30 protein-coding genes and 1 tRNA gene (1 of these 31 cut by a window edge) are annotated in these 40,982 nt (G+C 56.6%); 11 read left to right on the top strand and 20 right to left on the bottom strand.

All coding sequences use genetic code 11. From position 1 onward, the window contains the following. Positions 1-256: 256 nt before the first annotated feature. From C1A08_RS05975 to yihA, 4 genes are all read right to left on the bottom strand, one after another. Positions 257-904 carry an IS1 family transposase gene (locus tag C1A08_RS05975; protein ID WP_101572041.1) on the bottom strand — a complete coding sequence of 216 codons (648 nt, stop codon included), beginning with the start codon at positions 902-904 and terminating at the stop codon, positions 257-259. A gap of 193 nt (positions 905-1,097) precedes the next feature. Continuing rightward, positions 1,098-1,186: transfer RNA gene (locus C1A08_RS05970), tRNA-Ser, on the bottom strand. A 184-nt stretch (positions 1,187-1,370) separates the two neighbouring features. Continuing rightward, a complete protein-coding gene (locus C1A08_RS05965; RefSeq protein WP_055202944.1) occupies positions 1,371-2,312 on the bottom strand; it encodes a ribose-phosphate diphosphokinase in 942 nt (313 codons plus the stop codon). Between the two features lie 129 nt (positions 2,313-2,441). After that, positions 2,442-3,050 carry a ribosome biogenesis GTP-binding protein YihA/YsxC gene (gene yihA / locus C1A08_RS05960; RefSeq protein WP_101572039.1) on the bottom strand — a complete coding sequence of 203 codons (609 nt, stop codon included), beginning with the start codon at positions 3,048-3,050 and terminating at the stop codon, positions 2,442-2,444. Between the two features lie 200 nt (positions 3,051-3,250). On the opposite strand from yihA, the gene C1A08_RS05955 reads away from it, so the two are divergent. Both C1A08_RS05955 and C1A08_RS05950 read left to right on the top strand, forming a co-directional pair. Next, on the top strand, positions 3,251-3,661 hold the full coding sequence (locus C1A08_RS05955; RefSeq protein WP_055202940.1) for an OsmC family protein: 411 nt from the start codon (positions 3,251-3,253) through the stop codon (positions 3,659-3,661). Between the two features lie 64 nt (positions 3,662-3,725). After that, positions 3,726-5,159 carry a carbon starvation CstA family protein gene (locus tag C1A08_RS05950; protein ID WP_055202937.1) on the top strand — a complete coding sequence of 478 codons (1,434 nt, stop codon included), beginning with the start codon at positions 3,726-3,728 and terminating at the stop codon, positions 5,157-5,159. A gap of 105 nt (positions 5,160-5,264) precedes the next feature. Here the strand turns inward: C1A08_RS05950 and tmk are convergent, their stop codons facing one another. From tmk to gyrA, 9 genes are all read right to left on the bottom strand, one after another. Then, on the bottom strand, positions 5,265-5,951 hold the full coding sequence (tmk, locus tag C1A08_RS05945) for a dTMP kinase (RefSeq protein ID WP_055202935.1): 687 nt from the start codon (positions 5,949-5,951) through the stop codon (positions 5,265-5,267). Positions 5,952-5,987: 36 nt separating this feature from the next. Beyond that, complete coding sequence (locus C1A08_RS05940) at positions 5,988-7,211, bottom strand: aminotransferase class V-fold PLP-dependent enzyme (protein WP_101572037.1); 1,224 nt, start codon at positions 7,209-7,211, stop codon at positions 5,988-5,990. Further along, the gene (gene sufD / locus C1A08_RS05935; RefSeq protein WP_101572035.1) at positions 7,211-8,518 is read right to left on the bottom strand and encodes a Fe-S cluster assembly protein SufD; all 1,308 of its coding nucleotides are present in this window, start codon (positions 8,516-8,518) and stop codon (positions 7,211-7,213) included. Before sufD ends, C1A08_RS05940 begins: the two co-directional genes overlap by 1 nt. A gap of 3 nt (positions 8,519-8,521) precedes the next feature. Next, positions 8,522-9,271: a Fe-S cluster assembly ATPase SufC gene (gene sufC, locus C1A08_RS05930; protein ID WP_055202929.1), complete on the bottom strand. Its 750-nt coding sequence runs from the start codon at positions 9,269-9,271 to the stop codon at positions 8,522-8,524. Positions 9,272-9,333: 62 nt separating this feature from the next. Next, entirely contained in the window at positions 9,334-9,534 is a 201-nt protein-coding gene (locus C1A08_RS05925; RefSeq protein WP_055202927.1) for an Arc family DNA-binding protein, read from the bottom strand. An 18-nt stretch (positions 9,535-9,552) separates the two neighbouring features. Next, the gene (locus C1A08_RS05920; RefSeq protein ID WP_055202925.1) at positions 9,553-10,503 is read right to left on the bottom strand and encodes an SPFH domain-containing protein; all 951 of its coding nucleotides are present in this window, start codon (positions 10,501-10,503) and stop codon (positions 9,553-9,555) included. An 85-nt stretch (positions 10,504-10,588) separates the two neighbouring features. Then, positions 10,589-12,034: a Fe-S cluster assembly protein SufB gene (sufB, locus tag C1A08_RS05915; protein WP_101572033.1), complete on the bottom strand. Its 1,446-nt coding sequence runs from the start codon at positions 12,032-12,034 to the stop codon at positions 10,589-10,591. A gap of 417 nt (positions 12,035-12,451) precedes the next feature. Continuing rightward, positions 12,452-13,765, bottom strand: coding sequence for a tetratricopeptide repeat protein (locus C1A08_RS05910; protein WP_101572031.1), 1,314 nt, complete (start codon positions 13,763-13,765; stop codon positions 12,452-12,454). Between the two features lie 18 nt (positions 13,766-13,783). Beyond that, positions 13,784-16,330 carry a DNA gyrase subunit A gene (gyrA, locus tag C1A08_RS05905; protein ID WP_101572029.1) on the bottom strand — a complete coding sequence of 849 codons (2,547 nt, stop codon included), beginning with the start codon at positions 16,328-16,330 and terminating at the stop codon, positions 13,784-13,786. Between the two features lie 235 nt (positions 16,331-16,565). Here gyrA and C1A08_RS05900 point away from each other — a divergent pair, with 235 nt between their 5' ends. Further along, complete coding sequence (locus C1A08_RS05900) at positions 16,566-17,573, top strand: endonuclease/exonuclease/phosphatase family protein (RefSeq protein WP_101572027.1); 1,008 nt, start codon at positions 16,566-16,568, stop codon at positions 17,571-17,573. Between the two features lie 141 nt (positions 17,574-17,714). After that, positions 17,715-20,450 carry a pyruvate, phosphate dikinase gene (ppdK, locus tag C1A08_RS05895; RefSeq protein ID WP_055202913.1) on the top strand — a complete coding sequence of 912 codons (2,736 nt, stop codon included), beginning with the start codon at positions 17,715-17,717 and terminating at the stop codon, positions 20,448-20,450. A gap of 715 nt (positions 20,451-21,165) precedes the next feature. Here ppdK and murA read toward each other — a convergent pair. The 3 genes from murA to C1A08_RS05880 form a co-directional block, all read right to left on the bottom strand. Then, positions 21,166-22,473 carry a UDP-N-acetylglucosamine 1-carboxyvinyltransferase gene (murA, locus tag C1A08_RS05890; RefSeq protein WP_101572084.1) on the bottom strand — a complete coding sequence of 436 codons (1,308 nt, stop codon included), beginning with the start codon at positions 22,471-22,473 and terminating at the stop codon, positions 21,166-21,168. Positions 22,474-22,583: 110 nt separating this feature from the next. Beyond that, positions 22,584-23,342 (bottom strand): glycosyltransferase family 2 protein, encoded by a 759-nt coding sequence (locus C1A08_RS05885; protein ID WP_101572025.1) that lies wholly within the window; start codon positions 23,340-23,342, stop codon positions 22,584-22,586. Between the two features lie 52 nt (positions 23,343-23,394). Beyond that, positions 23,395-23,682 carry a hypothetical protein gene (locus C1A08_RS05880; protein ID WP_101572023.1) on the bottom strand — a complete coding sequence of 96 codons (288 nt, stop codon included), beginning with the start codon at positions 23,680-23,682 and terminating at the stop codon, positions 23,395-23,397. Positions 23,683-23,844: 162 nt separating this feature from the next. Between C1A08_RS05880 and C1A08_RS05875 the strand changes: the two genes are divergently transcribed. The 6 genes from C1A08_RS05875 (at position 23,845) to C1A08_RS05850 (ending at position 32,822) form a co-directional block, all read left to right on the top strand. Next, positions 23,845-26,658: a sugar-binding domain-containing protein gene (locus C1A08_RS05875; protein ID WP_101572021.1), complete on the top strand. Its 2,814-nt coding sequence runs from the start codon at positions 23,845-23,847 to the stop codon at positions 26,656-26,658. Between the two features lie 12 nt (positions 26,659-26,670). Then, positions 26,671-28,011 carry a Trk system potassium transporter TrkA gene (gene trkA, locus C1A08_RS05870; RefSeq protein WP_101572019.1) on the top strand — a complete coding sequence of 447 codons (1,341 nt, stop codon included), beginning with the start codon at positions 26,671-26,673 and terminating at the stop codon, positions 28,009-28,011. Positions 28,012-28,093: 82 nt separating this feature from the next. Further along, positions 28,094-29,599, top strand: coding sequence for a GH3 auxin-responsive promoter family protein (locus tag C1A08_RS05865; RefSeq protein WP_101572016.1), 1,506 nt, complete (start codon positions 28,094-28,096; stop codon positions 29,597-29,599). Then, positions 29,596-30,774: a glycosyltransferase gene (locus C1A08_RS05860; RefSeq protein WP_306345973.1), complete on the top strand. Its 1,179-nt coding sequence runs from the start codon at positions 29,596-29,598 to the stop codon at positions 30,772-30,774. Before C1A08_RS05865 ends, C1A08_RS05860 begins: the two co-directional genes overlap by 4 nt. Before the next feature lie 72 nt (positions 30,775-30,846). Beyond that, positions 30,847-31,461, top strand: a complete 615-nt coding sequence (locus tag C1A08_RS05855; RefSeq protein WP_055202901.1) for a deoxynucleoside kinase — start codon at positions 30,847-30,849, stop codon at positions 31,459-31,461. Next, a complete protein-coding gene (locus tag C1A08_RS05850; protein WP_101572014.1) occupies positions 31,458-32,822 on the top strand; it encodes a methyltransferase RsmF C-terminal domain-like protein in 1,365 nt (454 codons plus the stop codon). The genes C1A08_RS05855 and C1A08_RS05850 overlap by 4 nt, the downstream gene beginning before the upstream one ends. A gap of 91 nt (positions 32,823-32,913) precedes the next feature. Here the strand turns inward: C1A08_RS05850 and asnA are convergent, their stop codons facing one another. The 4 genes from asnA to C1A08_RS05830 all read right to left on the bottom strand — a co-directional run bounded on the left by asnA (position 32,914) and on the right by C1A08_RS05830 (position 38,519). Next, a complete protein-coding gene (gene asnA / locus C1A08_RS05845; RefSeq protein ID WP_101572012.1) occupies positions 32,914-33,951 on the bottom strand; it encodes an aspartate--ammonia ligase in 1,038 nt (345 codons plus the stop codon). Positions 33,952-33,969: 18 nt separating this feature from the next. Then, positions 33,970-35,259, bottom strand: coding sequence for a tyrosine--tRNA ligase (gene tyrS / locus C1A08_RS05840; RefSeq protein WP_153497732.1), 1,290 nt, complete (start codon positions 35,257-35,259; stop codon positions 33,970-33,972). A gap of 109 nt (positions 35,260-35,368) precedes the next feature. Continuing rightward, positions 35,369-37,240: a DNA polymerase III subunit gamma/tau gene (locus C1A08_RS05835; protein WP_101572008.1), complete on the bottom strand. Its 1,872-nt coding sequence runs from the start codon at positions 37,238-37,240 to the stop codon at positions 35,369-35,371. 64 nt (positions 37,241-37,304) lie between these two features. Next, the gene (locus C1A08_RS05830) at positions 37,305-38,519 is read right to left on the bottom strand and encodes a 6-bladed beta-propeller (protein WP_101572006.1); all 1,215 of its coding nucleotides are present in this window, start codon (positions 38,517-38,519) and stop codon (positions 37,305-37,307) included. A gap of 368 nt (positions 38,520-38,887) precedes the next feature. On the opposite strand from C1A08_RS05830, the gene clpB reads away from it, so the two are divergent. Beyond that, a protein-coding gene (gene clpB, locus C1A08_RS05825; RefSeq protein ID WP_055202892.1) for an ATP-dependent chaperone ClpB crosses the window boundary here: on the top strand, positions 38,888-40,982 show its 5' portion. The gene runs 497 nt beyond the window's last position; only the first 2,095 of its 2,592 coding nucleotides appear in the window; its start codon is at positions 38,888-38,890; its stop codon lies off the right edge, out of view.

Raw genomic sequence — 40,982 nt, 5'->3', positions numbered from 1 at the left:
CGTGAATGTCATCACGATAGACATATTTTAGTTGCTCCGTCAGTTTCCGAATAAAACTTTCTTCTATCTGTTTTTCCCGATTCATAACAGTTTTAAAAGTGTGTATATTACACCTAAGTTGTTACAAATATAGCGATTAATTCGGGTTTCTACGATTTTTAAAGTATAAGAAAGAGTAGTATCGGATTATTTTGCTTTGTCGGACTATTTTCTTTATTTGATATAATAGTCACATTCGTATTGTTAAATGATTATACTATCCCCAAAAATAAATCTTCAATACCGCATAAAGCATTATCGCTTTCCGGCTGAAACAGATCGTGCGACGGGCCAGGCGCTTGATATGTGTACGGATGGTCAGATTGTTCCGTTCGATGTGGTTGGTGCCGCGGTGAGCAGTCCTATGGATTTCCGGGGAGATGAGGAATTTATATTGCCGGAGTTTATCCGTATAGATCAATCTGGCATTGGTCAGTTTATCGGTAACCTTACTCAGCGTTTCATTGGTACGAGGTCCAACAGAGAAACAGACGACGGATTTGTCAGCGCAGTTCAGAGCATAGGCCACCCAGATATGATCTTTTTTACGGCCGACAAAGATTTTGATTTCATCGACTTCATACTCTGCATTGGCTGTTACATGTGGAGCTGTTATATCTTTGGAGATGGAGATAATTCTTTTAATGAGAGTCGTCGTCGATATTTCCAGTAACCTTGCGATGCCTCTGATCCCGACGCCCTCTTTGATATATTCCGAGATCGTCCGGTTTAATTCCGGGATATAGGCTTGGTAAGAATAATCCGCCTGTTGTTTCCTATGGCAGTGTTTGCATTTATAGCGTTGCTTACCGTTTGCTTGATAACCATTTTTTATACAAGTTCCTCCGCAAAATTTGCAAGTCATTTTTTTCGTGCCCTAATCTGATACATGAAGGTTCCTATCCGGAACCCTCGGCCGATTTTCAGCCGATTTTTGGGCACAAAAATAAAGAAGACGACCCGAAAGTCGTCTTCTTTTTATGTTTTTCTTTAAGTCCTTGTAATGATTATCAGTTAGTTGCAGTTCTGTGCCCTAATCTGATACATTACCAGTTCAGCGGAGAGGACGGGATTCGAACCCGTGGAGCCAGTTGCCCAGCTCGGCAGTTTAGCAAACTACTGGTTTCAGCCACTCACCCACCTCTCCGTGGCCATAGCCTGAAATAATTACCGTGCAAAAGTATGGTTTACTTTTCAAAAACGCAAATCTTTTTTCGACGCGCGGAAAAATAAATCCCTAAAGTTCCGGACGGTCCCCGGCAGACCGGCTTTTTCGGAACGACTGCCCGTGCGTCACCGCACCCGACTCGCCGGACAAATCGCCCTCCGATCTAAAAAATAAATTTCGAACTGATCTCCCGATAATCGTGCACCCGTTCGATGACGTCGGCAAAAATGTCGGCCACGGTCAGCACGGTAAATTTCGAGGTATCTTCGTCTTTTTTCAGCGGAATCGTATCCGTTACGATCACTTCCGACAGTGCGCTGTTATTGATTCGGTCGTAGGCCGGCCCCGACAGTACCGGATGCGTCACGGCGGCGCGGACGCTCGAAGCGCCGAGCTCCATGAACATATCGGCCGCTTTGGTAATCGTGCCCGCCGTATCGATCATGTCGTCCATGATGATGATATTCCGGTCTTTGACCTCGCCGATCGCCGTAATTTTCCCTACGACGTTGGCCTTTTCGCGCTGCTTGTGGCAAATGATCATCGGCGCGTTCAAGTGCTGCGAATAAGCGTTCGCCCGTTTGGCCCCCCCCATGTCCGGCGCGGCGATCGACAGGTTTTCGATATTCAGATTTTTAATGTAGGGAACGAATATGCCGCTCGCATAGAGATGATCGACCGGGATATCGAAAAATCCCTGAATCTGGTCGGCATGCAGGTCCATGGTCATGATCCGGTCGACGCCGGCGGCACGCAACAGATTGGCAACCAATTTGGCTCCGATCGAAACCCGCGGACGGTCCTTGCGATCCTGCCGCGCCCAACCGAAATAGGGCATCACGGCGATCACCCGGTGCGCCGACGCCCGGTGCGCCGCATCGATCATCAGCAACAGTTCCATCAGATTGTCTGCAGGCGGGAAGGTCGACTGCACGATAAAAACGGTGCATCCCCGGATGCTTTCGTCAAACGCGGGCTGGAATTCGCCGTCGCTGAACTCCAAAACCTGGGAATCGCCCAGATCGACCCCGAAATTCGCAGCGATCTTCTCGGCCACGTAACGGGAACCACGGCATGAAAAAATTTTAAGCTTGTGAATTGCCATTATCTGAAGAATTTCATTTGCGCGCAAAGGTACGCCAATTTCGTGGAAAAAGGGGGATTAATTTTAACTTTTTATTCATAAAATATCGGAATCCGGCGCAAAAAGGCTGGGCGACAAATCCGAACGGTTTCATTCCGTATCCCCGACCGTCTCCAAACAATGTCCGATAAAATCGAGTACATCGTCCCGCCCGGTCTTTTTTTCGGAAGAGGTACGGAACACCGGCGGCAGCTCTTCCCATGTTTCCAGCATTTTCCGGCGGAATTTCGCCATATTGGACGACGTGCGGTCATCGGACTGTTTGTCGCATTTGGTGAATATCAACCCGAACGGCACGCCGTGTTCGCCGAGCATCCGGATAAAATCGAGGTCGATCTTCTGCGGATCGAGCCGGGAATCGATCAGCACGAACAGGAAAACCATCGCCTCCCGTTTCTGCACGTAATCGGTAATCAGCTTCGAGAACTCCCCGCGCTGGTTTTTCGAAACGCGCGCATAGCCGTATCCGGGCAAATCGACCAGATACCACTTCGCATTGATTTTAAAATGATTGATCAACCGGGTTTTACCGGGAGTCGAGGAAACTTTGGCCAATCCCGGACGATCGGTCAGCATGTTGATCAGCGACGATTTGCCGACGTTCGAGCGGCCGATCAGCGCAAATTCCGGCAAACCGTCCGTCGGACATTGGCTCAACTTCTGGCTGCTGACAGTAAAAACGGCGGAAGAGATGTGCATACGGACTGATTTTTTACAAAGGTAACGAAAAATCCGGGTTTCGCACGCCCTGCCCGCCGGAGGCGGAACACCGCTGCGGATTATTTTTTATCTTTGCACGTGACACGCCGGACCGTTCCCCGGATAAACGGGACGGAGCGGGATATCCGTCCCGGTGCCGGCTATCGTAAAAACGACGAATCATTCAAAAACGCAAAATTATGGCAACTGTAGAAACGATCTATCTGGGCGGTCTCCGTACCGAAGCCACCCATGTCCAGTCCGGAACGAAAATCCTGACCGACGCTCCGACCGACAACCACGGCAAAGGAGAAGCCTTCTCGCCGACCGATCTGGTAGCCACGGCGCTCGGAAGCTGTATGATGACCATCATGGGCATCGCCGCGCAGACGCACGGTATCGACATCGACGGCACGAAACTGCACATCACCAAAATCATGAGCGCATCGCCGCGGCGGATCGGCGAAATCGTCGTCGAAGTGCATTTCCCAAAACCGATCGCCGATCCGAAACAGCGCGAGATTCTCGAACGGGCCGCGGCTACCTGCCCGGTCGCCCAGTCGCTGCACCCGGACTGCAAACAGACCGTCAGCTACCGTTACGGCGAATAACCGCCGATCGACCGGTGCGCGGCGCCGGTTCGTCCGGCCCCGCGCTTTCTAAAAACATTATGCTATGTTCACTTTTACCATTGCATTGCTCGCCCTGATCGCAGGCTATTTTTTCTACGGCAAATTCGTCGAAAAAATATTCGGGGTCGATCCGGCGCGTAAAACGCCGGCCTATACGAAACAGGACGGCGTAGACTACATCCCGATGCCGACGTGGAAGATTTTCATGATCCAGTTCCTGAACATCGCCGGATTGGGGCCGATTTTCGGCGCGATCATGGGAGCCAAATTCGGGACGGCGTCTTACTTATGGATCGTGCTGGGCAGCATCTTCGCCGGCGCCGTACACGATTTTCTGGCAGGCATGATCTCGCTGCGCAACGGCGGGGAGAGCCTGCCGGAAACCATCGGCCGCTACCTGGGAGTCAACTTCAAACAATTCATGCGCGGCTTTACGGTGCTGCTGATGGTGCTGGTCGGCGCCGTATTCGTTGCGGGGCCGGCCGGTCTGCTGGCCAAACTGACCCCGGAGAGCCTCGACCTGTCGTTCTGGGCGACGGTCGTATTCGTTTATTATGTGCTGGCTACGCTGCTGCCGATCGACAAGATCATCGGCAAGATCTACCCGATATTTGCCATTGCATTGATATTCATGGCAGCAGGCATTCTTTTTATGATCTTCTGGCATCATCCCGCCCTGCCGGAACTGACCGACGGCATCGCCAATACGCATCCGGACGGCCTGCCGATCTTCCCGATGATGTTCATTTCGATCGCCTGCGGAGCGATTTCGGGATTCCACGCCACGCAGTCGCCGCTGATGGCTCGCTGCATGACCAATGAAAAATACGGCCGGCCGGTATTCTACGGCGCCATGATCACCGAGGGGATCGTCGCCCTGATCTGGGCCGCTGCCGCAACCTACTTTTTCCACACCGAAGAGGGCAGCGCGCTGTTCGCCGCCGGATCGGGGAACGACAACGCCGCCGTCATCGTCGACTCGATCACCAAAGAGTGGCTGGGCGTCGTGGGCGGCTTCCTGGCCATATTGGGCGTCATCGCCGCACCGATCACCTCGGGGGATACGGCTTTCCGCTCGGCCCGGCTGATCGTCGCCGACTTCCTGCGCGTCGACCAGAAACCGATCCTGAAACGGCTGATGATCTCCGTTCCGCTGTTCGTCGCGGGTTACATCATCCTGCACGCCAATTTCTCCGTACTGTGGCGCTACTTTGCCTGGTGCAACCAGACGCTGGCCGTCTTCACGCTATGGGCGCTGACGGTCTATCTGACCCAGAAACGCAAACCGTACGTTATCACGCTGATCCCCGCGCTGTTCATGACGGCCGTTTGCTCGACCTATATCCTGATCGCACGGGAGGGACTGCACCTGCCGCAAGAACTGGCCTACTGGCTCGGCGGAGCCGTTACCCTGTTCATATTCGTCCTGTTCCTCGTGTGGCGCAACAAATACCTGCGGCGGAACCCGACGATTTGACCGGTACGGATCATCAATCAAACGAAAAGGGATTTTCCGCATGAAAATCCCTTTTCGTTTGATCCCTGCCGCGGCCGTACCGCCGGCGCGAAAACGGTTCGCAAGCTAATTTCCGAAGACCCCGGCCAATGCAGCCCGGATCCGCTCGAAAATCTGCGGCGGCGGCAGCATCGTCCCGTCGTCGCCGGCGCAGTCCACCACCCGGAACCGGTCGTCGCGCTCCGCCTGACCGAGATACACCTCGCGCACCCGTTGCTGCAACGTCAGCGACGCCTCGTGAATATCCTTTTTTCCGTGCAAATAACCGCGGTCGTCCCCTTCGCGCACCTCTTCGAGTTTACGCCGGGTAAATCCGAACGGAACGTCCAGAAACAGCGAAACGTCCGGCTGCGGAATTTTATGATAATCATACTCCAGATCGACGATCCAGTCCCGCAACCGCTCGCGGGACGCCGCATCTCCGATTTTGGCGCACTGGTACGCCACGTTCGAATAGACGTAACGGTCGAGGATCACGAATTTCCCCTCGTCGAGCCACCGCCGGATCACCGGCGCGGCGTCGGCGCGGTCGCCCGCGTACAACAATGCGACCACATACGGATCGACGGCATCCACTGCTCCCAATTCGCCGCGCAGAAAGCGGGCGATCAACTCGCCGTAAATCGGCGCGTCGAAACGCGGGAAATGCAAGTATTCGTAACGCAGGCCGCGCGAAGCGAGCAACTGCTGCAACAGGTCGATCTGGGTCGATTTTCCGGCTCCGTCGAGCCCTTCGAGAACAATCAGCGACATATTTATTGATTCGGTTTCTATCGTTTACCGCCGGGGCTACGCCCGCAGCATATCCAGCGCACGGATCAGTCCGTCCGCGAAAACATCCACTTCTTCGATCGTATTGTACATCGCCAGCGACGCGCGTATCATCGACGTGATGCCGTAGTGCGTCATCACCGGTTCGGCGCAATGCGTTCCGGTGCGTACGGCCACGCCCAGCTTATCGAGAATCATCCCCGCATCGTACGGATGCACTCCTTCGGCGCCGAACGACACGATGCTGCATTTCCCGGGCTGCGTCCCGTAAATCCGCACGCCGGGGATTGCCGAAAGACGCTGCGTTGCATAATCTTTCAGCGCCGTTTCATGGCGGTGCGCCGCCTGCAGGTCGATCCCGTTCAGGTAACGGATCGCCTCGGCCAGTCCGATCGCTCCGATATAGTTCGTGGTTCCGGCTTCGAATTTCAGCGGCAGTTCGGCATAGGTCGTCCCGGAAAACGACACGGTCCCGACCATATCGCCGCCGCCCATAAACGGCGGCATTTCGTCCAGCAGACGCTCTTTCCCGTACAAGACGCCTATTCCGGTCGGCCCGTATAACTTATGGCCCGAAAACGCGTAAAAATCACAATCCAATGCCGCGACGTCGACTCCGCCGTGAACAATTCCCTGACATCCGTCGACCAGCACCGGCACGCCGCGGTCATGCGCCATAGCGATTACGGCAGACAGGTCGGGGCACGTTCCGAGTACGTTGGAAGCCTGCGTGACGCAGACGATCCGCGTGCGGTCGTCGATCAGTCCGGGCAGTTTCTCGATTTCGAGCCGGCCGTCGTCCGCGAACGGCACCACGCGCAGTTCCGCTCCTTTCCTCCCGCAGATCAACTGCCACGGAACGATGTTCGCATGATGCTCCATCTCGGTCGTGACAACATTGTCGCCGGGTCCGATATAACGCTCCCCGAAGCTATACGCCACCGTATTGATCGCCGCCGTAGCTCCAGCCGTAAACACGACCTCGCGCGTCGAACCGGCCCCGATAAACGCCGCGATGTCCCGCCGCGCGGCCTCGTATTCGTCCGTACAGGTTTCGCTCATAAAGTGCAGGCCCCTGTGTACGTTGGCGTTCATCTCGCGGTGCAGGTAATCGACCTTATCGATCACCGCATACGGCTTCTGGGCCGTAGCGCCGTTATCGAAATAGACCAGCGGCTTACCGTAAACCCGGCGGGAAAGCACCGGAAAATCGGCGCGTATTTTCTGAACATCGAATTCCATTACATCCGTTCGATTTTATCCGCGGCCAGCCGTTCGATCCGCTCGGTCAGGCCTTCGACCGGCGTCCGCTCGACCACCTGATTAATGAAACCGGCCATTTGCAGCCGCCGCGCCGTCTGCTCGGGAATCCCACGCTGGCGCATGTAATAAACAGCCTCTTCGCTCAACTGCCCGACGGTGGCCCCGTGGCTGCATTTGACGTCGTCGGCATAAATTTCCAGTTGCGGTTTCGCATAAATATGCGCTCGGTCGCCGAGCAGCAGGTTGTTGCTTTGCTGGTAAGCCTGCGTTTTCTGGGCGTCCTGCGCCACGTAAATACGGCCGCTGAATACGCCGGTTCCGCCGTCCGAAGCAATCCCCTTGAACACTTCGTAACTGGTGCAATCGCGCGAAATATGCCGGATATCGGTCGTAAAGTCGATATGCTGTCCCGCGCCGCTCAGCATCAACCCGTCGGTATGGTTCTCGGCTCCGCGCCCTTTCAGCGCGACATGCTGATCGCCCCGGATCAGCCGACCCTCCAGTCCCACCGATAGCGTATGCACGCGACTCGACGCCTGCTGCTCGGTGAAGCTGCCGGACACGATCGACGAACGGCCGTTCAGCCGGAACAGTTCGACGATATCGGCACGGGCGTCCTCGGCGGCAAAGACCTCGCGCACCTGGCAGTCGAAATAGGTCTCATCGCTCGCCGAACGGTTTTCGATCACCACCTGCGCCCGGCTTCCAGATTCGAAAACGAACAGGTTGCGGGCAAATCCGGCCAACGACTCGCCCTCGCTGTAATACGAGAACGAAATCACGAACGGACGCTCCGCCCGAACTCCCTGCGGCACGTATACGAACGCGCCGTCCTGCGCGAACACGGTATTGAGCGCCGACACGGCGTCGCCCTGCGACTCGGCAAGTTGGTTATAATAACGCTCCACCAGTTCCGGATAAGCTTTCGCGGCCGCAGCCAGCGACCCGAAAATTACCCCATTTTCGGATCGTGTCAGCGGTTGTTCCGACGTACAGAACCCGTTCAGCAACGAAAGCCGTTCGCCTTCGGTTTCCGGCATCGCCAAAGCCGCCGACGGATAGGACGGAGTGAAATAACGTTCGTATTCCTGCTGAAAAAGATTCCGCAAATCGGTGTAATGGTAACGGTCGCCGTACCCCGAACCGCGCGGCGGAATACCCAGCAGGTTGAACGTCTCAAGCGCTCCCGCGCGCGGACGGTTCAACGGCGCGGGCAATCCCTCGCCGATGATGTCGGCACCCGCCAGGTACAGCTCCACCAGTTGTTTCTCCAATGAGCTTTCCATCGCTTATTTATATTCGTTGATCAGCCAATCGTAACCCTGCTCTTCCAGTTTCAGCGCCAATTCGCGGCCGGCCGAATGGATGATCCGACCGTTGTAGAGCACATGCACCACGTCGGGAACGATGTAATCGAGCAACCGCTGGTAGTGCGTAATGACTACCGTCGCATTGTCGGGCCGCTTGAGCTTGGCCACTCCGGTAGCCACGATCCGCAGCGCGTCGATGTCGAGCCCGCTGTCCGTTTCGTCGAGGATCGCCAGCTTCGGTTCGAGCATCGCCATCTGGAAAATCTCGTTTTTCTTCTTTTCTCCGCCCGAGAAACCTTCGTTGACGGCGCGGCTGGTCAGCTTGCTGTCGATCTCGACCACCTTGGCCTTCTCGCGCATCATCCTCAGGAATTCGGCCGACGATAGCGGCTCCAACCCCTGGTATTTGCGCTTCTCGTTGACCGCATACTTCAAAAAATTGGCCATGCTGACGCCGGGAATTTCGACCGGGTACTGGAATCCGAGAAACAGTCCCGCCCGGGCCCGGTCTTCGACGCTCATATCCAGCAGGTTCATTCCGTCGAACGACACCTCGCCTTCGGTCACTTCGAACCGTTCGTTCCCGGCCAGCACCGAAGCCAGCGTACTTTTGCCCGAGCCGTTCGGCCCCATGATCGCATGCACTTCGCCGGCCCGCACCGACAGGTCGATTCCTCTGAGTATCTCCTTGCCGTCTACTACGGCGTGCAGATTCTTAACCTCCAACATATAAAGTATCTTTTAAGCGGTAGTCCGCACTCCGTATCCCCGGAGCGCGAATGTCCGATCCGTTAATCTCCTCTTTCGTCCGGCGGCGAAACGGCCCCGCCTTCGTTCTGCATCCGGCGGCTTTTTTTCAACGCCTGGTCGATGATGTAGAGCAACTGTCCGTTCACGCTGCGAAACTCGTCGGCGGCCCACTTCTCGATCGCTTCCATCCGCCGGGAATCGATCCGCAGTACGAACGTTTTTTGTTTTATCTCTTTAGCCATCCGCCTTGTCTCTCTTCGCTACTGGTGCAGCGTTCCGGTATTCACGACCGGCTGCGCCTGTTCGTCGGCACAGAGCACCACCAGCAAATTACTTACCATCGCCGCTTTCTTATCTTCGTCGAGATCGACCACCTTTTCGGCGGCCAGCCTATCGAGCGCCATCTGCACCATCGTCACCGCTCCCTCCACGATCTTTTCGCGGGCCGAAATGATCGCGGCAGCCTGTTGCCGGCGCAGCATCACCGCGGCGATCTCCGGCGCATAGGCCAGGTAATTGATTCGCGCTTCGACCACTTCGATCCCGGAGATCGCCAGCCGCGAATTGAGTTCGTGCTCCAACCGATCGTTGATCTCCTCGCCGCCGGAACGCAGCGTCACTTCGTCGGACGACTCGTTGTTATCGTAGGCGTACTCCCCGGCCAGACTCCTCAGCGCCGCATCGCTCTGCACGCTGACGAAATTCTGGTAAGCGGCCATCCGCGACGCCAGCGTCTCGCGCTGCTGCACGGCGACCACGCCGCCTTTCACCGGAACCGCCCTGACGCCGGACGTTTCCTGGCTGTCGATCTCGAACATCGCTTTATAAGTATCCTTCACCCTCCATACCAGCACGAGCCCGATCATCACCGGATTGCCGGCCTTGTCATTCACCTTGATCGGCTCGATGTCGAGGTTGCGGGCCCGGTACGTCATTTTTTTCTTCGCGTAGAAAGGATTCACCCACCAAAAACCGTTGTCGTTCAACGTCCCTTTGTAGACCCCGAAAAAAAGCATTACGCGCGCCTCGTTCGGCTCGATCATCATAAATCCCGGAAGACACAGCACGAACAGTAACAAACACAATCCGCCCCATACGGGCATCGCCTGCGTCAAGAGCCAGACGCCGCCCACGAGCAGCAATAACATGACTGCCAGCATCGAAAAACCGGACATCCGGAACCCGGCAAATTTCTTTTCATTCTTTTCCATAACCGCCCTTTTTAAAAGTAATATCAAAATGATATCACAATAATATGGAAAACGATTTACAAATCCAAATTTTCACCCGCGAAAATCATCCGACACTGCCTTCGAGGCTGATCGACAGCAATTTCTGCGCTTCGACGGCAAACTCCATCGGCAGCTTATTCAGCACTTCGCGGGCATACCCGTTGACGATCAGGCCGACGGCGTCTTCGGTCGACAGTCCGCGCTGGTTACAGTAGAACAACTGGTCTTCGCCGATCTTCGACGTCGTCGCCTCGTGCTCCACGACCGCGCTGCGGTTGTTCACCTCTACGTACGGGAACGTATGCGCCCCGCAACGGTCGCCGATCAGCAGCGAATCGCACTGCGAAAAGTTACGCGCGCCTTCGGCCTTCGGCGAGACCCTGACCAATCCCCGATAGCTATTCTGACTGCGGCCGGCCGAGATCCCCTTACTGACGATCCGGCTGCGGGTATTCCGCCCGAGATGAATCATCTTGGTTCCGGTGTCGGCCTGCTGGAAATTGTTCGTCACCGCCACCGAATAGAATTCGCCGACCGAATTGTCGCCGGCCAGAATACAGCTCGGATATTTCCACGTCAACGCCGAACCGGTTTCGATCTGCGTCCACGACAGCCGGGCGTTCTCGCCGCGGCACATGCCGCGTTTGGTCACGAAATTATAAATTCCGCCATTGCCGTCCTTATCGCCCGGATACCAGTTCTGCACGGTCGAATACTTAACCTCGGCGTCCTTCATCACAACGATTTCGACGACGGCGGCATGCAGTTGGTTTTCGTCGCGCTGCGGCGCGGTACACCCCTCCATATAGCTGACGTAAGCTCCTTCGTCGGCCACGATCAGCGTCCGTTCGAACTGGCCGGTTCCGGCCGCGTTGATCCGGAAATAAGTGCTCAGCTCCATCGGGCAGTGCACTCCTTTGGGAACGTAACAAAACGAACCGTCCGAGAAAACGGCCGTATTCAGCGCGGCGAAGAAATTGTCGGTGTACGGAACCACGCTGCACATGTACTTACGCACCAGCTCGGGATAGTCCCGCAGCGCTTCCGAGAACGAACAGAAAATGATTCCTTTTTCGGCCAGCGTTTCGCGGAACGTCGTTTTGACCGACACGGAGTCCATCACCGCGTCGACCGCCACGCCCGCCATCAGCATCTGTTCTTCGAGCGGCACGCCGAGCTTATCGAACGTCGCCTTCAGCTCCGGATCGACTTCGTCCATACTGGACAGTTTCGGTTTCTGCTTCGGCGCGGCATAATAAATAATATCCTGAAAATCGATCTCGGGCAGATCCAGATGCGGCCAGCGCGGCATCGTCATCGTCAACCAGTGCCGGTAAGCCTTCAGCCGGAATTCGGTCATCCACTCCGGCTCGCCTTTTTTGGCCGAGATCATCCGGACGACCTCCTCGCTCAATCCTTTGGGAATGGTTTCGGTATCGATGTCGGTCACAAAACCGTACTTATACTCACCGTTGGTGACTTCGTTCAGTATATCGTCTTTCTCTTCCATCCGACTTAATTTTAAGAATCAATCCGGGAAACAATCCATAATTTCCGCAAAGGTAAACCACAAGAAGCTATCCTGCAAAATTATGTCTTCCTGCGAAATGCCCATGCAGAATTTAAGCCAAAAAACGCGAGCCGCCCCGTTCCCCGGAACAAAACGGTCTCTCTCCTCCGTACCCGCCGCCGACCCGGTATGTTCCGCTTTCTCCGAAAAAACCGTCCTTCACATCGCCAATCCTTCTTCAGGATACAATAGTACTCAATTTTTTACACTTTTGCAGACAAAATCATCCCCGATCCGACTCTTCCCGACGATTCTCCGGCAACGTCCGTTGCGCACGCATAAAAAGGCCCGGCGGAACTCCGTCCGCCGGGCCGAAACCGGAAAGCCTTCCCGGCCCTTATCAGCCATGCTCAGCAACTATTGCTGCGGCATGCTTTTGAACAGTTCGTCGTATTTCTTGAAGTTCTCCATCATCGCGGGAGAAGTATCGCGCAGGCGGAAATAAACGCTTTTCAGCAATTCGACGGTCGTAGGATCGTCCGGCTTGGCCACATGCGCTTTTTCGAGCGGAGCAAGTATATCCACATAAGCCTGATCGACCTCCTTCATCGCCGCATCGCGTTCTTCGCGGCTGGTGAACGATTTTTTGTTGAATTCCTCGGTTTTCAGGTCGGCCTGACGGATCAGCATCAGCGAATAGTTGAAATTATTCGTGAATTCGTCCGGAGCCAATTCGAGCGCCTTGCCGAAAGCCTTCAACGCTTCCGGCGTATTGCCCAGTTTGTCGTAAATAGTACCCAAGCCTGCCCACAACTCGGCATTGTTCGGATCGTTGGCAATACCCTGCTGGATATAAGGAATAATGGTATTGGGATCTTCGCCCGTCTCCGAATACAGCACGATCAGCTGTTCGAGGATCTGGTTGTTTTTAGGATATTTGCCAAGGCCGGTAACCAATGCCTCTTTCGCTTTTTCGAAATCCTTCTGCGCCCGGTAGCAGTGATACAAATAATAGTAAGCCTCCCCGTTGCTTTCGTAACCGTTGGCGATCGCATCGTTCAAGTATTTGACCCCCTTGTCGAATTTGCCGGTGAGCGTATACAGGTAGCCGGCATTGAAACAGCAGACCGTATCGATTTTGTTCAACGGAGCCTGATTCTGCACATCGTAAGCCGCGGCGAACGCATCGGCCGTCGGGTCGAATTCACGCATGACATACAGGTTGTCGGCATCCTGCTTATAAGCGTCCGCAATCTTTTTGAATCCCTCGGCAACCTTTGCCTCCGCATCCTTCGGTTCCAGCTCGTAAGCCTTCTTATAGGCAGCCGCAGCCTTTTCGAGCGCATTGTCGACAATCGTTTTTTTCATTTTCCAGAAATAAACGGCCCCGTCTTTCAGGTAAAGATCGAAATAGGGATACGACCATTTCACATACTCGGTTCCGGCTACATTCTCGGTTCCTTCCTCAGGCTTCGGGAAAAGAACCTGCGCGGTCAGTTGATCCAGTCCCCGATACAGTCCGGTAGCCGCAACCGTCCCGGCTTCCAGGTAAGCATTTCCCAGATCGATCCAGGAACTGGCCCGCGCGCCCCGTTTCGGAGTCTGGCTGTCGAGCTCCAGCTTTTCCACTTTCTTAATAATGGCGGCCTCGTCGAACTTGGCCTCCTGTGCCTGCGCGGTACCCGTAATTCCCAGCGCGGCAACTGCAACGAACAAAAACAGACGTTTCATGATTCAGCTTTTTAATAATTATTCAATATTGTTTTCAGAGGCGTCCGCCGTCGGTTGAGCACCGTTCCCGCCGGACTCTTCTGCGACTCCTGCCTCGGAATCGTTGTCCTCCTCGCTCTTGGGTACCGGAACAACGGAAGCGATCGCATCGTTATTGCGCAGGTTGATCACTTTCACACCCTGGGTGGCGCGGCCGGCCAAACGGATATCCCCGACCGGGATACGGATCGTCAGCCCCGATTTATTAATGATCATCAGATCGTTCTCGTCGGTCACCGACTTGATGGCGATCAGCTTGCCGGTTTTCTCGGTAATCTGCAGCGTCTTGACCCCTTTCCCGCCGCGGTTCGTAATACGGTAGTCGTCCAGGTCGGTGCGTTTGCCGTAACCGTTTTCGGAAACGACCAGAATATCCTCCTTGACATCCTTTTCGACACAAATCATGCCGACCACCTCGTCGTCGTCGTCGATGGTAATCCCCTTGACGCCGGCGCCGGTACGACCGATCGGACGGACGACCTCTTCGTTGAAACGAATCGCTTTGCCGTTCTTCGCAGCGATAATCACTTCGCTGTGCCCGCTGGTCAGCACGGCTTCGAGCAATTGGTCGCCCTCTTTGATCGTGATGGCGTTCACGCCGTTCTGCCGTGGACGCGAATAGGCTTCGAGCAGCGTTTTTTTCACGATACCGGCTTTGGTACACATGATGATATAGTTGCTGTTCACATACTCCTTATCGTCCAGGCGACGGACGTTGATGTAGGCGCGCACCTTGTCGTCCGGCTCGATTTGGATCACGTTCTGGATCGCGCGGCCTTTCGAAGCCCTCGCCCCTTCCGGAATCGCATAAACTTTCAGCCAGTAGCAACGTCCTTTTTCGGTGAAGAACAACATCGTGTTGTGCATCGTGGTCACATAGATGTGCTCGATAAAGTCTTCGTCGCGCGTCGCGCTGCCTTTTACGCCGACGCCGCCGCGGTTCTGCGTGCGGTACTCGGTCAGCGGCGTCCGTTTGATATAGCCCATATGCGAAATGGTAATCACCATTTCGTCGTCGGCGTAAAAATCTTCCGGATTGAACTCCTCGGCGCTCAGCACGATCTCCGTGCGACGCTCGTCGCCGTATTTTTCCTTGATCTCGATCATCTCGTCGCGGATGATCCGCATCTGCAACGCTACGCTTTCGAGCACCTCTTTATAGTAGGCGATCCGCTTGCAAAGCTCGTCGTACTCCTGTTTCAGCTTATCGCGTTCGAGACCGGTCAACGCCCTCAGACGCATGTCGATGATCGCAGTGGCCTGCACTTCCGACAGCTCGAACCGGTTTATCAATGCGATCTTGGCTTCGTCCGGGCTTTGCGAACTGCGGATGATATGGATCACCTCGTCGATATGATCGACGGCGATCAGCAAACCTTCCAGAATGTGGGCCCGTTTTTCGGCCTGCGCCAGGTCGTAACGCGTACGGCGCACCACCACATCGTGCCGGTGCTCGACAAAATAGCGGATCAAATCGCGCAGGTTCAGCAACATCGGCCGTCCGTCGACCAGCGCGATGTTGTTGACCGGGAACGACGTCTGCAGAGCCGTGTACTTGAACAGGTTGTTCAGCACGACGCTGGCGACCGCATCGTGTTTGAGGATCATCACGATACGCATCCCGTTCCGGTCGCTCTCGTCGTTGATGTAGGCGATTCCCTCGATTTTCTTTTCGTTGATCAGGTCGGCGATCTTGCGGATCATCTCGGCCTTGTTCACCATGTAGGGAATTTCGGTCACTACGATGCACTCGCGGCCGGTAGCCGTATGCTCGATCTCGGTCTTCGCCCGCATCATCACGCGGCCGCGGCCGGTTTCATAAGCCTCCTTCACGCCCTCGTAACCGTAGATAATCCCTCCGGTCGGAAAATCGGGAGCCTTGATATGCTTAATCAGGTCGGCCACTTCGATATTCGGATCGTCGATATAAGCGCAAATCGCGTCGATCGTGTCGGACAGGTTGTGCGGCGGCATGTTGGTCGCCATCCCGACGGCGATCCCCGACGCGCCGTTGACCAGCAGCAATGGGATCTTGGTCGGCAGCACGGTCGGCTCCGGAATCGTCTCGTCGAAATTCGGACGAAACTCGACGGTATCCTTTTCGATATCGGCCATCACCTCGTCGGCGATCTTTTTCATCCGGGCCTCCGTATAACGCATGGCAGCCGGACCGTCGCCGTCGACCGAACCGAAGTTCCCCTGCCCGTCCACCAGCATATAGCGCAGGCTCCACTCCTGTGCCATACGCACCATCGCTTCGTAGACCGACAAGTCGCCGTGCGGGTGGAACTTACCGAGCACGTCGCCGACGATTCTCGCCGACTTACGGTGCGGTTTGTCCGAATAGAGATTCAGTTCGTTACTCATGTCGTACAGAATCCGGCGGTGAACGGGTTTCATGCCGTCCCTCACATCCGGAAGCGCACGGGACACGATGACCGACATCGAATAATCGATGTAGGCCGATTTCATCTCCTCTTCGATATTGATTTTGATGATTCTTTCGCTTGTTCCTTCTTCTGCCATGATTTGAGCTTATAGTCCTTTGTTGTGAAGCGATGAGTCGCCTTCGTTTTAGGTCGCTAATTTACGCATTTTTTGGACAAACGCAAAATACGCCCCTAAAAACGCGTTTAACGGGGATTTTTGCCGCGCCTTTTATTGCTTATAACGTAAAAACCCGGGCAAAAGTTCGTCAAACGCGCTAAAAAAGGGCAAAAAACGGATATATTATCCTAAATTTGCATGAAACCCGTATCCCATGAGACCGATCCGCCTGCTGTCCGTCCTGCTGTGCGCCGCCGCATTTTGCTGCGAGACGGCGGCCGGAACGGAACCCGACCGCATCCGGATCGCCTGCTATAACGTCGAATCGCTATTCGACACGGTACCCGATCCGTCGGCTGGCGACGCGGAGTTCACCCCGCACAGTCCCCGACGCTGGAACACCGAGCGGTATCGCATGAAGATCAACCATATATCGCGCGTGATCGACGACCTCGACGCCGACCTGCTGGCGCTCGCGGAGGTCGAAAACGAAGCGGTCGTACGCGACCTGATGTACGCCATGCGGTCGGACTACAATTACATCCACCGCAACAGCGGCGATCCGCGCGGCATGGACGTGGTGTTGCTGTATCGGGGCAGCCGCTTTTTTCCGACGCGCGTCCGGCAGGTTTTCGGCCGAGGGCTGACGCGCAGCCTGCTTACGGTAGACGGGGAATTGCTCGGCGAATCGGTTACGCTGATCCTCTGCCACCTGCCCTCGCAGATGAACGCCGCGCGCTACCGCGCCGAGGCGTTCCGCTCGCTGCGCCGGACGGTCGATTCGCTGCTGACCGGCTCGCCGCAACGGAAATTGGTCGTTCTGGGCGATTTCAACGCCGAACCCGACGCTCGCGAATCCCGTAAAATCCTGCACGTCCGACCCGAAACCGCTCTCCGAAACGCTCCGGCCGACCCGTCCGCGCTCTACACGCCGTTCGTCGGCCTGCGCCGGCAAGGCTACGGCACGCTGGTTTACCGCGACCGTCGGCAGTTGTTCGACTACATTCTGGTCAGCGGGGCTTTCGCTTCCGGAAACGGCCTGCGCTACGGAGGCCGTTGCGGCATTTTCGTCCGGGACTACCTGATCCACCGGTCGGGCCCATGGAAAGGCTATCCGATCCGGACTTTCCAAGCCGGCCGGTACACCGGAGGATACAGCGACCATCTGCCGGTATTTCTGGACTTTGAAAACAAAAAACCCGAATCGCCGGAAGTCCGATAAATTTTTGCAGATATTAAATTAAATCATTACTTTTGCACACCTATTTACCGGCTCGCCGCTTTTTTACCGAAAGCGGTCGTATTTATTTAAAAAATTCAATAACTACAAATAAATTCAAAACGGATTAAACGTAAAAAGAAGATGCCAAACGTAAAAAGAGTTTACACCTTCGGCAACAAGAAGGCCGAGGGTAACGGAAAGATGAGAGAATTGCTCGGAGGAAAAGGAGCTAACCTCGCGGAAATGAACCTGGTCGGTATTCCGGTTCCTCCGGGATTTACCATCACCACCGAGGTCTGCACCGAGTACTATCAGCACGGTAAGGAAGAAGTGATCAAGATGATCAAGCCCGAAGTCGAAGCCGCCATGAAACAGGTCGAGAAGAACATGGGCATGGAGTTTGGCAGCAGCACGAATCCGCTTTTGCTGTCGGTACGTTCGGGCGCGCGCGCTTCGATGCCGGGTATGATGGACACGATCCTGAACCTCGGCTTGAACGACGAAGCCGTCGAAGGCATCGCCAAGAAGACCGGCAACGCGCGTTTCGCATGGGACTCGTACCGCCGTTTCGTACAGATGTACGGCGACGTGGTGATGGACATGAAACCGCAGAGCAAAGAGGACGTCGATCCGTTCGAAGAGATCATCGATGCGATCAAGGAGGAAAAGAAAGTAAAGAACGATACCGAACTGACGACCGACGACCTGAAAGAACTGGTAAAACGTTTCAAGGCCGCCATCCTGAAGAATACCGGCAAAGAGTTCCCGACCAATCCGTGGGAACAGCTCTGGGGCGCCATCTGCGCCGTATTCAGCAGTTGGATGAACGAGCGTGCGATCCTGTACCGCAAGCTGAACAACATCCCGGCCGAATGGGGCACCGCCGTAACCGTACAGGCGATGGTATTCGGTAACATGGGCGAAACGTCGGCTACCGGCGTGGCCTTTACGCGCGACGCCGCTACCGGCGAAGACATTTTCAACGGCGAATACCTGGTCAACGCACAGGGCGAAGACGTGGTAGCCGGCATCCGCACGCCGCAGGAGATCACCCTCGAAGGTTCGCGCCGCTGGGCCGAACTGCAGGGCATTTCGGAAAGCGAACGCGCGCTGAAATATCCGTCGCTCGAAGAGGTGATGCCCGCCGCGTTCAAAGAGCTGAACGAAATCCAGCAGCACCTCGAAAACTATTTCCGCGACATGCAGGATCTGGAATTCACGATCCAAAACGGCAAATTGTGGATGCTGCAAACGCGTAACGGCAAGCGTACCGGCGCAGCCATGGTTCGTATCGCGATGGAAATGCTCAAAGAGGGTCTGATCGACGCTCCGACCGCCGTTCTGCGCGTGGAACCGGCCAAGCTGGACGAACTGCTGCACCCGGTATTCGACAAGAAAGCGCTGAAACAGGCCAACATCATCGCAAAGGGACTGCCCGCCTCCCCGGGCGCCGCTTCGGGGCAGATCGTATTCTTCGCCGACGACGCCGAAAAATGGGCCGAACAAGGTAAAGAGACGATCCTCGTCCGCATCGAAACCTCTCCGGAAGACCTGAAGGGCATGAACTCCGCAAACGGCATCCTGACCGCGCGCGGCGGTATGACTTCGCACGCGGCCGTCGTTGCGCGCGGCATGGGCAAGTGCTGCGTTTCGGGCGCCGGCGACCTGCAGATCGACTACAAGGCCCGCACGATTACCGTAGGCAACAAAAAATACAAAGAAGGCGACTGGATTTCGCTGGACGGATCGACGGGCATCATCTACGAAGGCAAAGTGAGCACGATCGACGCCGAAGTGAGCGGCGATTTCGCCAAACTGATGGAACTGGCCGACGAATACGCACGCCTGAAGGTGCGCGCGAACGCCGACACGCCGCGCGACGCGCAGACCGCGTTCAAATTCGGAGCTCAGGGTATCGGCCTGTGCCGTACCGAGCACATGTTCTTCGAAGGCGACCGCATCAAGGCCGTACGCGAAATGATCCTGGCCGACGACGAAGCCGGACGCCGCAAGGCGCTGGCCAAGCTGCTGCCGATCCAGCGCGGCGACTTCGAAGGTCTGTTCGAAGCGATGAACGGGCTGCCCGTAACGGTTCGCCTGCTCGATCCGCCTTTGCACGAGTTCGTTCCTCACTTCGAAAAAGAGATGAAGGAACTGGCCGACGACCTGAAAGTTCCGTTCGAAACGATTAAGAACAAGGTCGAATCGCTGGCCGAATCGAACCCGATGCTCGGACACCGCGGTTGCCGTCTGGGAAATACTTATCCCGAAATTACCGAAATGCAGGCTCGCGCCATCATCGAAGCTGCGCTGAACACCCGCAAGAACAAGGGTATCGACGTACACGTGGAGATCATGGTTCCGCTGGTAGGCAACGTGAAAGAGCTGAAATACCAGAAAGACGTTATCAAGGCTACCGCCGAATCGGTATTCGCCGAACGCAACGACCGGATCGACTACATGATCGGTACGATGATCGAGATCCCGCGCGCAGCCGTTACGGCCAACGAGATCGCCGAAGAGGCCGAATTTTTCTCGTTCGGCACGAACGACCTGACGCAGATGACGCTCGGGTTCTCGCGCGACGACGTAGCGAAATTCCTGCCCGTTTACATCGAAAAAGGCATCCTGAAGCACGACCCGTTCCAGGTGCTCGACCAGGACGGCGTCGGCCAACTGGTGCGCGAAGCCGTATTCAAAGGCCGCGGCGTAAAACCGAAACTCAAGTGCGGTATCTGCGGCGAGCACGGCGGCGAACCGAGCTCGGTGGAATTCTGCCATTATGCCGGCCTGAACTACGTTTCGTGTTCTCCGTTCCGCGTGCCCATCGCACGTCTGGCAGCGGCTCACGCAGCGCTGAAACAAGGCGATAAATAATCGAAACGCTCCGGATCTTCCGGAACCCGGAAAGGGGCGGCGTCAATGACGCCGCCCCTTTTGTTTTTACGGCGAAAACGGAAACGATCCCGGAAAAGACGAAATATCAGGCCGGGTACCAACCCCTAATTTTCCGGCGCGCGCCGGAAAAGGACATAAAAATACCGGCGGCCGATACGAACCTCCGCGTGCCGGAAGTCAGGTTCGTATAAAAACACCCGTTCTTTCGAGGTAAGTTCAAAGAGAAAGGGAATCCCGTCGTTAAAAAAAGCCCGGTCCGACTTTCCGACAATACCCTCGCCATGACATTAATCGAAAAACCGAACCGGACCTTTTTCGTCTCAAAACTTCGTTTAATTCACTTTCATAAACACCCCTAATCAAGGGATATGAGCCGGATTACGCAATCCCAGTATGAAATCCGGTCCATATCCCCAAATAAATTATTCGATAAATTCTTATATAATAAAGAATATTATTATTTTATTACGTCAAAAGTATAGTTCCAAAAAGACGGAATCAATAGCATTCCATTCCTTTTTTATACCTTTATCCGGCAGGAAACGAAACAAACGAAAGATTTTGAAAAACAGAAAAAAGTGTCCGCCGACGCCGGAACGAACGTCCGGACAGGAAAATCAGGCGCCGGGGACGGCAGAACGCCCCCTGAAACCGCAGCGCAACGGGACGCTCGCTCCCGGCGCGGCGCGCGGTATTATCCGATCCGGCGGATGCAGGCGCCGAGAGCGTTCAGCCGCCCGTCGATATTCTGATACCCCCGGTCGATTTGCTCGACGTTCTGGATAATGCTACGTCCGTCGGCCGACATCGCGGCGATCAACAGCGCGACCCCGGCCCGGATATCGGGCGAAGTCATCGTCGTGGCGCGCAGCCGGATTTTATGGTCGTGCCCGATGACCGTCGCACGGTGCGGGTCGCACAGGATAATCTGCGCGCCCATATCGATCAGCTTATCGACGAAAAACAGCCGGCTTTCGAACATTTTCTGGTGGATCAGCACCGATCCCTTGGCCTGCGTAGCCACCACCAGGAAGACCGACAGCAGGTCGGGCGTCAAGCCCGGCCACGGCGCATCGGCGATGTTCATGATCGAACCGTCGATAAAACTCTCTATCTCGTAATGCTCGTGCCGGGGAATGTAGATATCGTCGCCGCGCTGCTCGAACTCGATTCCCATCCGCGCGAACTGCGCCGGAATGATCCCGAGGTTTTCGAACGAAACGTCTTTGATCGTGATCCGGCTGCGGGTCATCGCGGCCATGCCGATAAAGCTGCCCACCTCGATCATATCGGGCAGCAGCGTATGCGCGGTCCCGTGCAAACTTTCGACCCCGTCGATCACCAGCAGATTCGACGCGATCCCCGAAATCAGCGCCCCCATGCGGTTCAGCATCCGGCACAATTGCTGCACGTACGGCTCGCAGGCCGCATTGTAGATCGTCGTCCGGCCCTTCGCCAGCACGGCCGCCATGACGATGTTGGCGGTACCGGTCACCGAAGCCTCGTCGAGCAGCATGTAACATCCCTTCAGGTTTTTGCCCGAAACGGAAAAAAAGTTCGTGCCGGTATCGAAATCGAATTCGGCCCCGAGCTTCTGAAAACCGATGAAATGCGTGTCCAGCCGCCGACGTCCGATTTTGTCGCCGCCCGGCTTCGGGATGTAACCGACTCCGTAGCGCGCCAGCAGCGGCCCGATAATCATCACCGAACCGCGCAACCGGGCCGCCCGGTCGCGGTAGTCGTCGCTCTGCAGGTAATCGAAATCGATCTCCTTCGCCTCGAACGAGTAAGAGCCCTCGCCGAGCCGGTGGACGATCACCCCCATCTTTTCGAACAATTCGATCAGTTGCAGCACGTCGACGATGGCGGGAATGTTATGGATAATGACCTTCTCCGGCGTCAGCAACGTGGCGCACAATACCTGCAACGCCTCGTTCTTGGCCCCCTGCGGACGGATCTCGCCTTCGAGCGGCGTTCCTCCCTTCACTTCAAATGTTGCCATAAACAGTTTTCCGTATAACGATTGTCCCTGCATACGGGACGAATTTCAGTCAAATGTAACAATAAGCCGCAAATATTCCAAAAACGGCCGGCGCACCGCAAGCGCCCCTCTTAATCCTCGGAAGACTGACGCTCCCAGATTTTGGCGATCGTCGCGAACTTGTAACAAGCGTTCAGCACGGCATAGGTAAAACCAGCCTTCCCGTCGCGGAAACCGCCCTTGACGACATAGAACCGCAGGAACCGCCAGGAACACTTCGAGAAAGCCTTCCAGACCGAAAAACGCTGGTCGGCGCGGCGCAACAGCTCCTTATCGGAGTAGAGGTCGATCTTGGCGATCCGCGACGAGACGCTTTCGTTGGCCAAGTGCTCGACCGCCAATTCCCGCCGACGGCTCGGAATGGCGAATATCCCGCCGTCGATCACCGGACGGGCATGGATCGTTTCCGGCCAGTAGGTCTTCGACTTGCGGATCAGCCGGATGATGTAATCGGGATAGTCCCCGTGCATGAAACGCCCGAGAAAATAGTTTTTACGCGCCATTTTCAGCGCGGCGTAGCCCCGCTGCTCGGCCGTTTCGGCGAACCGGTACAGGTATTCCCGCAGCGCGTCCGGAACCACCTCGTCCGAATCGAGCACGAGCACCCACTCGTTTTCGGCCTGCGCAATCGCATAATTGCGGGCCGGCTCGACGATGCCCGTGCGCTCGTGGTAAACGATCCGGCAGCCGTATTTCTCGGCAATGGCGATCGTGCCGTCGGTGCTGTGCATATCGCACAGTACGATTTCGTCGAACTTTTCGACCGAGCGCAGGCACTGGTCCAGAAAGCGGTCCGAATTGAACGTATTGATAACCACGGAAATCTTCATAGCATTCGGTTTTTTAGCAGTTTTTTTTCGAAAACGGGACGCGGACGGCCGATCATTTTCCGGGCTTTTTGTCCGGAACTCCCTTACAGTCCGCCGCCGTGCAAGAAGCGCAGCCCGTCCCGGCGCACCCGTCGTCCGACGCGCACTCCCCGCGCAGGTTCTCCTCTTCGGCCCGCATCTGCTGCGCGGCGCACCGGATCCCCCGTTTTTTCATGTGTCGGTTCTCGCCAATCTCGGAATCCATATAGTGTCCCTTGAAAATAATCGTCAGCGACAACCCGATTACGAAAAAGGCGACCGCACCCGCGGCGATCAAGAAAATCAACAATCCGGACGACATAACTCTGTTTTTTGATTACTCCGATTCAAATCTTTACAAAGTTCGTACAAACGCCGCTAAAAACCAACAATATTTCGTCCGCCGGATAGAAAAAAGAGATTTTGTCCGGAAAGTTATATCTTTGTATATCGTAATCATTTGATAAACTCAACGTCGGAAACTATGAACAACCCGATCCGAATACTGCTGACGGCCGCGCTGTGCTTATTGACCGTCCATACGAGCTTCGCCCAGCAGGCCATACAGTCGCTCGCCGGAACATGGCGTTTCGCGCTCGATCCCGAAAACCGGGGAACCGACGGTTGCTGGTTCAATACGCGGTTGGCCGAATCCGTAACGCTTCCCGGCTCGTGCGAACAGAACGGTTTCGGCGTCAGAGCCGTTGAGCCGACCGTCGGGAAGCTGACCCGCGTCGTACGATACGAAGGGAAAGCGTGGTATCAGCGAGATTTCGACGTTCCGCAGAAGTGGGCCGGCAAACGAATCGAACTGTTGCTCGAACGCTGCCACTGGGAGTCGAACGTCTGGATCGACGGCAAGTCTGTCGGCACGCAAAACAGCCTGTCGGCGCCGCACCTGTACGACCTGGGCGCACTGTCGCCCGGCCGGCACACGCTGACCGTCTGCATCGACAACACGTATAAAATCCCGATCGGAACCTGGGCGCACGCGATCACCGAAGACACGCAGGGGAACTGGAACGGGATCGTCGGCCGCATCGAACTGCGGGCCACCGACCCGGTTTGGATTCGCGACGTGCAGGTTTTCGAAGACCATTTGCAGGTCAAATTAGGGAACAATACCGGGAAACCGGTATCCGCGACCGTGCAAGGTTCCTCCTGCTCCATTCCGGCCGGCGGAATCTCGGTAAAGCTGCCGTTCGCGCCGAACGCAAAGGCGTGGGACGAATTTTCGCCGGCGTTGCACGAACTGGACGTCGTGCTGAAAGCCGGGAAATACGGCGACCGCAAAACCGTTACGTACGGATTGCGGAAACTCGGCACGAAAAACAAACAGTTCACGGTCAACGGCAGGCCGACGCTGATGCGCGGCCCGGTCGACGAATGCGTCTACCCGCTGACCGGTTATCCGCCGATGGACAAAGCGGCATGGATGCGGGTGCTGTCGATCTGTAAATCATACGGGTTCAATTACATGCGTTTCCACTCGTGGTGTCCGCCGGAAGCGGCGTTCGCTGCAGCCGACGAATTGGGCTTCTTTTTCCAGGTCGAAATCCCGCTGTGGACGATGGACGCCCCGCATTTCGGACAGCATCCCGAACGCGACCGGTTCATCGTCGACGAACTGGATCGCATTCTGGAAGCCTATGGCAATCACCCGTCCTTCGCGCTGATGGCAATGGGTAACGAATCGGCCGGAACGCTCGGCGAACTGGTGCAGAAAGGACGTTCCGCCGATCCGCGGCGGCTCTACCGCTGTGAAAACGGCGACACGGAACAGGACGGCGATTTCTTCGAAACCGGACAACGCGGCATCGCAGGCCCGCGTACCGACTGGGACCGCTGGTCTGCCGGGGGATGGATCGCGGGCGGCGAGAACGACGGCGTGAACCGTACGACCGGCGCTCCCGTTCCGACGCTATCGCACGAAGTGGGCCAATGGGCCATGTACCCCGATTTCGACGAGATCGACAAATATACCGGCACGCTGCGCGCATACAATTACGAAGGATATCGCCGTTCGCTGGCCGAACGCGGAATGCTCGACCAGAACAAGGATTTCGCCCGGGCCAGCGGCCTGTTCAGCGTGCTGCTCTACAAGGACGAAATCGAAGCCAGCCTTCGCACCTATCCGCACGGAGGATTTCAGATTCTCGAAGCCCGCGACTACCCGGGGCAGGGCACGGCCATCGTCGGATGGCTCGACGCGTTCTGGGATTCCAAAGGACTGATCGAACCGAAAGAGTTCCGCCGTTTTTGCGGCCCGACGGTAGCTCTGCTGCAAATGCCGAAACGGGTTTACACCTGCGACGAAACGTTCAAGGCCGTTGCCGAAATCTCAAATTACGGCCCGAAAAACCTACCTATCAAACCGGAATGGACGCTCGCCGACGAGAGCGGCCGGACGATAGCCGGCGGCTCGTTGCCGGCGACCGTCGCCGAGACGGGAAAAGTCTCCGGACTCGGAGAAATCTCCGCCCCGCTGCGAACGGTCGCTGAGGCGGCACGCCTGACGCTGACGCTGAAAGCCGGCGGCACGTCGAACAGTTGGAACATATGGGTCTATCCGGCCCGGCAGCCGGAAACGCCGGCCGGAGTACGGATCGCCTACGAATACGATCGGACGACCCGCGACGCGCTGGCGCGCGGCGAACGCGTACTGCTGTTTTCCGACCCGACCAAAGGACTTTACAAAATCGACCGAGTGATGCTCGGGCCGGATGAAATCCGCCTGTTCGAAGTAAAACCGGGGCAGAATGCACTGGAGGGAACCTTCATGCCGGCATTCTGGAATATGCGGCTGTTCAATCAGGTAGGAACGCTCGGCATCCTTTGCGATCCGGCGCATCCGGCGTTCGACGGATTCCCGACCGAGGCGCACAGCGACTGGCAGTGGGCCGACCTGCTCGGACGGTTCTCGGCCGCCGAATCGTTCCGGACGGCCGGAGCTCCGCCGTCCTATTGCGACGAACGCGAAAAAACATGGGGCGACGTGCGCAATCGGTCGAAGGCGATCGTACTGAACGGCACGCCGGACGATTACCGCCCGATCGTACAGGTGATCGACAACTACGAACGCAACTACAAACTGGGTTCGATTTTTGAAACACGCGTAGGGCCGGGCAAACTGCTCGTCTGCGCGATGGATCTGGATACCGACGCGGCGAACCGGCCGGCGGCCCGGCAGTTGAAAAGCAGCCTGCTGAATTACGCGGCCGGCGACCGGTTCGACCCGCAGTTCGAACTGCCGGAGGAACTGCTGGAACGGGTACTTACTTTCGAAGACGAAAAATAAAACGAACGGAATATGAAAATCGTAATCGCCGGAGTCGGCGAAGTGGGCAGCCACCTGGCCAAAATGCTGGGCAGCGAATACCACGAAATAACGGTCGTCGACAACGACCCGAAACGGCTCGAGTCGATCGCCGGAATGGTGGACGTCATCGTCGTCGAAGGGGATTGCACGACTTTTGCGACCCTGAAAAAAGCGGCCGTCCGCAAAGCCGACCTGTATATCGCCGTACTGCCCGAAGAGACTTCGAACGTCGTGTCGGCGATGCTGGCCAAACAGCTCGGCGCCCGTAAAACGATCGCGCGGATCGACAACAACGAATACCTCGAACCGAACAACAAGGAGATGTTCATCAACATGGGCATCGACTACCTTTTCTATCCGGAGAAAGCCGCGGCGCAGGAGGTCATCAACCTGCTGGGGCATACCAGCACGACCGAATACGTCGACTTCTCGGGCGGCAAACTCTCGCTGGTAGTCTTCAAGATCGACGCCGCGTCGCCGCTGATCGACAAGTCGCTGATCGAGATCACCGGCGACCGCGACAGCCTGCCTTACCGCACGGTCGCCATTTCGCGCGACGGCGAAACGATCATCCCGCGCGGCAACGACCGGTTCCAGGAGGGCGACAACATCTATGTGATCGCGAACCAGAGCGCGGAAAAAGAGGTCGTCGCTTTCTCGGGCAAGACCGACATCGACATCAAGAACATGATGATCCTCGGCGGCAGCAAAATCGGGGTGCAAGTAGCCTCCGAACTGCAGGACGAAGTGAACATCAAACTGGTCGACTACACGCCCGAAAAAGCCTACAGACTGGCCGAACAGCTCGAAAGGACGCTAATCATCAACGAGGACGGACGCAATACCGACGCCATGATCGAAGAGGGCCTCAGCAACATGGACGCTTTCCTGGCCGTCACCGGGCGCGCCGAAACCAATATCCTGGCGGCAATGCTGGCCAAACGCCTCGGCGTAAAAAAAGTGATCGCCGAAGTGGAAAACCTCAACTACATCAACCTGGCCGAGAATATGGGTATCGACACGATCATCAACAAAAAACTGATCATGGCCAGCAACATCTTCCGGTTCACGATGAGCACCGACGTGCAGGCGATCAAGTGCCTGACCGGATGCGACGCCGAAGTGCTGGAATTCATCGTCAAACCGAATTCGCCGGCCACCAAGGGAAAAATCAAAGACCTCGATTTCCCGCACGACGCGATCATCGGCGGGATCGTCCGCGGCGACAAAACGTTCATCGCCGTCGGCAATATGGAGATCAACGCCTACGACCGCGTGGTGGTCTTTTCGCTGCCGTCGGCCATCTCGCGGATCGGCAAGTTCTTTAACTGACGATCCGTTTTTTTGATTATTTTGCACCCCCGTATTCCCGTCGAACGGAATACGATCCTGTAAAACAACGACTTTACCAATTATGCCTCTGCTCACACAGCTCGTACGCCTGTTTTTCCTACGCCGCCTACGGGAAATCGACCGCTTCCGGTCGCACCCTGCGGAAGTACAGCAACTACAACTGCAAAAACTGCTGCGACAGGCATCCGCAACCGCTTTCGGAAAGGAATACCGTTTCGACGAGATCCGCGACGGACGTCAATTCGGCGAACGGATTCCCGTGACGGACTACGCGGCGTTCGGCAGCTACATCGACCGTATCCGCCGCGGCGAGAACAACGTCACGTGGCCCACGGACATCCGCTGGTTCGCCAAATCGTCCGGAACGACCGCATCGAAAAGCAAATTCATCCCGGTCAGCCGCGAAGGTTTGCGGAATTGCCATTTGCGGGGTCCGATGGACATCGTCTGCATGGTCGCCGACCGCTATCCGGAAAGCCGCGTATTTTCGGGCAAAACGCTGACGCTCGGCGGCAGCCACCGGCTCGAAAATACCGGAGGGACGGCCCAGGAAGGCGACCTGTCGGCCATCCTGATCGAGAATACCCCGCGATTCGGCCTCCGGATGCGGGTTCCGAAACCCGAGACGGCGCTGATCGCCGATTTCGAACGGAAAGTCGAAGCGATCTGCCGGGAAACCGTCTCGCAGAACGTCACCTCGTTCGCCGGCGTCCCGTCGTGGAATCTCGTGATGCTGAAAAAAATACTCGAATATACCGGCAAGAACAACATCCTGGAGGTATGGCCGAACATGGAACTGTTCGCCCACGGCGGTATGAACTTCAAACCCTACCGCGAGCAGTACCGCCAGATCATCCCGTCCGACCGGATGAAATACATCGAAACTTACAACGCCTCGGAAGGCTTTTTCGCCATCCAAGACGATCCGGCGACCGACGACATGCTGCTGATGCTCGACTACGGGGTCTACTACGAATTCCTGCCGATGCAGCACCTGAACGATCCGTCGCGCGCAGTCCCGCTGGAAGGGGTCGAACGCGGCGTGAACTACGCCCTGATCATCTCGACCTGCAACGGCTTGTGGCGGTATATGATCGGAGACACGGTCGAGTTCACCTCGCTCGCCCCGTACAAGATCAAAATTACCGGCCGCACCCGCCATTTCATCAACGCCTTCGGCGAAGAGGTGATCGTCGACAACGCCGAAACGGCGCTGCAGGCCGCGTGCGAAGCCACCGGCGCCCGGATCGCCGAATATACGGCCGGCCCGGTCTACATGACCGGCCAATCCAAAGGATCGCACCAGTGGATCGTCGAGTTCAGCGTGCCGCCCGCCGACACGGAACGCTTTGCCGACGAACTGGACCGCGCGTTGCAGCAGGTCAACTCCGACTACGAAGCCAAACGTTTCAAAGATACCACGCTGCTGCGCCCCACGCTGACCGTCGCGCCGGAAGGCACTTTCTACCGCTGGATGAAAGAGCGAGGCAAAGTCGGCGGCCAAAACAAAGTCCCCAGACTCTACAACGACCGCACTTATATCGACCAATTAATCCGCCTGCTATGAACGAAATGAAATCCGCCGTTATCGTCGGGACGGCCTATCCGTACCGCGGAGGGCTGGCCGGAATCAACCAGACGCTGGCCCGCACGTTCATCCGTTGCGGCATTCGCTGCCGGATTTTCACATTCACGGTGCAATATCCTTCTTTTTTATTCCCAGGTAAGAGCCAGTATGCGGACGGCCCGGCGCCGGAAGGACTCGACATTACGCGGATGCTGAATTCGGTCAATCCGTTGAGTTGGATCCGCACCGGTCTGAAAGTACGGCGCGAACGGCCCGACGCGGTGATCGTTCGTTATTGGATTCCGCAAATGGCCCCGGCCCTGGGCACCGTATGCCGGATCGCGCGGCGAAAAGGGATCAAAACCATCGCGCTGCTCGACAACGTCGTTCCGCACGAAAAACGGCCGATGGACACGCTGCTGACCCGTTACTTCCTCGGATCGATCGACGGGTTCGTCTACATGTCCGAACAAGTGCACAGCGACCTGCAGTCGTTCCGACCGGACAAACCGGCCGTCTTCTCGCCGCATCCGATGTACACGAACTACGGCGAAAAAATCGAACGGGAAGAGGCCTGCCGCCTGCTGCGGCTCGACCCCGGACTGCGCTATACGATGTTTTTCGGTTTCATACGAGACTACAAAGGACTCGACCTGTTGCTCGACGCATGGGCCCTGCTCAGCGAACAGGGCAAAACAGCCGGACACCGGCTGATCATCGCCGGCGAATATTACAGCGGCAAGGAAACTTACATGAACCAGATCGAACGGCTCGGGATCGGGGACGAGATGATTCTGTTCGACTACTTCGTGGCCGACGAAGAGGTGGCCCGTTTCTTCTCGGTCAGCGACCTGGTCGTACAACCGTACCGTAGCGCCACGCAAAGCGGCGTAACGCAGGTGGCTTACTTTTTCGACGTCCCGATGGTCGTGACCGGCGTGGGCGGACTGCGCGAGATCGTCCCGGACGGAGAGGTCGGTTTCGTGGTCGACCCGAAACCGCAGGCCATCGCCCGGGCGATCGACCGTTACTACTCCGAAAACCTGTCCGAAAAATTCAGGGAGAACATCCGCAACTACAAAGTCCGATTCACCTGGGAACGGATGGCCGAAAATTTTCAAAAGCTTTACCGGACGATCTGCGAAAACGCGAAAAAAACCGAGAAAGCCGGATAAACCGGATAAAAATAATAAATTTGCAAAAATGTGTTTCCCGGAAAAAGATCCGGGCACCTCGAAAAATTTGAAATGTATATCGCCATTGCCGGAAATATCGGGTGCGGAAAGACCTCGCTGACCAAGATCCTCTCCGAAAGAACGGGCGCCAAAGCCTATTTCGAGGAGAGCGACAACCCGTATATCGGCGATTTCTACGACGACATGAACCGCTGGTCGTTCAACCTGCAGATCTACTTCCTGGGACAGCGCATCCGGCAAGCCAAAGAGATCTTGGCTACCGGCAGCGACCTGATCCAGGACCGTACGATCTACGAAGACGCGTATATTTTCGCCGCCAACCTGCACGAAAGCGGGCTGATGACCACGCGGGATTACAATACTTACCTGAAAATCTTTGACCTCGCAACGGGACTGATCGCCCGGCCCGATCTGCTGATCTACCTGAAAGCGAGCGTACCGACGCTGATCCACCAGATCCGCAAACGCGGCCGCGCCTACGAGATGAGCATACAGGAAGAGTACCTCGAACGGCTGAACCGGAAATACGAAGAGTGGATCGGCCGCAACTACGACGGAGAAATTCTGACGATCGACGTGGACCACACCGACTTTATCGCCGATCCGTCGTCGCTGGACGATCTCGTGTTACGGATCGGATCGTTCAAAAATACCGAAAAGGAATGACCCTGCCGCTGCCCGAACTTTTTCGCAGCCGGACGACGGAGTCGCTCGGGACTTCCGAAGCGGAACGATTGTTCGCCGCGCTGGACAACGGCGAATCGCCGGTCAGCATCCGTTTCAACCCCTACAAAATCGGGTCGCAACCCGGAGGCAGGCAGGTTCCGTGGTGCCGTTACGGCTACTACCTTGACGAACGCCCGCAATTCACGCTCGACCCGGCGTTCCACGGCGGCGCCTATTACGTCCAGGAAGCCAGTTCGATGTTCCTCGAAGCAATTTTCAGGCAGATTTTCGAGCCGGACGCCGCTCCCAGGATACTCGACCTGTGCGCGGCCCCCGGCGGCAAGACGACGCTTCTTTCGACCCTGGCCGGAGCCGAAGGCCTGGTCGTCGCCAACGAGGTGATCCGCCAACGGGCTTCGGTATTGGCCGCAAATGCGGTCAAATGGGGGATCGGAAACATCGTGGTGACCAACAACGACCCGGCGCATTTCGCCCCGTTCGAACACTATTTCGACCTGATCGCCGTGGACGCTCCGTGCTCGGGCGAAGGCATGTTCCGCAAAGATCCGGCGGCGCGCACCGAGTGGAGCGAACAGGGCGTCAAACTCTGCGCGGCACGCCAGCGACGCATCCTCAGCGACATCTGGGGTTCGCTGCGTCCCGGCGGAATCCTGATATACAGCACCTGTACGTTCAACGCCGCAGAAAACGAAGAAAACATCGCCTGGCTGTGCGGCGAATACGACTGCGAACCGGTCGAAATCGCCGTCGATCCTTCATGGGGCGTCGTAAAAGGAGAAACGGACGGGATCAATACGTTCCGGTTTTATCCGCACCGGGTGAAGGGAGAAGGCTTTTTCGCAGCCGTAATCCGCAAAAGCGACGGACGGCGGCGGGAACGTACGCCGAAGCCGCGCAAAGCGATCTTTTCGGCGCTCAATCGCCCCGAAACCGACATCCTGTCGCAATGGGTGGCCCAACCCGAATACATGCGCTTCGCGAAGGTCAACGGCACCGCCTACGCCTACTACCGGGAAGCGTTCGGAGCCGTCCGGCAGATTTCCGAGAGTCTGACGGTCATCCATTCGGGCATTCCCGCCGGACAGCTCTTCGGCGCGAAATTCAAACCCGAACATGCGTTGGCCCTGTTCCACGACGTATCGCGCGAAACGGTTCCGCAGGCCGAGTTCGACCTGCCGCAGACTCTCGATTACCTGCGTAAAAACGAAATCGACCCATCCCTGTTGCAGGAAGGCATCAACATGGTCTGCTACAACGGCCTGCCGCTCGGATGGATCAAACGGATCGGCGGACGGTGCAACAACCTCTATCCGAAAGAATCCCGGATCGCCGCGCTTTAAAAACCACCCGGTAAACGGCAGACGCAAAAAAACCGCGCGGATCCCTTCCGGAACCCGCACGGCGGCATTTATAAACAATTATTCCTAAGAATCAAACCAACTCGATACCCGCTTCGGAACATTCGCGGCGCATCGATTCCGGCCAGATACTGCTTTGTATCTCGCCGATGTGGGCTTTGCGCAGCAGGTACATGCACAACCGCGACTGCCCGATCCCGCCGCCGATCGTGCAGGGCAACTCCCCGGCCAGCAGCTTTTTATGAAAATAGAGATCGCGTTTGGCCTGTTGCCCGCGTATTTCGAGCTGCCGCGCCAGCGACGTCTCGTCCACGCGAATCCCCATGCTCGACACCTCGAAAGCGTTTCCGAGCACCGGATTCCACAGCAGCAGGTCGCCGTTCAGCCCGTTGTAACCCTCTTCGTTCGGCGTACTCCAGTCGTCGTAATCCGCGGCGCGGCCGTCATGCGGCTCGCCGTCCGAAAGGGCCGCGCCGATCCCGATCACGAATACGGCGCCGTATCGCCGTACGATCTCGTTCTCGCGCTCTTTCGGTTTTTTGCCGGGATACAGGTCGAGCAACTGCTGCGCATGGATGAAATGGATCTCCTCGGGCAGCGACGGAACCAACTGCGGAAACTCGACGTACAATTTGTTTTCGGTCACTTTGATCGCCTCGTAGATACGGCGCACCGTTTGTTTCAGGAAAGCGATGTTGCGCTGTTCGCGCGTGATCACCTTCTCCCAATCCCACTGGTCGACGTACAGCGAATGGATATTGTCCAGCTCTTCGTCCGGACGCAGCGCGTTCATATCGGTATAAATCCCGCGGCCGGGAGCCACTTTCATTTCGCCTAACTTCAGTCTTTTCCATTTGGCCAGCGAATGCACCACTTCGGCGCGTTGCTCGTTCATATCGCGGATCGGAAACGAAACGGGACGTTCCACGCTGTTCAGGTCGTCGTTGATCCCCGTTCCGGTCAGTACGACCATCGGGGCCGTCACCCGCAGCAGAGCGAGCTGTGCGGACAGGTTCTCCTGAAACATATCCTTTACATGCTTGATCGCCTTTTCGGTGTTCTCGACGTTTTCGAGCAGGTTGCGGTATCCGGAAGGTTTTATCAATGTCATCTTATCGGGCGTTTACGGTTATTTGACAACGATCAGGAAATAGTTCTTTTTTCCCTTTTGCACGAGCAGGTATTTACCGGAGATCAGGTCGGAGGCCGAAACGATCGCATCGACCGCGGTAACCTTCTCTTTGTTGAGCGATATGCCGCCTCCCTGGATCAGCTTGCGGGCTTCGCCTTTCGACGGGAAAACCGACGCATGTTCGGTGCACAGAGCGATGAAATTCACTCCGCCGGCAAGCGTCGAAGCCGGCACTTCGAACTGCGGAACTCCGTCGAAAACCTGTAGGAACGTCCGCTCGTCGATCCGGCGCAACGCATCGGCCGTCGCATTTCCGAATAGGATACCCGAAGCCTCGACCGCCTTGCGGTACTCCTCCTCGGAATGAATCATGCAGGTAATCTCGCGGGCCAGCGTCTTCTGCAACTCGCGCAAATGGGGCGCCTCCCGGTGCGCGGCGATCAGCGCATCGATCGTTTGCCGATCGAGCATCGTGAATATCTTAATATAACGTTCGGCATCTTCGTCGCTGACGTTCAGCCAGAATTGGTAGAACTGGTACGGCGACGTATAACGCGCATCGAGCCATACGTTCCCGGCCTCGGTTTTGCCAAATTTCGTCCCGTCCGCCTTCTTGATCAGCGGGCAGGTCAGCCCGAACGCTTCGCCGCCTGTTTTGCGGCGAATCAACTCGGTTCCGGTGGTGATATTTCCCCATTGGTCGGAACCGCCCATTTGCAATTTGCAGTTCTTATGCTGATAAAGATGCAAAAAATCGGTTCCTTGCACCAGTTGGTACGTAAATTCGGTGAACGACATGCCGTCGCCCTCGCCGCTGAAGCGCTTCTTGACAGAGTCTTTGGCCATCATGTAGTTGACCGTAATGCATTTGCCGATGTCGCGAATAAATTCCAGGAACGTGAAATTCTTCATCCAGTCGTAGTTGTTGACCAGTTCGGCCGCATTCGGAGCATCGGACTCGAAGTCGATCAGGTGACTGAGCTGCCTTCTGATCCCCTCCTGGTTGCGACGCAGGGTCTCCTCGTCGAGCAGGTTGCGCTCAAGCGACTTGCCCGACGGGTCGCCGATCATGCCGGTAGCCCCGCCCACCAGGAAAATGGGCTTATGCCCGCACCGCTGGAAGTGTTTAAGGATCATAATGCTGACAAGGTGCCCGATATGCAGCGAGTCCGCCGTCGGGTCGATTCCGACGTAAGCCGTCGTCATCTCCTTGTTCAATTGCTCCTCGGTTCCCGGCATGATATCGTGCACCATGCCCCTCCATTTGAGTTCCTCTACAAAATTCATCGGTTTTATGTGCTTTTAGCAGATTTTTAGTGGATCGTTCGCGGCCGGCTGCCGCGATCCGTGCAAAGGTAGTCAAATTCCGCGAAACACAACAATTTCGGGAAAGCCGCTATTCGATATCGAGGTCGAGGTCGCGACGGAGTTTGGCGACCAGCGGATTTTTTTCGGTCAGGTAACGCAGCCGGTCTTCGACTTTGATCGGTTTCAGGCCGGTCTTGTTTTCGCTGATCTCGACCTGAAATTCAATCGCCGAGCGGACATCGCCCAAGTCGCAAAGCCGTTTGCGGATATCGGTCAGGTGATTGGTCACCTCGTCGTACAGCGATTCGTTCGGCACTTTCAGAAGAATCCGGTTCCCGCGTATGCTGACATCCTGGAACGCGATCCCCAGCCGGGGCCGCTCCGCAAGCAATTCGCGGGTCAGCAATTCGCATCCCTGTTGCAAACGGGATTCGACATCCTCTTCGACCGCTTCATCCGCATCGGGCAGGTTCTCCGGATCTTCCGCCGGATCGGCATCTCCCGAAACGGGCGCGGCGGGGCGGCTCGTATTCAGCAACGACAGGATCGAACGGCCGGACAGCGAAACGCCCCCCGTCGTCGGCGCGGGACGGGACGGCCCCGGTTCGGCTTTTCCGGCGGGGCGGGACTGCGAAACGGCCGACGCAGGCGGCGAAGCAACAGGAACAGGGGAAACCGGCTTACGGGTTTCGCGGCCGGGATCCGGTTTTTCCGCAGCAGTCCCGGCAAGTGCCGACGACGGTTGTCCGTCCCGCGGCGGGACTACGGTCGCTGCGGCCGGCGCAGGCTGTCGCGCGGAACCGTCCGGAACGTTCCGGGAACCGCCCAGATCGGGCAGCGACGGCGTCAGGGCTTCGTCATTTTTTTTTTGACCGAGTCCGCAAAGTTTCATCAGACCCAGTTCGACATGCAATCGTTGGTTGGTAGCCGTCCGCAGCGACGCGTCGACCGCCGTCAGCAGATTGATCCCCTCGAACAGCAGCGGCACCGGACATTGTGCGGCCTGCGTCCGGTAACGTTCGGCCACGCTGCCCGTCACCTCAAGCAGCGGCAACGTCTGCGGATTCTTGCACATCAGCAGGTCGCGGAAATGGCTGTTCAGCCCCGCCACGAAAGTCTGTCCGGAAAAACCCTTGCGCAACACCTCGTCGAAAAGCAGCAAAGCGTTCGTATAGTCTCCGGCCAGGATCTGTTCGGCGATCGTAAAATAGGTATCGTAATCGAGCACGTTGAGCGTCGCGGCCACCTGGGCGACCGTCAGATTCTGCCCGCAGAACGAAACCACCTTGTCGAACATCGACAGCGCGTCGCGCATTCCGCCGTCGGCCTTGCGGGCGATCAGGTGCAGCGACTCGTCGTCGTAGGTCACTCCTTCCTGCGAAGCGATGTATTTGAGGTACTCCACGCCGTCCTCGACGCGAATCCGGTTGAAATCGTAAATCTGACAGCGCGACAGGATCGTCGGAATGATCTTGTGCTTTTCGGTCGTAGCCAAGATAAACACGGCATGTGCGGGCGGCTCTTCGAGCGTTTTCAGAAACGCGTTGAACGCCTGCACCGACAGCATGTGCACCTCGTCGATGATATAGACGCTGTAACGACCGATCTGCGGCGGAATACGCACCTGGTCGGTCAGGTTGCGGATATCGTCCACCGAGTTGTTCGACGCGGCGTCCAGTTCGTGGATATTGAACGACCGGCCCTCGTTGAACGCACGGCACGATTCGCACTCGTTGCAGGCTTCGGCGTCGGGCCCCGGATTCAGGCAGTTGATCGCTTTGGCGAAGATCCGCGCGCAAGTCGTCTTGCCGACGCCGCGCGGCCCGCAGAACAGGTACGCATGCGCCAACTGGCGACGGCTGATCGCATTCTTCAGCGTCGAGGTAATATGCGACTGTCCGACGACCGATGCGAAGGTCGCCGGACGGTATTTCCGGGCCGATACGATGAAATTATCCATAATTTTCCTTTCCGGAAACAAAGATACGAAATTCGACCGGAATCGACAAGGCGGGTCGCTTTTTCTATTTCAGACGGGCGTATATGACTACGTTGTTATCCTCGTCGTCGAGTTCGGCATCCAGTCGCCGGATCTTTTCGACCGCCTGCGGATCGGCGTCGTATCCCGCATCGAGAATCCCTCGCAAAGACTTTTTGAGCGTAATGGCCGGAACGTTCCAAAGAAAATAGCCGTCCTGCAAATGACCGGGCCAGACGGCGATATCGGCCAGTTCATCCAGTTTCAGTTTGAAATAAGCCCCGGTAAGGTCGTTTTTATCGACCAGAAAGAATACGGGAGCCGACGAAGTAAAAGAGTGCGCCCCGGTTTGTTCCATGGTCTGGCTAAACGACGCCCAGAAATAATCGCCCGTCTCGGCGTACTTCGGATAGATCGGCTTCCGTTCGGCAAGATGCCGAACGGCAAATACGGGCACCAGGCGGTTGGCCTGCGGATCGTAATAACGCAACGAATCGGGCCGGTGACCGTCGGAATACATCAGAACGGGTTCGAAACGGGTTGCGCTTCCGGACGCCATTTCATTCCCGAAATCCGCCTTGATCCGGAAGGGGGCCGCATCGATCCGGGCGACCACGTTTCCCTGCATATCTTGGTTCCAGACGAAACTTTCGATTCCCGCGTTTTCGAACGGCAGGACGCTTACCGAAACCGTCGAGTCGGGGTTCGCCCGGAAAATCCCTTTCGGAGACCTGCAAGGCAACGGTATCGACGGCAGCGACGACCCGTCGAGCCCGAAGACCAAAATCCGGTCGCTTTGCCACGGCAGGATAAACACGCGGCCGGAGCCCTCGTCGATCTGAGCCCAGTAAATGTTGCGGTATTCGTTGGGACCGCGCCCCTGCGTCCCGATATCGTTCAGGAATTTCCCATTCCCGTCGAACAGTTTGAAAGAGGCCGGTTCGTAGCCTACGACCCCGATGTAATTTTCGGAAACGAACGTTTTGGACGGCTTGAAAAATGCCTCGGGACGGGTTTCCAGTTTTACGATCCTCAGTTTTTCGGCGGTCAGTTCGCTCAGCGGGAGGTCGATCGTATCGCGGATCTTGTTCAGGTCGCAGACGACCACGGTATCCGCACCGATCACCACCCGCTCGGCCACGCCGTCGGAAACGGCAGCCGGCCGGCCGCAGCCAGCCGAAAAAGCCGAAAACGCCGCAACGGCGAACCAACGGACGACGACGCGTCCGGCATGCTCCGAATGAAAAAACGCATTTGCCATAATCTGAAGTTTTTAGGTTATTAGAACCCGGACAATCCGGACCCGTTTATCGTTTTTCTCCTTTCCCGTTCGACGCGAGTAATTCATTATTTATCAGCGTGATAATTCAATAACGTAAATATAACTATTATATTTTGGACAAACGATCGAAAATAGTTTAGAAAACAAATCCGTAGCATTCCGGAAAACAGGAAGGACCGTCCTGTCATTTAGGCAGGATTTATGCCACGGATATGTCTTCCGGACAGTTCGTTCTGTCATTTTTGTCCGGTATTCTGCGTCATTTTTTCACAAACCGTTCTCTGGCAGCCATTTTGCTGCTTTCCTGAAAAAACGGATAAAACACGAAAATAAAAGGAGAATAAGATATGAACATCAACAGTTTGACAATCAAAGCGCAGGAAGTCCTGCAAAGCGCCATGAACCTCGCGTCGGGCAACGGCAACCAAGCCGTCGAACCGATGCACATTCTGAGCGCCATTGTCGCCGAGGACGACAGCCTGGGCGTATTTCTGCTACAAAAACTCGGCGTAAACGTCGGGGCGCTGCGAAGCGTACTGAAACAACAAATCGACCGGCTGCCGAAAGTCGAAGGCGGCGACCCCTATTTTTCGCGCGAAAGTTCCGCGGTCATTCAGAAAGCCTCGGATTTCACGAAAACGTTCGGCGACAAATACGCCTCGGTCGAACACCTGCTGCTCGGTATCATCGCCGAAAAAGGGGAGGCCGGACGGCTGCTGAAAGACGCCGGCGCGACCGAAAAAGAACTGATCGCGGCGATCAAAGAGCTGCGCAAAGGTTCGACCGTCGACAGCCAGACCAGCGAGCAGGAGTACGACGCGCTCGGCAAATACGCGATCAACCTGAACGAACAGGCCCGCAAAGGCAAACTCGACCCGGTGATCGGCCGGGACGAGGAGATCCGGCGGGTACTGCAAATCCTGTCGCGGCGAACCAAAAACAACCCGATCCTGGTCGGCGAACCGGGCGTCGGCAAAACGGCCATCGCCGAAGGAATCGCGCACCGGATCGTCGACGGCGACGTCCCGGAGAATCTGCGAAGCAAACAGGTTTATTCGCTGGATATGGGCGCGCTGATCGCCGGAGCGAAGTACAAGGGCGAGTTCGAAGAGCGGCTGAAAGCCGTGGTCAAAGAAGTAATTTCGGCCGAAGGCGAGATCCTGCTGTTCATCGACGAAATCCATACGCTGGTCGGAGCCGGCAAAGGCGACGGCGCGATGGATGCGGCCAACATCCTGAAACCGGCGCTGGCGCGGGGCGAGTTGCGCGCGATCGGCGCCACGACGCTGGACGAGTTCCAGAAATATTTCGAACAGGACAAAGCGCTCGAACGGCGTTTCCAGAAGGTAATGGTCGACGAACCGACGACCGTGGACGCCATTTCGATTTTGCGGGGCCTGAAAGAGCGTTACGAAAACCACCATAAGGTGCGGATCAAAGACGAGGCGATCATCGCGTCGGTCGAACTGTCGCACCGGTACATCACGTCGCGCTTCCTGCCCGACAAGGCGATCGACCTGATCGACGAAGCGGCGGCCAAGCTGCGGCTCGAAATGAACTCCGTGCCCGAAGAGATCGACGAACTCGACCGGAAGGTACGCCAATTGGAGATCGAGCGCGAAGCGATTCGCCGCGAGAAGGACAAGGGTCGGATCGAAGAGCTGACGCGCGAGATCGACGAACTGAACGCCAAACGCACGACCCTGCGCGCCAAATGGCAGAGCGAACGGGATATTTTAGAGAAGATACAGAAGAACAAACAAATGCTCGACGATCTGAAGGTTCAGGCCGCCGAAGCCGAACGCAACGGCGACTACGGCCGCGTGGCCGAGATCCGTTACGGCAAAATGCGCGAGACGGAGACCGAGATTCAGAAACTGCAGGCCGAAGTGAACAAAAACGCCGAGGCCGGGGCGATGATCAAAGAGGAGGTCGATGCGGAGGACATCGCCGAAGTGGTCGCCCGCTGGACGGGCATTCCGGTCAGCCGGATGCTGCAGAGCGAACGTGAGAAGTTGCTGAAGATGGAGAGCGAGCTGCACGACCGGGTAATCGGACAGGATCAGGCGATCGCGGCCGTTTCGGACGCCGTGCGGCGTTCGCGGGCCGGGTTGCAAGATCCGCGCCGGCCGATCGGATCGTTCATCTTTCTGGGCACGACCGGCGTCGGCAAGACCGAGTTGGCCAAAGCGCTGGCCGAATACCTGTTCAACGACGACACGATGATGACGCGTATCGACATGAGCGAGTATCAGGAGCGGCACAGCGTATCGCGGCTGATCGGAGCGCCTCCGGGATACGTCGGTTACGACGAAGGCGGTCAACTGACCGAAGCCGTGCGGCGGAAGCCCTACTCGGTCGTACTGCTCGACGAGATCGAGAAAGCGCATCCGGACGTGTTCAACATCCTGCTGCAAGTGCTCGACGACGGCCGGCTGACCG

It is taken from the genome of Alistipes sp. cv1 (assembly GCF_900240235.1).
Taxonomy (GTDB): Bacteria; Bacteroidota; Bacteroidia; order Bacteroidales; family Rikenellaceae; genus Alistipes_A; species Alistipes_A hominis.
This window is presented reverse-complemented; position numbering and strand designations above follow the sequence as displayed.

Excerpts from the sequence above, each read along its gene's own strand:
- yihA (WP_101572039.1), bottom strand. The coding sequence starts at position 3,050 with ATGCACATCTCTTCCGCCGTTTTTACTGTCAGCAGCCAGAAGTTGAGC.
- C1A08_RS05865 (WP_101572016.1), top strand. The coding sequence starts at position 28,094 with ATGCCTCTGCTCACACAGCTCGTACGCCTGTTTTTCCTACGCCGCCTA.
- C1A08_RS05875 (WP_101572021.1), top strand. The coding sequence starts at position 23,845 with ATGAACAACCCGATCCGAATACTGCTGACGGCCGCGCTGTGCTTATTG.
- C1A08_RS05975 (WP_101572041.1), bottom strand. The coding sequence starts at position 904 with ATGACTTGCAAATTTTGCGGAGGAACTTGTATAAAAAATGGTTATCAA.
- trkA (WP_101572019.1), top strand. The coding sequence starts at position 26,671 with ATGAAAATCGTAATCGCCGGAGTCGGCGAAGTGGGCAGCCACCTGGCC.
- sufD (WP_101572035.1), bottom strand. The coding sequence starts at position 8,518 with ATGGAAAGCTCATTGGAGAAACAACTGGTGGAGCTGTACCTGGCGGGT.
- C1A08_RS05925 (WP_055202927.1), bottom strand. The coding sequence starts at position 9,534 with ATGGCTAAAGAGATAAAACAAAAAACGTTCGTACTGCGGATCGATTCC.
- murA (WP_101572084.1), bottom strand. The coding sequence starts at position 22,473 with ATGGCAACATTTGAAGTGAAGGGAGGAACGCCGCTCGAAGGCGAGATC.
- C1A08_RS05940 (WP_101572037.1), bottom strand. The coding sequence starts at position 7,211 with ATGGAATTCGATGTTCAGAAAATACGCGCCGATTTTCCGGTGCTTTCC.
- C1A08_RS05855 (WP_055202901.1), top strand. The coding sequence starts at position 30,847 with ATGTATATCGCCATTGCCGGAAATATCGGGTGCGGAAAGACCTCGCTG.
- tmk (WP_055202935.1), bottom strand. The coding sequence starts at position 5,951 with ATGTCGCTGATTGTTCTCGAAGGGCTCGACGGAGCCGGAAAATCGACC.
- tyrS (WP_153497732.1), bottom strand. The coding sequence starts at position 35,259 with ATGAATTTTGTAGAGGAACTCAAATGGAGGGGCATGGTGCACGATATC.
- C1A08_RS05910 (WP_101572031.1), bottom strand. The coding sequence starts at position 13,765 with ATGAAACGTCTGTTTTTGTTCGTTGCAGTTGCCGCGCTGGGAATTACG.
- C1A08_RS05880 (WP_101572023.1), bottom strand. The coding sequence starts at position 23,682 with ATGTCGTCCGGATTGTTGATTTTCTTGATCGCCGCGGGTGCGGTCGCC.
- C1A08_RS05965 (WP_055202944.1), bottom strand. The coding sequence starts at position 2,312 with ATGGCAATTCACAAGCTTAAAATTTTTTCATGCCGTGGTTCCCGTTAC.
- C1A08_RS05950 (WP_055202937.1), top strand. The coding sequence starts at position 3,726 with ATGTTCACTTTTACCATTGCATTGCTCGCCCTGATCGCAGGCTATTTT.
- sufB (WP_101572033.1), bottom strand. The coding sequence starts at position 12,034 with ATGGAAGAGAAAGACGATATACTGAACGAAGTCACCAACGGTGAGTAT.
- sufC (WP_055202929.1), bottom strand. The coding sequence starts at position 9,271 with ATGTTGGAGGTTAAGAATCTGCACGCCGTAGTAGACGGCAAGGAGATA.
- C1A08_RS05850 (WP_101572014.1), top strand. The coding sequence starts at position 31,458 with ATGACCCTGCCGCTGCCCGAACTTTTTCGCAGCCGGACGACGGAGTCG.
- C1A08_RS05835 (WP_101572008.1), bottom strand. The coding sequence starts at position 37,240 with ATGGATAATTTCATCGTATCGGCCCGGAAATACCGTCCGGCGACCTTC.
- C1A08_RS05955 (WP_055202940.1), top strand. The coding sequence starts at position 3,251 with ATGGCAACTGTAGAAACGATCTATCTGGGCGGTCTCCGTACCGAAGCC.
- ppdK (WP_055202913.1), top strand. The coding sequence starts at position 17,715 with ATGCCAAACGTAAAAAGAGTTTACACCTTCGGCAACAAGAAGGCCGAG.
- asnA (WP_101572012.1), bottom strand. The coding sequence starts at position 33,951 with ATGACATTGATAAAACCTTCCGGATACCGCAACCTGCTCGAAAACGTC.
- C1A08_RS05900 (WP_101572027.1), top strand. The coding sequence starts at position 16,566 with ATGAGACCGATCCGCCTGCTGTCCGTCCTGCTGTGCGCCGCCGCATTT.
- C1A08_RS05830 (WP_101572006.1), bottom strand. The coding sequence starts at position 38,519 with ATGGCAAATGCGTTTTTTCATTCGGAGCATGCCGGACGCGTCGTCGTC.
- gyrA (WP_101572029.1), bottom strand. The coding sequence starts at position 16,330 with ATGGCAGAAGAAGGAACAAGCGAAAGAATCATCAAAATCAATATCGAA.
- C1A08_RS05920 (WP_055202925.1), bottom strand. The coding sequence starts at position 10,503 with ATGGAAAAGAATGAAAAGAAATTTGCCGGGTTCCGGATGTCCGGTTTT.
- C1A08_RS05885 (WP_101572025.1), bottom strand. The coding sequence starts at position 23,342 with ATGAAGATTTCCGTGGTTATCAATACGTTCAATTCGGACCGCTTTCTG.
- C1A08_RS05860 (WP_306345973.1), top strand. The coding sequence starts at position 29,596 with ATGAACGAAATGAAATCCGCCGTTATCGTCGGGACGGCCTATCCGTAC.